Source organism: Arthrobacter sp. AD-310 (genome assembly GCF_054656615.1).
The window spans coordinates 56,102-112,660 of record NZ_BAAHNO010000025.1 but is presented as its reverse complement, the minus strand read 5'-3'; the positions used below and the strand labels follow the sequence as shown (position 1 = coordinate 112,660).

The following is a 56,559-nucleotide window of genomic DNA, read 5'->3' as shown; positions in this document are numbered from 1 at the left end:
GCTCAATTCACGTAGCTTACAACGGCGCGGCATGCCTCGACCGGGACCAGTCCTGGGCCTAGTCATTGACTGGCCGAGGGCTGTAAGGATGGGCCTACTCCGCAGCGTCAAGAACACTGGCTTGGGTATCAGAGGGACTTGATAGGACGCGGGTCCGCAGGACAGTGGCCGGCACCCGTTGCCGGGTGCCGGCCGCGTCCGGAACGGATGGTGCACAACCGAAGATAGCCTCTGCAGGCAGTCAAACAGCCGCCCAGCGGCTGCGTCGGCTAAAGAAATCGGCCCATCAGAGTTCCGAGCTGACCAAAACCAGAAGCTACGGCACGAACCTGAAGCGCCGAGACACAGCATTCCTACAGAGCGAAGATGCTCCATCCGGCCTGGTGTTTGGCGCCGGGGGCCAGCCGGATGAGGTCCTGCCCGCTGTTGAATGCGTCAGGCGGGCAGGTCATCGGCTCCACCGCGAGGCCCAGCCGGTTGGGGTGAGGCGGCTGCTTGTCCGCGGTGTGGATCTGGAGCCAGGGGCAGGTCCGGTCCCAGGCCATGCCGACACCGGTTCCGCTTGGGTCCCCGAGCAGCACACGGGCCTGCCCTCCGTCGTCGAACGCCAGATCCGTGAAGGCGTGGTCAATTTCCGTGGCGCCGATGGGCCGTGCTGAGCGGAAATCAAACTCATGGCCCGCCACGGTGCGCGTTTCCTTCGGCAGCAGGCGGTCCGGGGTGACCTCCAGGAAGCTGCTCGCGGGAATTTGAAGGGTCCACTGATCCAGCGGTGACGGGCCCGCCACCAGGTACGGGTGGGGGCAGACGCCATAGGGCGCCGTGCTGCCGCCGAGGTTCTCAGCGGTCACGGTGCTGTACAGGCCGTCCTTCGCGAGGCGATACTCGACGGCGATACGCAGCGCGTGCGGGTATCCCGCCGTCGGCTTTGGAGAGCAGGAAAGCGTCACGGACGACTCGTCATGCGCCTCAAGCGACCACTCCAGCGGGAACACGAGTCCGTGGAGGGCGCAATGCCGGTCGGTTTCGTTGACCGTAACCTCGTACTCGGAGCCGTCGAAGGTGTACCGGCCGTCGGGGATGCGGTTGGGCCAGGGTGCCGCGACGATGCCCCGGTAGTCCGGGATCAGTCCGCCCTCCGGGAACGGGACGATCAGGTCCCGTTCCCGGAAGCGCAGCTCACGCAGGGCGCCAGCCAGCGCAGAGACGGTGGCGGTGTACTCCCCCGCCCGGATTCTGTACTCAGTTACAGTCCCATGCGCACTCACAGGCCGCCGGCCAGTTTGTAGTAGGCGGCGTTCCAGTTCAGGTCCTTCTTGAACTGGCGGATGGTGGTGCTTTCGTCGATGGTGAGCAGCTCGGTTTTGGCGATCTCGGCGAAGTCCTCGAACACGTCCATGCCCACCTGGGTGGACAGCACGGTGTGGTGTGCGGCGCCGGCGGTGAGCCAGGCGGCGGCGGACGTGGCGAAGTCCGGCTTGGGCTGCCACAGGGCGCGGGCGACGGGCAGGTTGGGCAGCGGCTGGTCCAGGGGGACGACGTCGACGGCGTTGGCCACGAGGCGGAAACGGTCCCGCATGTCCGACAGGGCGACGACGACACCCGGGGAGGCATCGGCGTCGAACACCAGGCGTACGGGGTCTTCCTTGCCGCCGATGCCGAGCGGGTGGATTTCCAGCCGCGGCTTGGTCGCCGTGAGGGAGGGGCAGACCTCGAGCATGTGGGCGCCGAGGATCTTCTCGGACCCGGGTTCCAGGTGGTAGGTGTAGTCCTCCATCAGGGAGGCGCCGCCGGGAAGTCCGGCGCCCATGACTTTGGCGGCACGGACCAGGATGGCGGTCTTCCAGTCGCCCTCCGCGCCGAAGCCGTAGCCGGCGGCCATCAGCCGCTGGACGGCCAGGCCCGGGAGCTGGCGGAGCGCGCCCAGGTCCTCGAACGAGGTGGTGAACGCGGCCGAGCCGTTGGCTTCAAGGAAGCTGCGCAGGCCGAGTTCGATCCGGGCGCTGTACCGCAGCGAATCATGCCGGGCCGCGCCTGCGCGGAGCTCCGGCACCACGTCGTAAAGGTCCTCATACTCGGCAACCAGGGCGTCGACGTCGGACTCTGCAGCGCCGTGGACGGCGTCGGCGAGTTCGTTGACGGACCAGGTGTTAACTGCGACGCCGAAGCGCAGCTCGGCCTCGGTCTTGTCGCCTTCGGTGACGGCGACGTTGCGCATGTTGTCGCCGAAGCGGGTCAGCTTCAGGGTTCGGACGGCCGCCCAGCCGGCGGCCGCGCGCTGCCAGGCGCCCACCTGCCGCGCCACGTCAGGGTTGGAGACGTGCCCGACGACGGTCTTCCGGGCGATACCCAGGCGGGACTGGATGTACCCGAACTCGCGGTCGCCGTGCGCGGCCTGGTTGAGGTTCATGAAGTCGAAGTCGATGTCCGCCCAGGGCAGGTCGCGGTTGGCCTGGGTGTGCAGGTGCAGCAGCGGTTTGCGGAGGAGATCCAGGCCGGAGATCCACATCTTGGCCGGGCTGAAGGTGTGCATCCAGGCAGTGACGCCGATGACCGAATCATTGGAGTTGGCCTCCAGCGCGGTCCGGCGGATGGCGTCGGAATCGGTCAGGACCGGCTTCCACACCAGCCGCACCGGAATGTCGCTCGAGGCGTTAAGCCGCTCGGCGATCTCCTGCGACTGCGCGGCGACCTGCTTGAGCACGTCCTCGCCGTACAGGTGCTGGCTGCCGGTGAGGAACCAGACCTCGTAGCCGTCGAGGGAAGTGGATGCAGTGGTACTCATGGGTTCTCCTGGGAAAGGGGTTGGGGATGCAGCCGCGGGTCGGACTACGGAAGTCCGGCGGCCGGCAGGAACAGATAGGTCGTATGCAGCGTGAACGCTAACAATTTGTCAGTTCAGGGCTCCCGCCGGATCTTGCCCGTAGACGTTCTGATAGCGGTCGAAAAGTGAATCGATTGCTTCCGGAGCAATGGGGTGGGGGTTTCCCAGTTGACGGGAGAACAGCACGGAGCGGGCGACGTCTTCGACCATCACTGCTGCTTTGACTGCGTCACGGGCGTCCTTGCCGATTGTGAACGGGCCATGGCTCTTCATCAGTACAGCGCGTGAGCGATGCCCGGCAAGGGTCTCCACGATGCCGCGTCCAATTGAATCATCACCGATGATGGCGAAGGGGCCTACTGGGATTTCACCGCCGAATTCGTCAGCCATGGCAGTGGTCACGCACGGTATGGGCTCGCCATGCGCAGCCCAGGCCACGGCGTAGGGCGAGTGGGTGTGGACCACTCCCCCGACTTCGGGCATGTGCCGGTAAACGTAGGCGTGGGCCGCGGTGTCACTTGAGGGTGCTCTTTCTGAACCCAAGGATCCCGGGACCACCTTGCCATCAAGGGTGCAGAGGATCATGTTCTCAGGCGCCAGGTCGTCGTACATCACCCCGCTGGGTTTGATCACGAAGTAGTTGGTGCCCGGCACGCGGCCCGAGACGTTGCCGCCGGTCCATACGACGAGGTTGTAACGGACAAGTTCCGCGTGCAGCGTGCAGACTTCCACGCGAACCCGGTCGATGGCTTCTGCGACGTTGGCTGGAATGGTCATGACGGGCAGGTTCTCTTTTGCAGTAGTCATCGGGGTGATCCTTTAAGGGTGAGGGTATCGACGGCGGCACGCTGGACGGCGATTGCGGCGCTGTAGCGGTCCAGGTACGTGGTGAAGCCGGCGACGTCGACCGGGTCCGGATTGGTGGTTTCAAATGCTGCCCCGCCGAAGACGGTGTTCCGAAGGTATTCATCGAGGTCGTCGGAGGAGTCCGTAACGAAGGCGGACAGTACGGCAATCCCCCACGCCCCACCCTCGGATGCGGACTCCGCCACCGAAACGGGAGCGGCCAGCGCACCGGCAAGGAATCGCTGGGCTATCCCGGCGGTGCGGAACACCCCGCCGTGGGCGAACATCCGGTCGATTGCCACATTTTCGGCACTGAGCACGCGCATGCCGAGAACCAGGGTGGCGAATACTCCATAGAGCTGGGCCCGCATGAAGTTGGCGAGAGTGAACGCGCTGTCCGGCGTACGGACAACAAGGGGGCGCCCCTCACTGAGGCCTGCAACGGGCTCGCCCGCAAGGTGGTTGTAAGCGAGCACGCCGCCAGCATCTGCTTCCCCCGCGAGAGCTTCATGCAGGAGCGCCGTAAACGCGGCATCCGAGTCGATGGAGACCCCTGCCGCCGCAGCAAAGCGGGTGAAGAGTTGGACCCACGCGGCAAGCTCGCTGGCGCCGTTGTTGCAGTGCACCATGGCTACGGGAGCGCCGGCAGGGGTAGTGACTATGTCGATTTCATGATGCAGCCCCGCGAGCGGACGCTCAAGCACGACCATCGCGAAAATACTGGTCCCGGCACTGACATTCCCTGTGCGTGGCGCTACGGAGCAGGTTGCAACCATGCCCGTTCCCGCATCGCCTTCCGGCGGACAGAAAACAGCTCCCGGCCGCAACGCCCCAGTCGGGTCGAGCAGTAAGGCGCCGGCTTCAGTCAACGATCCAGCCTTGTCACCCGCAACAAGGACTTCAGGTAGCAGTCCTCCAACTTCCAGTCCTGGAGCGGTCTCGGCAACGAGGGCGCCGTATCGCTTCAGCAACCCGGCATCGTAGGTGTGCGTTGAGGTGTCGATGGGAAACATGCCCGAGGCATCACCAACGCCGAGGACTTTCCGGCCGGTCAGCCGCCAGTGGACATAGCCCGCGAGCGTGGTCATGAAGTCGATCTCCGGTACGTGGGGTTCCTGGTCGAGGACAGCCTGATGGAGGTGCGCTACGGACCATCGCAGGGGAATGTTCATCCCGAAAAGCTCGGTGAGTTCATGGGCTGCCGCGCCCGTGGTTGTGTTCCGCCACGTCCGGAAGGGCACGAGCAATTCGCCATCGCTGTCGAAGGCAAGATAGCCATGCATCATCGCCGAGACACCGATTGAACGCAGAGCGGTGGGACGCACTCCATACCTGCGCTCCGCGTCGGCCAAAAGACCAGCGTAGGCGGCCTGAACCCCCGACCAGATGCTCTCCAGCGAGTACGTCCAGAAGCCATTGTCAAAGGCGTTCTCCCAGGTAAAACTCCCGAGCGCAAGCACGGTTCGGGGATCATCGCCGATGAGGCAGGCTTTGATGCGGGTGGAGCCGAGTTCAATTCCCAGGCGACCTCGTCCGGAAAGGATGGCTTCGGCCGCGCTGGCGGCGCCGGGAGCATTCACAAAAGACCCTTAGTGTTAGCGCTAACAAGATTTCGAATCCCAATGTACTGCACCTGAGCATGAACGTCCATAGGCTCTATCACTTCGAGCAACCGAACCCGGCCGGGAGAGCTGCCGTTGCGGGTTTCATTCCTCCAGCAACTTCAACACCATGAGATGGGACACTCAACATATCGTGTACGGCATGGACATCACCTTCATTGCTAACGACACTCGTGGCGGGGTCGAGCCCTATATCGCTCTCGCTCGCGAAGCAGCTTCGCGTGGGCACCGGGTGAACGCCGCCGCACCTGCGGATTACCAGGTCCAGTTCGTCGCGGCCGGTGTACGGTTCACACCCCTGCGGGGCGCCGATAGGGAGGCCATCACAGCAGTGGGCGGCCGGGTGTCCATACACGAAATGGGCCGGCTTGTGAGTGTGCTGGCGCAGGACTGGGCTCTTGACACCGCGGAGCTTGCCCGGGGGTCGCATGTGATCGTGTCCGGCATCGGCGGGATGGGTCTGGCTCGGCCCGTCGCGGCTGCTACCGGAGCCGCTGTGCTGCGCGCGCACCTGCAGCCACTGGAAGCACCCAGTACCGAGTATCCCGGTCCTCTCGCCCCGGGATTGGACCGCCGGGGTCCGATCGGCCGCCGAGTGTCGCACAGTATCACTGCCGCCGGGACGCGGCTGCTCCTTCGAACGCCGGAGCGCGTTGCCCGCACCGCTCTCGGCGTCAAGGGCTCGCCTGAGGTCGTCCTGCCGGAGATCCTGTACGGGTTCAGCAGTGCAGTGGTCCCCGTCCGGTCCGATGCACACACCCGCCGACTGGCGACGGGGTATTGGACCCTGAGCAGCAACGGCTCCGTGCCCGATCCGTTGCTGTCGGAGTTCCTCGACGCTCCGGGCCCGGTCGTGAGCATCGGATTCGGCAGTATGCAGACCGACGACGGACCAGCCTTGCGTCGAATCGTTGACGAGGCTGTCCGCCGCGTCGGGGTGCGAGCGGTGCTGCTTACGGGCTGGGGCGCTCTCGCGGGCGGCATTGACCAGGACGAGCGTGTGTTCTCAACACCATCTGTCCCTCATGACTGGCTATTCCCCCGGATGTCCGCGAACGTGCACCACGGCGGGGCCGGTACCACGGGCGCAGCGATCGGGGCTGGTGTCCCCACGGTGATCGTCCCGTTCGGCGCTGACCAGCCGTTCTGGGCGCAGCGGGCCCACCGGCTCGGCGTCGCGCCAAAACCCATCCCGCGGCGCAGGCTCACCGCAGCGAACCTGGCCGGCGCACTTGAACAGGCACTCAGCGACGCAGACATGATCACACGGGCACGGGAATTGGGAGCCCTGCTGGGCCAGGAAACCGGCGTAAGGACCGCCGTCGACGAGATCGAGTCCGCTGTGGAGCGGCGGCGGTGACACGACGCTTGGTTTTGACCACTGAAGTCTGAGACAAACGGCGGTTCGAAAACCTGGTGGTTGCTCACTCATCCTGGCGCCAGAACAAACCCTTCGGACCAGTCCGGCGACTCACTCCCGAAAACAACAACCCCGGTAGGCAGCGTCGGTGGCGTTGGAGATTGGTGGGTTAGGTCCGTGGGTGACGAATAATTCTTCGCTGTGTAGCTGCGGCGATGGCCGCGGTGCGGTTGTCCACGCCGAGCTTGCCGTAAATGTGCACCAGGTGGGTTTTCACGGTGGCTTCCGAAATGAAGACCTGCTTGGCGATGGCCCGGTTGGACAGGCCCGTGGCCAGCAATTCCAGCAGCTGCACCTCCCGCGGGGTCAGCGACGTGCCGGGGTTGCTGATCCGGTCCATCAGCAGCGCGGCCGCCCGCGGCGCCAGGGCAGTGCCGCCGGCTGCGGCCTGCAGGACGGCCTGCCGCAGCTGTTCCGGCGGGGCATCCTTCAGCATGTAGCCGCTGGCCCCGGCCTCCACGGCCGCGAGGATGTCCGCATCCGTGTCATAGGTGGTGAGGATCAGCACCGGCGGCGGCGCGGGCAGTTTTCGAATCTCGGCGGTGGCGGCCACACCGTCCATCCCGCCGCCCATCTGCAGGTCCATCAGGACGACGGCGGGCGGTTCCCCCAGCGCCGTCAGCCGGGCCAGTTCGTGCAGCGCCGCCCTGCCGTCCGGGGCTTCCGCGGCGATGGAGATCCCGTCGAACCCGGCCAGCATGGCGCGCAGTCCCGCCCTGACCACCGGGTGGTCGTCCACCAGCAGGACACGGACCCCGGCGGCTGCCTCCCCGGCCGCTGCGTCGAAGTCCGCTGCTCCCCCGGTCACTGTCCCTCCACCGGCAGCCGGATGGCCACCACGGTGCCCTCGCCCGGCGCCGATTCCAGCTCGAGCTATCCGTTCAGCGCGGCCACGCGCTCCCGCAGCGAGCGCAGCCCGAAGCCGCTGCCGTCGTGCCGTGCGGCACCCGCCGCAGCTCCCGGAGCGAAGCCCGTGCCGTCGTCGTAAATGTCCATGGTCACCTCGCTGCCCAGGAACGCCAGGGTCACGACGGCGGTGCCGGCGTCCGCATGTTCCCGGACGTTGGCAAGGCTAGCCTGGGCCGCGCGCAGCAGGGTGACGCGGACCGGCTGGGGCAGGTCGGCGGGATCGCCGTCCACCTCCAGCCGGCAGCGCAGCGGCAGCCCGGCTGCCGCGGCCTGCGTCTCGGTGGCCGCGCAGAGCCGGTTCAGCGCATCCACCAGGGAGCGCCCCTCCAGCTGCGGGGAGGACAGGCCGCGGACAAAACTCCGGGCCTCCGCCAGGTTATCCGCCGCGGTCCGCTGCATGAGATCCAGCTGCGAGGCGGCCGCCGCTGCGTCGCCCCCGGACAGCGACTGTTCCGCAGCCCGGCCCAGCAGCACGATGCTGGACAGCCCCTGGGCCAGGGTGTCGTGGATTTCCCGGGCCAGCCGCTCCCGCTCGGCCAGCATCCCGGCCTGGTGCTGCGACCTGGCCAGTTCCTCGCGGGTGCGGCGCAGCTCATCGGCCGCGAGCCGCTGGTTCCGTGCCTCGCGGTAGAGGGCAGCGTAGGCCAGGCCGGTGATCACGGAGAACAGGGCCCCCAGCACCGGCCCCACCACGGCGGCCACGTGCGGCGCGGGCGTGCCGCCGGCCGCCCACTGCGAGAGGATCACCGCCGCGGTCATCAGCGCAATGGCACCCAGCGCGGCACGGCGCGGGAGCAGGTGCAGGTGCAGGAAGAACAGGGGGAAGGCCAGCCAGGCGAAATCGGCGCTTCCCGCCAGCAGGACTGCCCAGAGCGCGGTCACCAGTCCCAGCCACAGGAGGGCGTAGCGGCGGGGGTCCGCGCCGGTCCGGCCCTCCGCATGCCGCTTCTCCAGGACGGTTCCGGCCAGGTAGACGACGGCAAGGACGACGGCGGCGCAGGCCCACACCCAGCGCAGCGCACCGCCGGCCATCAGCATCCGTGCCAGCGCCACGCCCAGCAGGACGGCGAAGCCGGTATGCAGGGTGACCCGCAGGACGCGGAGGATGGCCGCTGACGACGCATTTTCCAGGGCGTCCAGGGGTCCCCGCCCGGGTACGCCGCCGGCCTGATCCAGTGCAGGGGGCAGTGGCGTGGCAGGCATTTCCCCAGCTTATGCCGGGACGGCGGGCAGGCCATCAACCGAATGGTTGACTCCGGGATCAACCCCCTGTCCCCGGCAGATCAACCATCCCCGCGATGCCCGCGCGGGACGCCGCCGGAAGAGTGGAAGGACAAGAAAACCACCACTGCTGAGAGAAGAAGAAACGTGTTCCTGGCACTCCGCGATATCCGCTTTGCCAAAGGCCGGTTCGCCATGATGGGCGGCGTCGTAGCCCTGATCACCCTGCTGCTGGTCATGTTGACAGGCCTCACGGCGGGACTGGCCGAGCAGTCCACCTCCGCGATCGGACAGCTGGGGGCGGCAGCGGCAAGGCCCGTGGACCTGGTGGCGTTCGGTGCTCCCGGTTCCGGCACCCCCAAGGCCTCCTACACCGAGAGTTCGGTCACCGCCGCGCAGGTGGACAGCTGGCGGAACCGGCCGGGCGTCCGCTCGGCCGAGCCGCTGGGCATCACCCAGACCCAGCTGCAGACAGGCGATGGCAGCGGCACCGCCAACGTGGCCGTGTTCGGCGTCCCCGCCGGCAGCCCACTGGCCCCGGTGGACGTGGCTGCCGGTACCGCGGTGCTGGGCTCGTCGGTGGCCGAATCCCTTGCCGTAAGCCAAGGCAGCACCGTCAGCGTGGGCGGAGTGGACCTCTCCGTCGCTGCCGTGGTGCCGGACCAGTGGTACTCACACACCAGCGTGGTGTGGACGGCCCTGCCCGCGTGGTCACAGGTGGCGCACGTGTCCGACGCCGGCCAGCTGGCCACCGTCGTCGCAGTCACCTTCACGGACGGCGCTGACGGGAACGGGACTGGCGTGGACCAAGCTGCCGCCGACGCAGCAGCGCATACTGTCAGCGAATCCCGCACCGGATCCTTCCAGGCGCTCGGCTCCTTCAAGAGCGAGAACGGCTCCCTGACCCTCATGCAGGGCTTCCTCTACGGCATCGCCGCGCTGGTGATCGTCGCCTTCCTGACCGTGTGGACCATCCAGCGGACCCGCGACATCGCGGTCCTCAAAGCCCTGGGCGCACCCGGCTCCTATGTGCTCCGCGACGCCATCGCCCAGGCCGCGGTAGTGCTGGTGGCGGGTGCCGCTGCCGGCGGCATTGTGGGTGTGGCCGCGGGCGGGTTCGCCGCCCAGGCTGCCCCGTTCCAGCTGACCGTGGGCACCACGGTGCTTCCCGCCGTCGGGATCGTTGCCCTAGGCCTGGCCGGTGCCGCACTGGCTGTCCGCCGCGCCGCCAGGGTGGACCCGCTCCTGGCCCTCGGCGGCAACTGATACGTCTCCCAATCTTTGCAAGGAATCCTCCATGTCCTCCACCGCGCCCCTCAGCCTGGTCAATGTCACCCTCGACTACCCGGACGGCGGCGGCACCGCCACCGCCCTGGACCGGGTCAGCCTCACCGCCCACGCGGGCCAGATGATGTCCCTCGTGGGCCCGTCCGGCTCCGGGAAGTCCAGCCTCCTGGCTGTTGCCGCCACCCTGGTCCGCCCCACCGGCGGGCAGGTCCTGATCGACGGCACGGACACCAAGGACCTGAAGGACAAGGACCTTGCCGCGCTGCGCCGCAGCAAGGTGGGCATCATCTTCCAGCAGCCCAACCTGCTCCCGTCCCTGGCCGCGGCCGAGCAGCTCATCATCAGCGACCACCTGCGCGGGAAGCCGGCCAGGGCGGCCCGGGAACGTGCCGCCGGACTGCTCGACGTCGTCGGGCTGTCCACCGCAGCCGGCAAGCTGCCGCACCAGCTCTCCGGCGGGCAGCGGCAGCGCGTCAACATCGCCCGCGCCCTCATGGGCAGCCCAAAGGTGCTGCTGGTGGATGAGCCGACGGCGGCGCTGGACCACGAGCGCAGCGAAAAGATCGTCCGGCTGCTCCGGCAGGTGACCACGGAGTTTGCCGTCGCCACGGTGATGGTCACGCACGACACCGAATTCCTGCCGCTGACGGACGTGGTGGCCACCATGCGGGACGGCAGGCTCACGGCACCGGTGCCGGCGGGAGCCTGACCGCCGACGGCACGGCAAACGGCCCCGACGGGTTCATCCGACGGGGCCGTTTGCCTCAGTTCTGCACTTAGGGCTGCTGGCTAACCCTTCGGGGTCACCTGGAGCCGGTGGAAGGAGACCTGCTTGCCGTCCTTGTCCAGGACCACCACGTCGTCGCGGCCGTTCTGGACGTCGGCGGGCAGGATGAACTACACGGTGTTGTCGGTGGTGGGGAAGATCCAGCCGAGCCGGTAGCTGTTCTTGTTGAGGTAGACGTAGTACCACTGCCCGTAGTCGAGAGATCAGCGGGCTCAGGAGCAGGGACACCGCCCCCGTTACGGCAGGAGAGCTTCCGCTCCCCCTATGTCGGCAAGTACATCAAGGACCTCTCGTTCGACCGGGTCCGCAGCCTGGACTGCGGCTCCCAGACCTTGGCCAACTACCCCGGTCAGCAGGCATCCCTGGTGCCAAGATGCCTGGAGCACCGTGTCTCCATCCAGAGTTTTGACCGGGGCGCCCTCCGCCTCGTGGAGGAACGCGGGCTCTGCCTCACTTTTGGTTGGCGGAGCGGGCTTAGGGGTTCTAATTGATTGCTTCTGATCTGGCCGGCGATTGTTTCTCTGACGCTGCCAAGAGTCGCCCGACTTGCAAGACTGCCGCGCGAATTTTTGTGGCATCTCCCAACGTAAGGTACTGAAGCATGAGCCCGTCCAACGCGGCGAAAACAGCAAGGGCCGCTTCACGTTCCAGGTGGTAGCCGCGTTGCCGGAGTGCAGTTTCGACCGTCTGAACGTAGCTGTTGTAGAGGCCTTGGACGATGGAGTGGATCTCGGGTTTCCTCCGCGCTTCGAGAAGCATCTCGAATTGGAACAGGAGCAGCGCCGGTTCTGACGTGTGGGTGGCCATGAGGGCATCCACGAAGTCTTGGTCAAAATCTGCAACGTGCTCCAGCCCAGTCTCGCTGATGGAGCGTTTGACCGACCACTCCATTGTTGCGACGAGTAACGCGTCGAGGGATCCGAAATGGTGATTAATCAGGGTGTGGTTCACTCCCGCCCGCGCCGCTACGGAACGGTACGTAACACCACGCAGGCCCTTTTCGGCGACCACGTCCACGACGGCAGCGTGGAGTGCGTCTCGCCCATCGCCATAAGGCAGTCGTCGTGCTTCGCCGGTCATACCACCGATTTTAGCGGCGCAAAGTTGCGGATGAATCACCCTTGACGCAGCAAACTAAACATCCGTATAGTTTTGTTTGTGGCAGGCATCACGCCTCCCCTAACGCTGACTCAACGGATCAACTCCCTCCCGGTACCGCGCATCGGCGCGCGGAAGCCTCTAAATACTTTCCATAACGGCCGCGGCCGTGCATTCTTCGAAAGAGCCATCCCATGAATCAAGAATCCGTCGAATCGTCGACGAACATTGGATTGGAAGAGCGCGGGGCTTCCGCGGCCCCGGTACGGCTGAGGGCAAACAAGCTCGGTGTCATTGCCATTGCCTTTTTTGCTATCGCCGCAGCTGCTCCGATGGCAGCAGTCGTGGGGGCCAGTCCGGTTCTCTTCTCGGCCAGCGGCCCTGGAACACCTGTCATATATGTGATTGCGGCGTTGCTGGTGGCTCTTTTTTCCGTGGGCTACCTGCGGATGAGCCAGCACATTACCAACGCCGGCGGCTTTGTGGCCTACATGGCCAAGGGTCTTGGAACCAAGTGGGCTACCGGCGGTGCAGGCATCGCCATCCTGACGTATCTGAGTCTCCAGATCGGGCTGTGGTCGCAGTTCGGTGTCTTCGCGCAGCTGCTGATTGAGACACTCAGCGGTATCAGCCTGCCCGTTTACTTCTGGATCGCAGCACTTCTCGCGGTGACCACGGGCCTCACCATGCGTGGCGTGGATGCCAGCCTGAAGGTCCTCGGGATTCTCATCCTCGGCGAAGCCTTTGCCGTAGCTGCCCTCGTGGTGTCCCTCATCGTCCAAAAGGGGTTCGGGATCTTCACCTTTGAAGGCTTCACCGGATCCAACATCTTCGGCCCGGGCCTGGGCATCTCCCTGCTGTTCGCCTTTGCATGCTTTACCAGCTTCGAGGCAACCGTCGTCTTCGCTGAAGAAGCAAAAAACCCCCGACGCACCATCCCGCGTGCCGCCTACTTCGTTATCGCATTCATCGGCATCTTCTACACCCTCTCTACATGGGCAATCAGTGGCGCTATTGGCATTGACAACATTCAGACTGTCGCCACGGAAAATCCCGCCGGCATGATCTTCGAGCTCGCCGATGCCAGCGCAGGCTACTGGCTGAACATGACCATGCAGATTCTGGTCGTCACCAGCTTCCTGGCCATGCTCCTGGGCCTGTCCAACATGTTCTCCCGCTACCTGTTCTCACTCGGCCGGGCCGGAGCCCTGCCGGCGAAACTTTCTTCTGTGTCAAAGACCGGCGCCCCGCACGTGGCCGGCCTCATCAACGGGCTAGTTGTTTTGGCAATCATCAGCATCTTCCTCCTCGCAGGAGCCGACCCCATCACGACGGTATTTGCCTGGTTCGTGGCCCTGGGAACGGCAGGCTTCATCACCATCCTGCTGGTCACCTCCGCGGCGATCGTCGTCTTCTTCGCCCGGAACGGTATGCGCGACAACCTGTGGGTCACCGTCATCGCGCCGTCCCTGTCGTTCCTGGCCTTCATCGTCATCGGATACCTCACTCTGGACAATTACGACGCACTCCTCGGCGGTGCAGGCGGAATCGCGCGCTGGCTCCTGCTCGGCATACCCCTGTTCTTCATCGCAGGAATCGCACGCGGCGCCCAAAAACCCTCGATCAACTTCGCCGCCGTCATCGGCTAAGCCACAGACCAACTACCCCACCAGTCCAAACCAATGGAAAACAATAAGGAACAAACCATGACCTCAGCTGACATTCAGGACTACATCCCCGAAGATCAGTGGCCTCCTGTGTCCGCCATGCTGGAAGGCTTCGGCGATCAGACCCTGCCGGCCTCCCCTGCCCTCGCAGGCAATGTGCTAAGCATCCCGGCCGAAGACGGCGTCCGCGAGGAGTACACCTTCGACACCGACTCCTCGGTCACCTGGACTTCAGAAATCAACCAGGACAAATCCAGCGGAGCAGCCAACTACAAGGCCATCGAAGCCCGCCCGGGCATCTTCATCATCGACTTCGTCCGCGGCGAAGGGCTCGAGGCCGAGAACGTCACCATCATCTGGGACCGCAACACCGGTGCTGCCACTTCCGGCGTGTCACGTTTCGTCCTCGTAGACGGCAAGACGCGCAGCACGACCGACTTCAGCCAGGTAAACACCGAGGGCGCGGCAGTCCTGCACGAGCGCTCATCCGGCCTCGTCGGCAAACGGATCTTCTACCGCTACAGCGACGTCGAAACCTACGAACACATCTACCTCAACCCCGGCACCTTCACCTGGAACTGCATCCGCGGCGGCGAGGCAGGACTTGCAGACACCGACCGCTGCATGACCTGGGAAGTAGCAGAAGACCTCTTTATCTTCTTCTGGACCGAAAAAGTCATGTGCGTCGAAGCGGTCCTGCTGGTCGATCTTCGCGAACAGCGCTCCATTGGACGCATGTTCGGCTGGGACGACCCCGCCAACGAACCCGTCATCCTGCCCTTCAACTCCCGGCTCAGCGTTCTGAACACCACTGACTACCCGCAGGACTTCCACAAGCACTAGCCCAGTTGCGGGGATGTCCGGGAACACCTCGGGCATCCCCCAACGGTTCATGAAGCAATCGACCGATTCGGGCGCCTCGTTCTCTTTCTTGTCTGTTACTGACTTGACCAAGAGTAGTCATGGATATGCGTTTACGTGACCGCGTCGTTCTTGTCAGCGGCGGGCAGCTGATCGCAGATGACTTCCGGGCGAAAGACCATGCCGTCGATTTCGTCCAAGCGGATGTTACGGATGAAGTGGATGTCCGCAGGTGCATCCAGCAGGCACAGGACAGCTTCGGCGGCACTCGAATTCCGCTGACGGTTTTCCATCGTGCCAGCCCAAGCAGTTCAAACCCACCTCACAACGCTCGAAGAGGAGAAGCGAAATTGAAGACCAACGAATCACTGCTTGACCAGATCACCCGGTACTCCGGCCAGACCAGGACAATGCTGGACCCCGCCACGGGCGAACCCGTCGGTGAGGCGCCGGTCCATGACCTCGAATTTCTCGAGCGGACAGTCGCGGCAGCCCAGGCAGCTCAGCCGGCGTGGGCGGCGCTGGGGCACGAGGGACGTTCGGAGGCTCTCCTCAAGGCCGCAGACGCCATTGAACGCTCCGCAGAGGAACTCGCCCACCTCCTCTCCCGCGAGCAGGGAAAGCCGCTCAACGGGCCCAACGCCCGGTTCGAAGTCGGCGCCTGCGCCGCCTGGCTCCGCGCCGCTGCAACCATCCCACTCAAGCCTGAGACCGTGGTGGACGACGGTGAGACCCGCGCTGAACTGCACTACAAGCCCATCGGGGTCGTTGCAGCGATCGGTCCATGGAACTGGCCAATGATGATCGCGGTGTGGCAGTTCGCGCCGGCCTTGCGGATGGGCAACGCTGCCGTGGTCAAGCCTTCGGGCAACACTCCCCTGTCTGTCCTTGCCCTGGTAAAAGTCATCAACGAAGCGCTGCCCGAGGGCATCCTCTCCGTGGTATCTTGCGGCCGTGAAGTTGGCGCCCGCCTGACGGAGCATCCCGCTATCGGGAAGATCATGTTCACCGGTTCCACCGCGGCCGGCCGTGCCATCATCAAATCCTCGGCAGACACCGTCAAGCGCCTCACCCTGGAACTGGGCGGCAACGACGCCGGCATCGTCCTGCCCGACGCCTACCCGAAGGCCATCGCTGAAGGCATTTTCTGGGGCGCCTTCATCAACACCGGCCAGACCTGCGCCGCGCTCAAGCGGCTCTATGTCCACGAAGACATCTACGACGCCGTGTGCGAAGAGCTCACCAAGGTCGCAGCCGCCATGCCGATGGGCAACGGCCTGGATGAGAGCAACGTCCTGGGCCCGCTGCAGAACAAGTCCCAGTACGACATCGTGACGGACCTGGTGAACTCTGCCAAGGCGTCAGGCGCCCGGGTGCTGCTCGGCGGAAATCCGGACACCAACCAGCCCGGCTACTTCTACCCCACCACCTTGGTCGCCGACATCGACAACGACAACCCGCTCGTGGCAGAAGAACAGTTCGGCCCCGCCCTGCCGATCATCAAGTACAGCACCGTCGATGAAGCAATCGAAAAAGCCAACGGACTTGATGTAGGGCTTGGCGCGTCCGTCTGGTCCAGCGACCTCGAAGCCGCCCGCAAGGTAGCCAGCAGGATCGAAGCGGGCACGGTATGGATCAACAAGCATGGCACCGTAGACCCCCGTATCCCCTTTGGTGGCGCCAAGCAGTCCGGCTACGGCCTCGAATTTGGTGTTGAAGGCCTCAAGGCCCTCGGCATACCCCAGGTCATCAACGGCTAACGCAATCACCACAACTTGGGGATGCGTAGGGCGTACGATCACGCCCTACGCATCCCCAACCACGCCCCTTCATGCTGCGTGCGTATCCATGTGTAAACGGGAAACTGTCCGGATCACGCAGGCTGACACGCGCTTCCCTCGCGGCAAGTGACCAGCCCTCCGATCCGGCAGACAGAAAGAATGGGACGACATGAGTGATAACCCGGTAGCGATCGTGACAGGCCGGTTTCCTCGCCGGCCTTCGCCCCGGCCATGCCAATGACGGCGGCGGGCGTATGCGATACCAGCAACCCGCACGGCTGCAATAAACACGTCCTATCACCGAAGGGGTAAAGACCGCCCGCTTAACTGCAGTCAGTCGAGCAGCGCTACGCCGAACTCAGCGACGACGGCCCGCAATTCCCTGAGGTAGCGCTGCGCCTGGTCGGTAAGCGGAATCGCGGCGTGGCCGATCCAGCCGATCTCGATGCTTTCGTCAACGTCGAGCGGGATGGCGACGATCTCCGGGTCGAGCTGCCCGCTGATGATGCCCGTCGAGATCGTGTAGCCCTGGAGCCCGATCATGAGATTGAAGATCGTCGCACGGTCTGAGACCCGGATCTCCTGCTTACTGGACAACGTGGAGAGAATCTCCTCGGCGAAGTAGAAAGAGTTGTTCGCACCTTGATCGAAGGTTAGCCGCGGCAAGCCGGCAAGATCGGCGAGAGTCGCACGCTCTTTTGAGGCGAGCGGGTTGTTCCGTGCAATAAAAATGTGCGGTTCGGCGAGGAAAAGCGGAGTGAACGCGAGCCCGGAGTCCCGGAGCAGCTTGTCAATGACCTTCCGGTTGAAATCGTTCCGGTAGAGGATGCCTATCTCGCTCCGGAGCGTCCGGACATCCTCGATGATGTCCCAGGTGCGGGACTCACGCAGCGAGAACTCGTATTCGGCCACCTCACTCGCCTTGACCATCCGGACGAAGGCGTCCACCGCGAAAGAGTAGTGCTGCGTTGACACCCCGAGCAGACGTCGGGTCGGTGGCCTACCAAGGTAGCGCTGCTCGAGGAGAGCGAACTGCTCGACGACCTGCCTCGCATAGCCGAGGAACTCTACCCCGTCGGCGGTGAGGGTGACGCCGCGGGCGGAGCGAACCAGGAGCGCACGGCCCACCCGGGCCTCAAGGTCCTTCATCGCCGCGGACATTGTCGGCTGCGCTACGTAAAGAAGATCGGCAGCCGCGGAGATTGACCCCTCAGCTGCAACTTCTATGAAGTAGCGGAGCTGCTGCAGGGTCAGTCCGCTCGAAAGCTGTGCCATAGGAAAAGTCTATATCAATACATAGTAGCGCCTAGTTACCCGATACCCTCCGGAACGTTGCACCATGGACACATCCCCTTCTGAAAGGCCGTCTCCGGCCCATCATCAACGGATTGGCAGCGCATGGCAGACGACTTCACCTTCAGCATCACCACGACCCGCTTCGACGAGGACTACTTCCCGTCGGAAGGCTCCCGGATCACGACGAATTTCGCCAACCTGGCTCGGGGGGAGCACCGCCAGGAGAACCTCCGCAACGCGTTGACCATGATGCGGCGTCGCTTCAACGATCTCGCTGGCTGGGACAACCCGGACCGGGACCGTTACACGCTCGAGCTTGAGATCGTGTCCGTGCAGATACAGTTCACGGCGGAAGGCACGGATCAGCAGTTCCCGCTGTTCGAGGTTCTCGACATCCAGATCGTCGACCTGCTGAACGGGGTCCGCCACCAGGGGATCGTCGGGAACAACTTCTCCTCCTACGTCCGTGACTTCGACTTCAGCGTCGTACTGCCAGCGGCAGCAGGGGACGCAGGCAAGCCCACCGTTCCCGAGGACTTCGGCGATCTTCACGGCAAACTGTTCCAGCACTTCCTCGATTCCCCGGTATGCCAGGAACGCTTCCCGCAGCCGCCAGTGGTGTGCATCAGCGTCTCCACGAGCAAGACGTACCGGCGAACCGGAAACCAACACCCGGTCCTGGGCGTCGAGTACCAGCAGGACGAGTTCTCGCTGACGGATGCGTACTTCGCAAAAATGGGGCTGCGGGTCCGTTACTTCATGCCACGCGGCAGCGTTGCACCGCTCGCCTTCTACTTCCGCGGAGACCTGCTCAACGACTACTCCAACCTGCAGCTCATCGGCACGATCAGCACCATGGAGACGTTCCAGAAGATCTACCGCCCGGAGATCTACAACGCAAACTCCGCCGCCGGCCCCGTCTACCAGCCGAGCCTGGGCGAGCAGGATTACTCGCGGACCCAGATCGCTTACGACCGCGTGGAGCGCGCTCAGCTCGCGGTCACGCAGGCGAAGTACACGGAGGAGCACTTCATCACGCCCCACAAGGATCTGTTGGACCAGTGGACCGCCAACTACCCCGCTCTCGTCAACTGACCCACGGAGAATCGCCAATCATGAACACACTCTTGCCCACCACCGTTGTCGGAAGCCTGCCGAAACCATCGTGGCTCGCACAGCCGGAGACTCTTTGGTCCCCGTGGAAGCTGGAGGGAGATACGCTGCTCGAGGGCAAGCAGGACGCGCTGCGCATCGCCATCCACGAGCAGAGCCGACGCGGCATCGACATCGTCAGCGACGGCGAGCAAACCCGCCAGCACTTCGTCACGACATTCATCGAGCATCTCAGCGGCGTCGACTTTGAACAGCGCAAGACCGTGCGCATCCGCGACCGCTACGACGCGAGCGTACCGACCGTCGTCGGACCGGTGCGCCGCGAGCGGCCAGTATTCGTCGAAGACGCAAAGTTCCTCCGCGCAACCACCGACAAGCCGATCAAATGGACTCTTCCCGGTCCAATGACGATGGTGGACACGCTTTACGATGACCACTACAAGAGCCGCGAGAAGCTGGCCTGGGAGTTCGCCACGATCCTCAACCAGGAGGCAAAAGAACTCGAGGCGGCCGGCGTGGACATCATCCAGTTCGACGAGCCCGCGTTCAATGTCTTCCTCGATGAAGTCAAGGACTGGGGCGTGGCCGCGCTCGAGAGAGCGGCAGAAGGACTGCGTGTGGAGACCGCCGTGCATATCTGCTACGGCTACGGGATCAAGGCGAATACTGACTGGAAGGCGACGCTCGGCTCACAGTGGCGGCAGTACGAGGAATCGTTCCCGCTCCTGCAGAGCTCCAGCATCGACATCATCTCGCTGGAATGCCAGAACTCCCACGTGCCCATGGACCTCATTGAGCTCCTGCGCGGCAAGAAAGTCATGCTCGGGGCAATCGACGTCGCCAGCGAGACCATCGAGACGCCGGAGGAGGTCGCCGACACCCTCCGCAAGGCCCTGCAGTTCGTCGATGCGGACAAGCTCATGCCCAGCTCCAACTGCGGCATGGCACCGTTCCCGCGGGAGGTCGCACTGGCCAAGCTGAGTGCTCTGAGCGCAGGGACAGCCATCGTTCGCGAGGAACTCGCCGGCTCCGCACCCGTGGCATCATAACGATGTTTCACGCCTACCCCGCAGACATTTGGCTCGAGGCTCCAAAGCAAAGCTTCCCATCCTCCCTCCCGGCCGACGAATTCAAAGCACTGTTCCGTGGCCATCCGGGAGGTGTCGCCGTCATCACGGCGGATGCCGGAGAAGGACCGGTGGCACTGACGGTATCGTCGGTCGTGTCTGTGAGTGCGGAACCTCCAATGCTGATTTTCTCGGTCTCGGCATTGTCTTCTGCGTCCGAGGTGCTTACGCGGGCCGAAACCGTCGTCGTGCACCTGCTGGACGCGCACGACGTCGACTTGGCTAAGTTCGGAGCGACCCCAGGCGCCGACCGCTTTGACCAGACGCACCGCTGGTCGCAACTCGAAACCGGCGAAGCAGTGTATGACGATGTCCGCGCCTGGATGCGCTGCGCCGTCATCGATCGCATGGAGGTGGGGACCTCCACAATCATCGCCGCTCACGCCCTGGAGTCCCGCGTGATGCGAAACGTCCAAGCGGGCGAACCCGGCGACGCTCTGGTCTACCACAACCGTTCATGGCACCGTCTGGGCGAAGATTCCAAGCTTGAAGGCTGAGCGCCGCGCCAAAAATGCCAGGCAGCAAGCCGAACGGCGCACGACGGCGGGACACAACTCCCGCCGTCGTCCTCGTCGATATCGGAGCGTCCATCGACTTCCTTGGTCGGCTCGGATCCAACCATGTTCTGCACCCATGCGACGCTTCGGTTCGCCCTCGAGAATCCTTCAGGAGATTCAAAAATGACCACAACCCCACATACCCCATCTGCCGCACCCAGTGCCGGACTTGGTAATCAAGCAGTCGAAGCGCAGGTCCTGGCCGGGAAGCGCTGGAATGTGCAGTTGCTTGGGCTCCTGATGGTCCTGACTTTTGGTACTGGGATCGTCGATGCAGTCGGTTATCTCGCCCTTGACCACGTCTTCATCGGAAACATGACGGGGAACGTGGTGATACTGGGCATGGCCATGGCGGGAGCAGATGGCCTTCCAGTGCTAGGTCCTCTGACAGCGATGGTGTGTTTCTCAATCGGCGCCGCGGTGACCGGGCTGGTACTGAGAAAAGGATCTGCGGAATGGCGCCTGCCAATCACGGTGCTGCTGCTTGTCGCAGGGCTCCTTCTTTGCTCCCTCGGGGCCCTGGCCTCCCTGGTCGATAACAACCTCACCACCGACGTCCGAGTGATCATCTCTTCATTGGCGGCAGCTGCCATGGGAATTCAGGCATGTGTAGCCCGAAAGCTCGCGGTCCGGGAAATGACAACCGTGGTCGTCACCTCCACCCTGACCGCGTTGTCGGGTGAGCTTTTCCTCGTAACGGGGCACAAGGGATTGCTGAACAGGAGAAGTGCCGCGATTGTTGTGCTAGTTCTTGGGGCGGCTCTTGGCGCGCTGCTTGCCCGCGCCGGAGCCGGCCCTGCCTTGATCGTTTCCGGAGCCCTGATAGTTGTTGTGGCATTGCTGGGGCAATGGGGAGCCCGGATTCATCGTTCCCATCTGTCTACCTGAGCGGAAGCGCCGGAACATCATCCCAGCTCAGCAGGCGGAGCGCCCACCAACCAGGACACTGACCCCGCCACCCCACACCTGAATAGGCTCCGCGGCAGCCAGGCTACAGCCCGCACCCTTCGCGTCAGAGGCGTCCAGCGCAAGCTTTGTCAATATGTCAAAGCAAAAACTTCTCTGTCGAGTGGAAACGCTGTGCCCGAGGTGTTCCACCAGAGATGCTGAAGCTGACGGCGAGCTTAAGTCGAACAGCTGTTGGGCGTGCTACTCCACCGGCCGCGACAGGTTCCGGGCGGTTCATGACTTCAGCCTAAACGACCAAAACAAGCACTGCGTCGCGCGGAGCAGTGTGCTCCTAACTGCCAGGCTTTGTCGTCCTCTTTGAGTATGAGCCAAGGGCCATTGCGTGCGCGCGAACCAATTCATCTGGTTGCAATACCCAGAGAACAGCTACGTCCCGCATGGACCAGTGGCACTGCAGGACGTCCCCGGTTGGGTGCCGGGCCCAGCTCCTGCAGTGCCCTGTTGGACCGTCTTTGGTCATCTGTTGCTGGTGCGTCGTTATCGCGCAGCGGTCGCCGGCTGCTCCTGGAAGGCCGGGACGACATGCTTGATGAAGAGTTCGAGGGAGCGCTTCTTTTCCTCGTGGGTGAGGCTGTTGTCGGACCAAACGCTGAACTCGGTAACGCCCAATTCTTCGTACTTACGGAGCCGTTCGATCACTTCCTCCGGAGTGCCGATCATGGCCGTCTTGTGCAGAGACTCCGGGGTGAACTCCGGGCGCTCGGCGAACTTTTCTTCGGGGCTGGGCTCGAGGAAGCCGTTCTTGGGCGCGGTCTTGTTACCGAACCAGGCATCAAACGTCCGGTAGAACTTGTTGATGCCCTCGGCCGGGCGGCGCCATCCCTCGGGTTCGTCTGCGGAATGGACGTGGGTGTGGCGCAGGACCATGAGGTCCGGGCGGGGCACGCCAGGGTTTTTCTCGACAGCTGACTCGAACTTGTTGACGAGGTCTTCGACCTCCTCATCGCCCTTCATCAGCGGGGTTACCATGACGTTGCAGCCGTTTTCGACCGCGAACTCGTGGGAGGAGATGTCCCGGGCGGCGATCCACATCGGCGGGGTGGGCTGCTGGACAGGCTTGGGAACGCTTGTGGAGGTGGGGAACTGCCAGACTTCGCCGTCGTGGGCGTAATCGCCTTCCCACAGCTTGCGAACGGCGGGGACGAGCTCGCGGAGGTGCTTGCCGCCCTCAACCGCTGACATGCCGCCCATCAGGCGGTCGAATTCAAACTGGTAGGCGCCGCGGGCCAGGCCCACTTCCATCCGTCCGTTGCTGATGACGTCCAAGAGGGCGCATTCGCCGGCGACCCGGATTGGGTTCCAGAACGGGGCAATGATGGTTCCGGCGCCAAGACGGATCTTCGAGGTCCGCGCTGCCAGGTAGGCGAGCTGGGGCATGGGGCTGGGCGAGATGGTGTACTCCATCGAGTGGTGCTCGCCGATCCAGACGGTGCTGAACCCGCCGGCCTCGGCCATGAGGGTGAGCTCGGTCAGGTTCTCGAAGCTTTCCTGGTACGAGACGGACTCGTCCCAGCGCTCCATGTGGACGAAGAGGGAAAAGCGCATGAGTAAACTCCTTCGTTTCGGCGGCGGTGTCGCAGCCGGGTGACTAGTGGGCGCAGCTACTTGGCCGCGGCGTTGCGTTCGGCGATGGTCTGGTTGCCGCGGGACCAGTGTTCGTGCTCGACCTCGCGGATGATGACTGTGGTGTTTTCCGGCACGGCGCCGACAGCCTTTTCCGCGGCCAGATGAAGCTCATTGATAAGTGAGCGGAGCTGTTCCGGGCTCCGGCCCCGTGCGATGGATACGTCGATGAGAGGCATTCTCGGTTTCCTTTAGCTGCGCAGGACGAAGGGATCGGAGACGGGGCCCTCGTCGGTGTTGATCCAGACGCTCTTGAGCCGGGTGTATTCGTGCATGGACTCCAGTCCGTGCTCGATGCCCACGCCCGAGTTTTTGAACCCCTGGCGCGGTGACATCGGGGACATCGCCCGGTAGGTGTTGACCCACACCGTGCCCGCTTCAAGCCGGCGGGCCATACGGTGGGCGCGCGCGAGGTTCTGGGTCCAGACGCCGGCGGCGAGGCCGTATTCGGTGTCGTTAGCCAAGCCCACCACTTCGTCTTCGGAGTCGAAGGGCATGATCGCGGCCACCGGCCCGAAGATCTCTTCGCGCACCACCCGCATGGTGTTATCGACGCCGGTCAGGACGGTGGGGGCGAAGAAGTAGCCGGGGAGTTCGATGTCCGGGCGCTTGCCGCCGGTCCGCACCGTTGCGCCCTCACTGACGCCGATGTCGACGTAGGAGCTCACCTTGTCCAGCTGCGCGCCGAAGGCGAGCGGGCCGAGTTCGGTGGTGGCCAGGCGCGGGTCGCCGATGATGATCGAAGCCGCGCGCTCGGCGACCCGTTCAACAAGTTCGTCGTAGACGCTGCGGTGCGCGAACACCCGGCTGCCCGCGATGCAGGTCTGGCCGGCTGCGGCGAAGATTCCGGCGATGACACCCATTGCGGCATTGGAGACGTCCGCGTCCTCGAACACGATGTTGGGGCTCTTGCCGCCGAGTTCAAGGGTTGAGCCGATAAAGCGCGACGCCGTCTCCGCGGCAATGCGGGCACCGGTCTGGGTGGATCCGGTGAAGGAGATCTTCGCGAGGTCGCGGTGGCTCACCAGCGCGGCGCCCGCTTCCTGGCCGAAGCCGGTGACAACATTCACCACACCGTCCGGGAACCCTGCCCGCGATGCCAGTTCAGCAACGCGGAGGATGGTCCGGGAGGTGTACTCGCTGGGCTTGATGACCACGGTATTGCCGGCGGCCAGTGCCGGGGCCAGCTTTGACGTGGTCAGCGTCAGGGGCGAGTTCCACGGCGTGATGGCCCCGACGACGCCCAGGGGTTCACGCTGGGTGTAGTTCAGCATGGTGATCGAGTTGGTGGGGATCTGGCTTCCCTGGACCTTGTCCGCGAGCCCGGCGTAGTAGTACAGGTACTCGGGCAGGTTGGCGAGCTGCCCGCGCATCTCACGCAGCAGCTTGCCGTTGTCCAGTGTTTCCAGCTCGGCGAGTTCGTCTGCGTGCTCGCCGATCAGGTCTCCGAGGCGGCGCAGGAGGTGGCCGCGCTTGGTGGCGGTGAGGTCGCGCCACAGGGGCGACTCGAAGGCTTCCTTTGCTGCTGCCACGGCACGGCGGACATCCTCTTCGGTGCCGCGGGCGGCTTCGTAGAGCAGTTCCAGGGTTGCCGGGTTGGTGCTGGGGAAGTATTCCCCGCCGGCGGGGGCAGACCAGGTACCGCCGATGAAGTGGTCGAGTCGGAGCGTCATGCCCGTTCTCCTTCGGATTCTTGGATGAAGTCGTTGATTGCCCCGGCCAGGACGTCGGCGTTCTGGACCGGCAGCATATGCCGTGCACCGGGAACCACCAGGCTCTTGGCCCCGGGGATCGCGGCTGCCAGCCGGCGGGTCATGTCCGGTGTTGATCCCGGATCCAGCTCGCCGGTGACAGCGAGGGTAGGCACGGTGATGTTGCCAAGCTCGGGTCCGATGACCGCATCCCCGGTCGCGAAGACGCGGTAGGCGTGCACAAAGGATGCGACGTTGTTCGCTTCCAGGGTGCGGCGGGTCGCTTCCACAACATCAGCTGGAACGGATGTGCCGGTGTACCAGCGGTCGATGGATGCCTGCACGGTCGCCGCGAAGTTGTGCTCCGCGGAGGCCAGTCGTGCCATCACCGCCTGTGCTTCAGCCTCCGTGCGCTGGCATACCGAGTTCACACAGGTCAGGGTCGCCACTCGCTCGGGGTGGAACCTTGCTATGTATTGCGCAATGAGTGCCCCGAGTGAGAACCCCACGAGGTGGCTTCGCCCGGGGAGACGGTCCAGCACGTCCGCTGCGAGATCCGCGAGCGACACCGGCAGTGTCAGCGCCGCCTGCCGTCCGTGGCCTGGCAGGTCGAGGGCGACCGAGTCCCGCTTGAGGGCATCCCTGACTGGCGCCCACATGCCCGCGTCCAGGCCGACGCCATGCAGCAGCGCTACGGGGGTTTCAGGCACTTGGGTCACTGCTCCGTGGACAGGGGCGCCAGGCGCTCCTGCGGCCGGCCCTGGGCGGAGGCGGCCAAGGCAATGAGGATTTCACCGGGGTGGGGGGCGTCGGCTATGCGGACTTCCACGCTCTGGTGGTGCGAGCGGATGGTGGCGTCGGTGATGTGCTTCATCGGAATGTCGAAGACGGTGCCGGCCGGTGCGCGCTTTTCGACGGCGGGCAGCAGCGTGGTGGCGGACGTGGCCTTGCGGTAGTGATCGCCGAACTTCAGCGTGTGGATCAACGCCGAGCCGTGCTCGATCTCGCCTTCGATCCCGACGATGGCCGCTTTGCCGTAGGCCTCGACGGGTGCGCCGAGCGCTTCAATCACCTTGGGCGTCAGGAGTTTGCCGAGGTCGGAGGCGGTGGCGTCGATGCCGGCACTGAGATCCTCGACGAAACCTTGGCCGGCCCACGGATTTTCAACGACGGCTACGGCGATCGCAACGCGTGCGCCCGGGCTCACGGGACGGCCGCCTTCGGTCAGGATTTCTTCGGACAGAGTAACGATTTTGCGGATATTCACGGCAGGATTCCCTCCAGGATTTGGGCGGTTACGGGGCGGTCGGTGGTGCGGTCACCGATGCGTGGATGCGGGCGCGAACCGGTTGAGGCGGCCGCGACCACGACAATTTCATCGGGGTGTGGCGCATCGCTCAGGTTCAACGTCAAGGTCTGGTAGTGGCTTCGCGTGGATGCGGCTTCCTTGTGCCACATCGGGACGGCGATAGTGGATCCGGGTTCTGCCCGGTCATCCGAGAAGGACAGGATCGAGGTGCCTTCGAGGAACTCGCGGACCAGGTTTCCGAAGAACGGCGTGTGGATCAGTGCTGCGGCGTGCTCAACCTCGCCCTTAAGGCCGACGACGGCGGACTTGCCGAAGGCCTCGATCTCGCCGGCTCCTCCGAGGGCGGCTGTGAGGCGGTCGGTGAGGATTTTCGCGAGGACGGGAGCGATGCGTTCGGTTTCAGGCGCAAGGTCAGTCGCAACGCTCGAACCGCTCCAGGGGTTGCGGATGACGGCGGCAGCGGCAGCCCGGGTCACGCTGGTTGGCAGGGCTCCTGCGCCGTCACGAAGGGTTTCTTCCGTCAACACGGTGACCTTGCGGACCCCGAGTTCCCGGGCGAGGTCTTCGATCGCGGAGGCCGGGTTGGTTCCCTCAGCGATGGGGGTGATGGTCTCGGACACGGTTCAACCCTTCTTTGGGTAGTTGGTGGAAGTCATGGGATTCCTTTCGGCGGCTAAGCGTCTTTTTCGGCGCCGACGGCAGTACCGGCGTCTGCGCCGCGCGACGCCGCGAGGCTGGAGGCATTCACGTGGCCGCGCATGGCAAGTTCGGCGCCAACCGGGTCCTTTTCAAGGAGGGCGTCCACGACGGACTGGTGTTCGCGGATTGAGGCGCGCATGCGGGCGGGCCGTTCAACGGTTTCAAGCACAATCCGGTGGTAGGCGAGCTGGTTCATGAGGCGCCCGTAGTGCTCCACCAGCTTCGAGTTGTCCGAACCTTCGACGATTGTCCAGTGGAACTCGTGGACGAGTTCGGCATATTTAGCGGTGTCCGCGCGGCGTTCGGCACGTTCGGACTCTTCGATGTTGCGCTTGAGGGTTTCCAGTTCCGGAACCGGACCGCGTCGGGCAAGGAGGCTTGCGGCCAGGCCTTCCAGGCTTTCCTTCAGCTGGAAAAGTTCGACGATCTCGCGGCGCGTCGGGATGCGGACGAAGGTTCCCACCTTGGGCCGGATCTCCACAAGGCCCTCGTTTTCCAGCTGCTTGAGCGCCTCGCGTACCGGCGTCCGGCTCACCTCGAACTCTTCAGCCAGGAACAACTCCGGCAGAGGTGCGCCCGGAGGGTACTCACCGCTGAGGACCAGCTTACGCAGCTTGTCCAACAGGCTGGCTTGGGTGGCGGACGCCTGGGCGCCTTTTCGCAACTGAATGACTTCTTGCATGCATCAAAAGTACGTTGCATACAACAAAGACGTCAAGGACCTCCCGCAATTTCGCTAGTTCTTCGGAGTCTTCCCGCCCCTATTGACGTGGATCACACTCTGGTTCTACCTTTGTGGCATGCAAGAAACACTCAATGACGCCGTGACCGCCGCCTGGACCGCAGCTTGGGACGAGGGTGATGTCACCGCATTCGACGCGATCGTCACCACCGACTACCAGCGCGAGAGCACCGGCACGAAAAAGGTGTCGGGACTGAAGGAGCTGCAGCAGGAGATCCTTGATGTGCGGGCCGCTTTCCCGGATCTGACCACCCGCATCGAGAAGGTCATCGCCAACGGTGACGAGATGGCCATCTTCTGGAAGTCCACCGGAACCTTCACCCACCCGCTGCGGGGTGTCCCGCCCACAGGCCGTGTCGTGGAAACCCGAGGCTCCAACGCCCTGACCCTCCGCCACGGACGGATCGCCCACGAACAGGTGACCTGGGACGCCGTCGAACTCCTCGCCCACGTCGGCATCCCCTCCCTCGGTTCCGCCTTCGAGGACGAAACCCCGGAAGTCGTCGTCGACAATCTTTCCGGCAACCTCCCGCTGGACATCATGAAGGGATTCAACCGGCAGTTCATCACCGGCGTCACCGTCGTCACCACCGTTGATGAAGACGGCACCCCCAAGGGCCTGGCCGCCAACTCCTACGCCTCGATCTCCCTGGACCCCCCGCTCGTTCTCGTCTGCGTCCAAAAGACGTCGTCGACCTACCCCGCCCTGTTCCAGTCATCCCACTTCGGGATCAACATCCTCAGCAACAACCAGCTCGGCACGGTGAAGACGTTCGCCTCGAAGAACCCTGACAAGTTCGCTGACCTGGAATGGCACGCCGGCCCCAACGGCGTCCCGCTCATCGACGGGTCAGCGGCTTCCCTCGAGGCCGAGATCAAGGAACGCTTCCAGGCCAAGACCCACACCATCTTCGTCGGCCGGGTCCGGCACGCCGAGGTCGCCCAAACAGCTCCAATGATTTACAAAGCAGGCCACTTCTTCGACGGTGCGCAGCTCGAGGAACTCTGACCGCCACGTGCATCAGCGCCCACGGCACCGCCACCCCGGCCGGGCCAGGGCACACCACCATCCCCCCAAGGGCACCATCAACTTCCAACCCATGCAGCGTTGCATCTGGAGAACCCCATGACCCACACACAAAATGCCGAGGACCTGATGGAAACGAAAAGCTCCGGCACGGGCGGAAGCCCAATCATCATCAACTCCCCCAACGGAAACGGACCGGTCGTCGAGACACCCCTCGCGAAAGCGGACCGCCTCCGGGGCAAACCCGGCGCCGTCTTTTGGACATCCGTCGGACTCATCGGTGCCTTCACCGCATGGGCTTCCCTCTCCCCTGACAGCCTCAGCGCCGTGATGACCACCGCCATGGACTGGGTGGCCCAAAGCGTTGGCTGGAGCTACCTTGTGGTGACCCTCGGCTGCATCGGGCTCCTGGTGTACATCGCCATCAGCCGGTTTGGCCGGATCCGGCTTGGGGCGGACGATGCCCGCCCTGACTTCAGCACCTGGTCCTGGCTGGCCATGATCCTCTCAGCCGTCATGGGCATCGGCCTGATCAGCTACGGCGTCGCCGAACCCATTTCGCACTTCGCTTCCCCGCCGCACGGCCTTGCCGAGGCCGGCACCATGGAAGCCGCGGTCCGCGCCATGCAGTTCTCCTACTTCGACTGGGGCCCCCATGCCTGGGCAGTGTTCGGGGTCTTCGGCCTCGCAATCGCCTACTCCACCCACCGCCGCGGCAACGCCGGCCTGGTCTCCCCCATGCTCCGCCCCGTCTTCGGCAAGCTCGTGGACGGCTGGTTCGGCAAGATGATCGACGTCTTCGCCATCATCGCCACCCTTTTCGGCACCACCACCTCGCTCGGCCTGGGTGCCTCCCAGATCGGCGAAGGGGTCAGCAGGGTCTTCGGAATTCCGTCCAGCCTCTTGGGCCAGATCATCATCATCGCCGTCATCACCGTGATCTTCACCCTCTCCGCGCTCTCCGGAGTCCATAAGGGCATCAAGTACCTCAGCCAGACCACCATGGTCCTCTCGGCCGGCCTGGGTCTCTACGTCCTGTTCACCGGCCCCACCAACTTCATCTCCAACCTCTTTTTCCGTTCCCTGGGACAGTACGCCAGCGAGTTCTTCGCCGTCAGCCTGCTCACCCCGAGCACCCCGGAAGACGTCCAGTGGATGCAGTGGTGGACCTACTTCATGATGGCCTGGTGGCTCAGCTGGGGTGCCTTCGTCGGCGTGTTCCTGGCCAAGATCTCCAGGGGACGCACCGTCCGCGAATTCGTCGCCGGCGTCATGATCGTTCCCAGCGTCGTGTTCTTCGCCTGGTTCACCATCTTCGGCGGCTCCGCCATCAAGTTCGACATGGAAAACGGCGGCCAGATCGGCGCCGCCGCCCTCGAGGACGTCAACTCCGCGTTCTTCGCCACCCTGGCCGAACTGCCGCTCTCCGGGCTGACGTCCATCGTGGCCATCTTCCTCGTGGTGATGTACTTCGTCTCCGGCGCCGACGCGAACACCTTTGTCCTCAGCATGATGTCCTCCCGCGGAACGCTCAACCCCACCAAGCCCGTCCTGACCACTTGGGGACTGCTGACCGGCCTCTGCGCAGTGGTACTCCTCATTGTTGGCGGCCTTAGCGCCCTCCAGCAGGCAGCCATGCTCTCAGCTCTGCCGTTCACCGTCATCGTCGCCCTCCTCGGCGTGGGACTGGTCAAGGAACTCCGGAACGACCCCCAGTTCGACCAAACCCGGCGGGTCACCCGCGGCGACCTCAACCGCTACCTCCCGCCCCAGGCATAGCGCTGAAAACCCCCGTGGTTGAGCTCGTCGAAACCTCATACGACGAGCTCAACCACCTCTCCATGACCTCTTCTTCCCGAAGGAGCACCCGTGACCATTGCCCCTCCCCTCACCCCTGCCGTCTCGCCCGAGCTTGAGGCGTCCTTGCTCGCCTCCGTCCCGACCGGTCTGCTGATCAACGGTGAGTGGGTGGGCGCGTCCGACGGCGGCACGTTCGATGTGCACGACCCTGCCACCGGGAAGGTCCTCGCCACCCTCGCCTCGGCCACGAGCGAGGACGCGCTCGCCGCGCTGGATGCGGCTGATGCGGCGCAGGCGTCCTGGGCACGGACTGCACCGCGGGTGCGGGCGGAGATCCTTCGCCGGGCTTTTGACCTCGTGACGGAGCGGGGAGAGGACTTCGCGCTGCTGATGACCCTGGAGATGGGCAAACCCCTGGCCGAGGCGCGGGGCGAGGTGACGTATGGGGCGGAGTTCCTGCGCTGGTTCTCCGAGGAGACCGTCCGCGACTACGGCCGCTACCTCACCACGCCTGAGGGCAAGAACAAGATCCTGGTCCAGCACAAACCCGTCGGACCCTGCCTGCTGATCACCCCCTGGAACTTCCCCCTCGCGATGGCCACCCGCAAAGTCGCCCCCGCCGTCGCGGCCGGCTGCACCATGGTGCTGAAGCCCGCGAAGCTGACCCCGCTTACGGCACAGTACTTTGCGCAGACCATGATGGATGCGGGCCTGCCCGCCGGGGTTTTGAACGTTGTCTCCTCCGCTTCGGCGTCGGGTGTGTCCGGGCCGTTGCTGAAGGACTCCCGGCTGCGGAAGGTCTCCTTCACCGGATCCACCCCGGTGGGGAAACGCCTGATGGCGGACGCGGCGCAGAACGTGCTGCGCACCTCGATGGAGCTGGGCGGGAACGCGCCGTTCATTGTGTTCGAGGACGCAGACCTCGACGCTGCTGTTGAAGGTGCGATGGCGGCGAAGATGCGGAACATGGGCGAAGCCTGCACTGCCGCCAACCGGTTCCTTGTCCACGAGTCCGTCGCGCAGGAGTTCACCCGGAAGTTCGCTGCCGCGATGGGTGCCCTGACCACCGGCCGCGGCACCGACCCTGGGACCAAGGTCGGACCCCTCATTGACGGCGGTGCCCGGGACGATGTGCACGCTTTGGTGAGTGCCGCCGTCGAGGCCGGGGCGGTGGCCGTCACCGGCGGTGCGCCGGTGGACGGGCCGGGGTACTTCTACCAGCCCACCGTCCTCGCCGACGTCCCCAATGACGCGGCGATCCTGGGACAGGAAATCTTCGGACCCGTCGCCCCCGTCACCACCTTCAGCACCGAAGACGAGGCCATCAAACTGGCCAACGTTTCGGAGTACGGGCTCGCGTCCTACCTCTACAGCAAGGATTTCAACCGGCTCCTGCGGGTGGCCGAGCAGATCGAGTTCGGCATGGTCGGCTTCAACGCCGGCGTCATCTCCAACGCCGCAGCACCCTTCGGCGGCGTAAAACAATCCGGCCTCGGACGCGAAGGCGGCAGTGAAGGCATCGCCGAATACACCACCACCCAATACATCGGCATCGCCGACCCCTACGCCGGCTAGCACCGCACTTTCACGGGCAGGAACCCCGGTTTCCCGGGGTTCCTGCCGCGACGTGCATCTGAAGGGTACAAGTGAGGTTTATAGCCCGAACTGCCCAAGTGGGCCCTGCAGCGGGTCGCCACCTTCCTCGACGACCAAGATAGCTCCGGGACCAGTCGGACTGACCTCCTACAGTTCGCAAAGCGAACTGGGCTGAGCAAGAGCCTGGCCCGCCGCTGCCTGCGTGAAAGGCAGCAACAAGTAGCGCGTTCGTAGATCGTTCGGCTTCAATCCTGCGAGTTCGTGGCAGGCGTCGCGCAAGTGAATGCTGGAAATGCGGTGCCAGATCCTCTGCCTATGCTCGAGGCGGTTGACTGGCTGCCGCGGAGCTTATGCAGGTGTGTGGGGTGGCAGGTCGAGGTCCCTGGCTGATCGAGACTTCCGTGTGCTGAGCTGGAGGTTTTGCGGCCCTCATTCCGGTGGTGACGGCTGGGCCCGGGGAGGCCTACACCTATTCATGCGCCGGGGAACGGGAACAACATGACTGCGGCATAAGTGCCACGGGGCGTTCATTGCCGTGGGTAGGCGCACCGGCGAGAGCGGCCCGCGTTTGTCCTGCCAAAAAGTGGCCCCTGCTGGGTGGTGCCGTATGTCAGTTTGGGCTGGATGGGGTGCGTCTTGAGTGACGTGCTGATGCATTCTGTGCCGGTGAACCAAGAGAGCAACTGGTGGTCGATGGCGCCGAAGGCGTCAGGCCAAAACCCGCACTTCCAGCACCAGAGGCGCCCCGGATCAAGCTTTGTACACACGTCAAAGCAAGAAAGCCCTCTGACGAGGGAATCCACTGTGCCCGAGGTGGGACTCGAACTACATTCCACCCCCTGCAAACGCTGGGAAGCCGCGAATACATGGGACTCCAAGCCAGTCCGAAGGCTGTTTGGCCCAGCACGAGACGAAAAGTGTGGACCACACCCCCTTTCGGGGCGGCTGGAGGATTACCGGGGCAGCAGATGCCAGGAAATCTGGGCGGCAGCGTTCGGGCCAACTCGGCCGGCACATCCCGCCAAGCGATCCCGCAGCGGTATCGGTATACAAGGCCAAAGACCACCCACCAGTCGTCCCCGACTGGGCGACCCCGGCGACCAATAGAAGACGGCAGCAACGGCTAATTAAGGCTCTACTGCCCATCAGTCAAAACATAGAATCACGAGACACCCTCACGCATTCCGGGCAACCGCCTCAGGGCTTAGGAGACATGCCCTAGCGGCGTTCGAAGGTCCCCGTCAGCCTCGCCCGGCCCAAGGTGTGGGTGGACAGCGCGGATTGCAGGGCGGCCGGGGTGTCATCAATGCGAAGGTCCAGCCGCTCAACATCCACGGCATGAACCACCACCAAATACCGGTGCTGACCGTGCCCGGGAGGAGGGGCAGCTCCCACGAAACCGGCAAATCCGGCATCGTTCTTCAATTGCACTGCACCAGAGGGTAACCGGGAGTTGTCCCGGGAACCTGCACCGGCCTGGAGGGACGTGATGTCTGCCGGGATGTTCACCACAGCCCAATGCCAGTAGCCCCCGTCTGGGGCATCGGGGTCGAAGACGGTGACTGCGTAACTCCTGGTTCCCTCGGGCGCGCCCGACCAAGTGAGCTGGGGCGATTCGTCCCGGCCGCCAGCTCCCAGAACGGCGCTGCGTTGGGCTTCCGGAAGAACCTGGCCATCCTCGAAGGATTCGCTGATGACTTCGAAGGACTCGATCCCGGATGTTGGTGCAAATGGATCACGCGTTTTCATGGCTGCCTTTCAGTTGCTTTCAAGCTCCGCACCAGTCAGTTCAATCGAAACGAGGCCACTGACGGCTTTCATACCGGCGCTGGCCCAATCCTGAATCTGAGTTTGGTGCTAACACGATACGGGTAAACAATGCACCGCGGGACTAAACATCTGCCCGTACTCCCCCATGCCGTCAGAGCCACTGCAGAAAACGGAAACGGTGCTCCCGTCCGGGAAAGCCGGACAGGTCGGATGATGACCTGCTGTGAAACACGCTTGGCGACGGGATCGGGGTCCTTGAAGTGTGGCGGGAGTGCCACCCACAATGCAGACAAGTCCGCACCGTATTGCACGCTGCCTGTGGGGATGCATCCGTTCAAGATCCTTTGCGTCCCATTCAAATCCGTCTACTACACAGAACGCGACTCTCATGAGATAACGCGGTGGGATAGTTGGGGCCACGAAAAAGAGGGCCCTTTTGCAACTGTTGACGGAATAGAGTCGCCACCGCCAGCTTGTCCGAGCCTGATCAGGTTGACGGAATCACCATTATCGGCGTTCAAGTAACAGGAGTAGAAGTAGCTGCGAAACTCCGACTGAGACATGAGCAGCAGCAACTGTAGGAAGTTCCGGCGCTGACCGGGTCGACCGTTTGCTGTGATCAACGACGTTTCCTCGGGGAGCCGCGCATGGGTCATCAGCCGGCTGGAGGACCGAACATCGCCGGTCATGGACCTGGGCTATGTCCGCTCGCCTTCCCGACCATCATTCTTGACAGCGCGACGCTGAAATGGGCGAACGCGGCGTCGCCTCGGAACGGAGAGCCGTTCCGAGGCTCTGCGTGGGCCCGTGGTTAAGTGCTGGTTGACATCCTGTGATGCTCAATCAGCGACCGGTAGCGACCCTCTTGGATCGGTTGTCCGCAGGCACACGGGATCCACCCGGAATACGCGGAGCTGCAGTGCCAGGGTTGAGTAGTAACCCACCAAAGTCACCACTTCGAAGACCGTGCGCTGGCCGAGTACATCCTGCGCCTCGCTCCAAGCGCAATCACCGAGGTCTCCGTCGAGCAGCGCCAGGACCGTACGGCCAACCAGGGACTCAACGCCCTCGAAAGAGGTCACATCTTCCCGTCGGATGGCTTCCAACTCATCCCGGGTAAACCCGAGGGCCCGCGCTATGGCCTCATGCGACTCCCGCTCGAAGGTTGAGTGATGGCGGGCCGCGACGAGGAGAATGGCGAGTTCACGCGCCCGGCCGGTCAATTTGGTTTCGTAACGCAGCGCGGCACCAACCCCTTGGAGCGCCATCCCGACCGACGGCGACAACAGGAAATCGCCGAACGGTCCGTTGAGACGACCTTGCTCATCCGTCAGGGCAAAGTGCTGCGGGCCTTGGGCCCGGGCGCCCTGTGTGATGGCTTCATACAGCTTCTTCTGGTCCGGCTCCATCTGATCCGGCCGTGGGCTGTCCGTGCGCCGCAGCATCTTAAGCGTTGACTCCGTGGATGGGGCTTTCAACCCGTTCCTCCGCTTCTGCGCCCAGCGGTACCCCCGTGCGGTCGCGGACCAGGAGGGTGGCGACGATGGACACCACCACCATCACTTCCAGGTAGACAGTCACGGCGCCGGTGGACCCAGTGGCTTGCACCAAGGCCTGTGCGATGGTGGGAGCGAAAGCACCGCCAACGATGGCGCCCAGCGCGTAGGCGATGGAAACCCCGGAGAAGCGAACTGTCGCGGGGAAGATCTCTGTGTAGTGCGCCGACAAGGGGCCGATGACCAGTCCCAGGCCAACGGTTAGCATGGTCAGTCCGGCGAAGAGCCCTACCGTCGAGGCGGTGTTTACCAGCGGGAAGAGGACGAGCAGCGCCGCGGCGAGCAGGAGCCACCCGAGGAGCATCGTCTTTTGACGCCCGATCTTGTCCGAAAGCACTCCGCCAACAAGGGTGAAAATCAGCCAGGAAATGGCCGAGGCAGTGACCACCCAGAGGACTTCCCCGGCGTTCAAACCAACGGGGCCCGCGGGGTCGGTGGCGTAGCGCTGGATGTAGCCGCCTGTAGTCATGTAGCCGGAAGCCTGGCTTGCGGCAGGAATCAAAGCCGCCAACAGGACCAAACGCCAGTGATTCTTGAAGAGTTCGACGATCGGCGCGCGGGATTCCTTCTTACGTTCGGCCAGTTCGCTGAACACCGGGCTCTCATCCACCTTGCGCCGGATGTAGTAGCCAATGACGATCAGTGCCACGGAAAGGATGAACGGAACGCGCCATCCCCACTCAAGGAAAGCGTCACCGGGAGCGATCAGTGTCATTGTGGCCAACATGCCCGATGCCAGCAGCAGTCCCAGGGGAGTGCCGATCTGCGGTGAGGCTCCGAAGATGCCACGCCTGTGCGTCGGAGCGTGCTCGACGGCCAGAAGTGCGGCGCCTCCCCACTCGCCGCCTGCCGAGATGCCCTGCAGGATCCTCAAGAGAACCAGCAGGATCGGAGCCACCAGTCCGATGGAGTCATAGGTCGGCAACAAACCGATCAGCGCGGTCGAAGCACCCATCAATACCAGGGTGGCCATCAGAACAACGCGGCGGCCGTAGCGGTCACCGAAGTGCCCGGCGAGGAAAGCACCGAGCGGTCGGAACAAGAAGCTGATGCCGACTGTCAGGAACGCCAGAAGCGGCGCCGCGGCTTCTCCGGCGGGTTCGAAGTAGATCTTGGTGAAGATCAGGCCCGCGGCGGTGGCGTAAAGGAAGAAGTCGTACCACTCGATGGTGGTGCCGGCAACAGTCGCGAAGACCACGCGTCGGCGATCTCTGGAGCTGCTGGGCAGCTCCGAGCTGAGCATAGACGTGCGTTCTGTCATGTCATGTCCTTTCCCAAGTCACATCTTTGTAGAGGGGAAATCAATAAAGTTTTGCAGAGCAGAACAAGTTCTGCTTGAAGGAATGACCACACGCTACTGGAAGTGTGAGTTGCCGCACAAGCCCCGAATTTCGCACCGCAGAAAAGGCTTGCAACTCCAGAGCCAAAGCTGCTAGCGTCCTCGTAACATCCGCAGAACAGATCATGTTCTACCCAACGGAACAGGCAGAACCGACTCAGCCAGATGTGGAGAACCAAATGTCTTGGGGCGCAATTTCCGAAATGGGACCGGTATCAATCCGGACCTCCAACCTTGAACAGTCCGTCTTCGACGCAACACAGATCCTAGGTCTGCGCGAAACCAAGCGGAACGACGGCGTCTCCTACCTTGCCGCCGCAGACGTGCACCACGAACTGACGTACGTCGAGTCCGACGTCGATGGCTTGGAAGCCTTGGGACTAATCGCCGCGAACGGCGATGCGCTCAGGGATATACGACGGCGGGTGGAGGACGAAGGCTTCCTGGTCGTCTCCGAGAAGCCCACCGGAGAAGGCGTAGAGGACGGCTTCACGTTCATCGGCCCGGAGGGCTTCGCCTTCGAAATTTCCCTGGGCCTGCAGAAGGCCGGCATCGCCCCCAAGGGCTTCGGTCCGAACCGCTACGGCCACTTCAACTTCCATCCGCAGGACCACTACGGAATGGTGCAATTCCTGACCAAGGTCCTCGACTTCCGGATTTCCGACGTGATCGGCACCGGCGGTTCACGGGGCTACTTCCTGCGTTGCAACACCGAACACCACGGCATCGCCGTGCTGCAAGGTCGCGGCACATTCCACCACCACGCCTGGGAGGTCCAGGGCGTCAGCGACCTCACCAAAGCCGGAGACCGCCTCCACGCCTTGGGCCGTGAACTGCTGTGGGGTCCGGTCCGGCACGGTGCAGGCAACAACATTGCCTGCTACTACAAGGAGCATTCCGGAAACGTGGTAGAGCTCTACACGGACATCGAACAAATTTATGACGACAACCGCGAACCAGTCGTTTGGGAAGACGGCGAAGTGTGGTGGAACCAGTGGAACGACTACCTCCCCGAAGGCTTCCGCGCCTTGGGATTGGCCCCCACGCCGTCCAAGTACCGCCAGAACACCCTGCTGGTGCGAGGACGCTGACCATGAAGTTCGTTCGATTCACCAGCGAAGGCGAACTGCCTCGGGTCGGCGTCGTTGTTGACGACACGTACCGCGTCATCGAAGGCCACCATGACCTGCTCGACCTAATCCAGGAGGGCGAAGAAGCCCTGCGGAAGGCGGGCGAACGAGCAATCCAGGCCGGCGCCGTCGTCGATCCTTCAACGGTCCGCAACCTCTCCCCCATTGCCACGCCACCCACGTTCCGCGACTTCTATGCCTTCGAACAGCACGTCAAGGCCGGTCGGGAATCGCGGGGCCTGGAGATGAATCCGCTCTGGTACAAGATCCCGGTCTTCTACTTCTCCAACCCCTACAACTTCAAGGGTGAAGGCGAAATCCCCATGACTCCGGGATCTGAACGCTTCGATTACGAGCTCGAGGTTGCCGCTGTTATAGGCAAGGGCGGGCAGGACCTCACGGCTGAGGAAGGCGAAGACGCCATCATCGGCTACAGCATCCTTTGCGACTGGAGCGGCCGCGACCTCCAGCACGAGGAAATGCTCCTTTCGATGGGGCCCGTAAAAGGCAAAGACACAGCCACATCACTCGGCCCTTGGCTCGTCACCAAGGACGAGCTGGAGCCGTACCGGACGGATACGGGTTATGACCGGGCTATGTTCCTCAAGGTCAACGGCGTCGAATACTCCCGGGCCAACTGGGCTGAGGTCCACTACTCGTTCGGGGAGATGGTTTCCTACGCGAGCCGCGGCACCGAAGTCCGCCCGGGGGACGTCTTCGGCTCAGGCACCTGCGGCACGGGCTGCATCCTTGAACTGAGCCGCGCCCGCGGCGAGGGCGAGTTTCCGTGGCTACAGGCCGGCGACGAGGTGCTGATCGAAATCGAGGGCCTCGGGACCCAGCGCACCACCATGGCCAAGACCCCGCAGCCGGCGTCGTTCCGCCGCCCGGGGGTGGAGTAGGAAATGGACGCAGCCACGAACTATGACGTCGCGATCGTGGGCTATGGCCCGGTTGGCCAGACTTTGGCCACGCTGCTCGGACGTCAAGGATGGTCGGTACTGGTCCTGGACAAGCAAGCCGGCCTGTATCCCCTCCCCCGCGCTTGCCACCTGGACCATGAGGCGATGCGGATCCTGCAGGCGATGGCGATATCCAAGGAGATCAACGACGCAATTGTCCCTGCGCGCGAATACCTGTTGCTCCGCGCCGACCTTAGCGTCCTGTCCAACCTGCCACGTGGCTGGGAAACTCCAAGCGGCTGGGAATCTTCGTACCACTTCTACCAGCCGGACATCGAGGCCATCTTCGATGCGACGGCCAAGTCAACGCCAGGCGTGACCGTTCGCCAGGCCACTAACGTGCGGACTATTTCCGACCTCGGTGACCGGATTGAGTTAAAGGTCGACGGCGGGACCGAACCTATCCGTGCGCGTTTCGTTGTGGGGGCGGACGGTGCCAACAGCCTGGTCCGTGAGCAGGCGGGGATAGCGAGGGATGACCTCGGATTCGAGGCAACCTGGGTGGTTATCGACGTGGAAATGAAAGCGGGCGCCAAAGCCCCCAAGGTCCCGGACACCGGTCAGGTGCTTGATCCCGCGCAACCCTCGCACATGGCCTGGCTGGGTGGCGACCACTACCGCTGGGAGTTCATGATCGTCGATGGCGCCGATCCCGTGGAAGCAGCCAAGCCGGAGAACGTCTGGTCCAAGCTGCGTCGGTGGATCACGCCAGAGACAGCCACTCTCCTCCGGTCCACCACGTACACGTTCCAGTCCTTGGTGGCCTCGACCTTCAACCGGGGCCGCGTATTGCTGGCCGGCGACGCTGCGCACCTCATGCCGCCGTTCATGGGCCAAGGGATGATCAGCGGAATGCGCGATGCCATGACGCTGTCCTGGATGCTCAACAACGTGCTGAAAGGCACCGCTCCGATTGAATTCCTGGACGCCTACACCGACAGCCGACGACCCCACGTGACGGAGTACATCGCCGAATCTGTCCGCGTGGGCCAGATGGTCTGCGAGACGGATCCGGCCAAAGCGGCCGAACGCGACCGCAAACTGGAGGCCCAAACGGAGGCCAATCCGCCGTTCCAGCCCCAAATCGGAGCCGGTTTCGTGGACGGCCCCTTGGGCGGTCGACTGGCCGTCCAACCGCGCATTGCCGGTGACGCGGACGTCCTCTTGGACGATCTCCTCCCTTCCTCCCTCACGTTGCTGACGGTTCAGCCGGACGTGCTGGACGGTTTGTCTGCCACCGCAAAGAATCACTTGGAACTGCTGGACGTCTCCGTGGCCGCCATCTGTGCGGGGCCGGGTGACACCACCCCAGGAAGCTTTGTTGAGCAAGGAAGCCGCTTCGCGGATTGGTTGGGTGCCGCTGACGCCGACTGGGTGCTGGTCCGGCCGGACGCGTACGTGTTCGACGCCGGCAAGGGCGCGGGGGCTTTGGAGGACTCCATTGACAAGCTTCTCGCGTACATAACCCGGGAGGCGCGGATGCTGGCCACATATAAAGAGGCCGCCATGCTGGTGGGAAGTTCTGTCCATGCGTAGTGCCGGCGCGGTCCAAGGTCTGTCTATGCTGGCTACAGACCACCCGCATACGAAGAGGCTGAGCCCCATGAACGTCACCGTCCCCGAGGAGTCCTCGACGGATCCGGCCTACCGGTACCCCATCGAGTCGGTCGAGAATGCCGCCCGCACCCTCCTCATGCTGCGTTCAAGGTCCAGCATCCGCATCGTCGACGTTGCTGAGGAACTTGGCGCGGCACGATCAACGGCGCACCGAATGGTGTCCACCCTGGCCCAAGCCGGATTGCTGGAACGCCACCCGACCGACAAGTCGTTCGTTGCGGGTCCGGCGCTGATGCAACTGGCGCAGGCGCTGACGAACAAGGGCGACATCCGCACCGAAATCGAGCCAACCCTTGCCTGGCTGGCCCGGCAAACCGGGGAAACGGCCCACTATCTGGTGCTCAAGGAAGACCAGGCGTTGTTCCTTGCATGCGTGGAAAGCCCGCACATCATCCGGGCCGTCTCCCGGGTGGGACACCGCCTTCCGGCCCACATCACCTCGGCTGGAAAAAGCCTCTTGGCAGCCCTTCCCCCGGAGGAAGTGGATCGGATGTTCTCAGGGGATCGGAGCTGGACTACCGGCACCGAGCTGGCCATCCACGACCGCGACCACTTGCTTGCCGAACTCGCCCAAATCTCTAACCGCGGATGGGCCCTGAACAACGAGGAAAGCGAACCGGGCGTCATCGGCGTCAGTGCTGTTGTCCGTGACGGTCAAGGGGAAGTGCTGGGGGCAGTGACCGTCTCCGGGCCTGCAGAGCGCATGAGACCACGTATCACGGAAATCGTGGCAGCCGTACGCACCGCCACGGAAGATTTCCGCCTTCACAGGGGCTGACAGGCTCCCTTCAACTCGAGAGTAACCGCGCGGACAACCGCGCTATTTTCCTGACCAAGACAACGTCGTCAATAATCCGCGCCGTAAAGGCGCGTGCAGGAGGAAACTCATGAATGCCATGACCACACCGGCAGCCACCACCGAACGGACCTCGCCCATCCATTGCGGGGACCTTTACGGCAGAGACGAATACGCTCGGATTACGGAGACCGACCAGGAGCTGTGGGCCTTCGTTGAAGGTGCTGAACTACCTGTCCTCCTGGTCGCCCTGGCCGCGGCCCTGAAGGACATGTCGCTGCTGGAGCCGGATCTTTCCCCGCCGTTGCCGCCAATGGGGGCTACCACGCAACCCCACGGAGGCCTGAACGAGGACCAGATTGCCCGCGGACGGCAGATTGCCTTCGAAGGACTGCGACGCCTGCGCGATAAAGACATCCGGACCGTAGACGAACTGACCGCTGAGCAAGCGGACTACATCCTGGACTGGTTTACCGGAGGGCGCACCAGCACCGATCCGAGCTGGGCGGGAGAAATGCAGCATGAATTACTCATCAGCCCCAAGAGGAACGGTTCGGCCAACTGGTCTTTCGAAGAGCTTTCCCAAGGGCGGACCTTTGAGACGCTGATTGTGGGCGCCGGTGTTTCGGGCATCGCTGCGGCATACAGGCTGAAGGAAGCCGGCCTCCCCTACACCTGGATTGAATCCTCCCACCGCGTTGGTGGGACCTGGTGGAAGAACCACTACCCCGGCGTCCGGCTGGACACCCCGACCTACGGATACAGCTTCTCCTTCGCGCAGCGCGATGACTGGCCTCATCAGTTCGCGAAAGGCGAGGAAGTCCTCGACTACCTGGAAACAGTGGTGGCCCGCGCAAAGCTTGCGGACGAACTGGAACTCCACACGCGGCTGGAGAAGGCGGAATTCGACGAGGTGACCAGGACCTGGACAGCCACCACCTCATCCGCAGACGGGACCCGGCAGACCCGCCGCTTCAACGCCATCATCACCTGCGTAGGCCAGCTCGATCATCCCCACATTCCAACGTGGCCCGGGCAGGAGCACTTCACGGGAGCACAGATGCACTCCCAGGAGTGGGACCACTCCGTGGACCTGCGCGGCAAAAAGGTGTCCGTGATCGGTACCGGCGCCAGTGCTTACCAAATCATCCCGGCAATCGTCGACCAGGTGGAGCGCCTGCACGTCTTTCAACGCAGCGCGCCTTGGATGCTCCCCGCCGAGAGCTACCACGAACCGATGTCGGACACTGCCAATTGGCTGCATTCCAAGGTGCCCCATTACGGCAAATGGTTCCGCCTTTGGGTCACTGCCCTCGGCATCGAAGGCCGCATCAACATCGCCACGGCCGAGGAGGGATGGGACAAGGCCCCCCTGAGCGTCAGCCCCCGGAACGAGGCCTTCCGCCAGGAGGTCCTACGCCGCATGGAGCTCCAATACGAAGGCCGTCCGGACCTCCTAGAAAAAGCGATCCCCAACTACCCGCCGTCGGCCAAGCGCATGCTCCGCGACAACGGCGTCTGGGCCACCGCGCTCATGGCACCCGTCACCACAGTGGTGTCCGACGGCCTGGAGTCGTTCACCCCAACCGGACTGGTAACCGGTGCGGGAGAACACATCGATACAGACGTGGTGATTTACGCAACCGGGTTCCGGCCCTCCGATTACCTGGATCCCATTGAGATCGTTGGACGCGGCGGCCTGGAGATCCACGACTACTGGCAGGGAGACGCAAAGGGATTCGCCGGAATCACGGTGCCCAATTTCCCGAACCTGTTCATGATGCTCGGCCCGAACACCACCGGCGTGGCCGCGGGCGGCCTGCACATCATGATGGAACGCGCGGCCGAGTACGCGGTTGAAGCAATCCACCAGCTCCTCCTGCGGGACAAAGCCGCGCTTGACCTGAAACAGGAAGCACTCGACCGTCACATAGAGTGGGTGGACGCCGAGAACCGCCGCATGACGTGGGGCCAGCCCTATGTGACCAACTGGTACAAGAACCGTTTCAACAGGGTGTCACAAGTATGGCCTTTCAAGACCACTGAATATTGGCGCATCACTAAGAAAGTCGAGGCCGACGACTACCAGTTCCTGTCATGACCGAAGCGCGCAACCGCGGGCCAAGGAAACGCCCGCCGCACTTGATCCCCCGTCTCAATCCGTCCTTCAGCATCCGCCGTCCAGAAGCTGCACGGACGCGCAATCGTGAAAATGGATCATTCTCCGCTCGTTCAGCTCGGTCCTTATCCAAATGACGAGGCCATCCGGTGTACCTGTTTCCACAATGCCGATGAGCTTCTGTCCCTTACGCAATTGGAGAGCAACGCTCGCTCCTGGCCGAAGGTAGGTCCAAGCCACCAGCGGATGCCTGTCCCTGGCGCTGGAATAGATTCCCGTGCTATCGGGGCTGCTGTTCCTACAAGTAGGCATCAGCTTGTCCTCCCAGGATCCGCACCCATCGACCAACTGTGGTTCCACCTGCTGGTCGCGACGATGGGCGGAAGTCCCACCCTTACTGCGGCATTGAGCCGCTGATACAGCATTGCTCTTTCCTGAGCTTCAATGTCCGCAATGATATACATCGTTGTTATCTCCTATGGAGGTGGCGAAGCGGTTGTGCCTTCGAGGTGAGCAGCGAAGCGCACGATTTAGCTGTAAGTCTCACTTCGACGCAGCCCTCAGCCGCCAGTGCCAACTGCATTCGAGGGCTTTATCCCTCGCGCACCTTCAGCACGGCATCGTGTGCCTGCTCGTGATGGATACCGCGCGCGTCTACAGTCAGGGCGAGCGGGTTTTCCGCGTGGTAACGGTTACCGTCCGTGACGCCGGAGTGCACGAACTGGGAAATCATCGCCCGCGTCACTTCTGTCACGGCCGTGGTTTCTGATTCCGCGGCCTGGACCATCATGGGAGAATCCCGCCACCGGGCGGTCCCATCAAAGATGAAGGGCAGGGGGAAGCAATGCGCTGAATAGGCGCCGGCGAGCTTGCTGCGGTGATTGAACCGCAGAACTTGTGCTGGTACCGGCGAATGGGCGGCGATTTCCAAGGCGGGAATGCGGAACTGGGCAAGGGTCGCGGCCCGAACCATGCGCACATAAGCATCAGGCTTGTCACCGTCGGCCTCCAGCATTTCGGCTGCCTGGGCAGGGTCTGCGAAGGTGCGTTCCAGGTAATCCTTTAGGGCCGCGTCGGAGAAGTTGCCGGGTGGTTGGTTCCGGAGGAATGCGGCCGACTCTTCAGCGGTGGTGACTATGAGCAGCGCCTCGGTGTGGATCCGTTGCACTGAAACGGCGTACCGCACCAGGTCGGCCGGAGTTTGCTTCGATTCCGCGGGCATGTACGGGAACGGCGGAAGCCCTGTCCTCGCAGTCTCCTGAGCGTCGAGAATTGCGGGCACGGAGGCAGTCCGCAGATCCGTTCCAAGGGCCTCAAGGACGGCTGCGCGGTGGCTGAGCCACACCTCTACCGGCAGCGGCGCCAGGCGGGGCATGCTGATCAGCAGTGTTTGCGCCGCATACCCGCGGACAGTCGGATCCGTACTCAGCGCATACGCGTACCAGGCTCCAGCTGAATCCCCGGCCAAGGTAACCCTCGCAGGGTCTCCCCCAAAGGCGCTGATGTTTTCCCGGACCCAGCCAAGCGCGGCTTGAAGGTCCCGCACGGGTTTGGTGGATTCGGATGGGTTCCCAAGCGGACCAAAGTGCCCGGTTATCCCAAGCCGGTAGTTGACGGTGACCAGGACAAACCGCCCGTTCCCCACCAAATCGGCCGAGTTGTACCAGCGGCTCTCGCCGGAACCGGTGGTAAAACCACCTCCGGGGATGAAGAAAAGCACCGGCAATCCCTGGGCATCGGCCGGCGCCTGGACCCTCAAGGTGAAGGCGTCTTCATGCTGTTCAAGTTCGGTCAGCGCAGTTCCAAGCAGTCCGTCCAGCACGCCCGGCCTTTGTGGAAATGCCGCGGGGCTACTTTGTGGCACACCTGCAGAGTCCATCGCTACCTCACCGGTTCGGGGGTTCGAACCGGCCGTCCCGTAGCGGAGGCCGGGCGCGTCCACTACTCCTGCGCAGAGACTCGCCCGGACCTCCCCTGCGGGGGTGTCGATTACCAGAAGCGTCATGCAAGGAACTCGTGATCGTCCGCTTTGACCGTCTCTGTCGCTTCCCAGTACTCCACGTTGGTGTAGGGCCATACCTGCGAAACCCGGCCGTGCGCGTTTTGATACCAGCTGCGGACGTATGGCTGCCCCCAAGCCATTTGCCGGTTCCCGGCGTCGACCCATTCCACGAAGCGGTGAAGCGCCGCCGGTTTGACGTCGATGGCGGAGGCGCCACGCTGCAGGACCTCGTAGACGGCCTTGAGGGAGAACTCAACGGCCCGCTCGATCATGAAGTGCAGGCTTCCCGCGACCACACCACCAACGTTGGGGCCATAGATCAGGAAGAAGTTGGGGAAGCCGGGCACGGTGACCCCGTTGTAGGCTCGTGCATCACCCTTCCAAAAATCATGGATCTCCACCCCATCGCGGCCTATGACCTCTACCTCATCAAGGTAATCCGAGGGTTTGAACCCGGTGGCGAAGACAACGATGTCCACCTCGTGTTCAACCCCCTCCTTGTCGATGATCCCCTTTTCCGAGAACCGGTCGATCCCGGCAGTGACTACCGTGGTGCGCTCGGACTTCAGGGCTGCGGCCCACACTCCGTTGTCACGCAGCATCCTCTTGGCCCCCGGCGGATAGTTGGGGATGGCGTTCTCCAACTGTTCCGGGCGATCGACGAACTGCTCCTTCAATCGCTCGATCAGCACCTCCCGGACTTCCTGGTTCTTGGCTGAAACGCTCAACGGCGCACCCTGCCATCCGTCCTCGGCGGTCACGGTATGAATGCGGCCAGGGATCCCCTGAAGTGTCACCCAGAGGCGGTACCACTGTGCGTAGTGGGGAACCTTGCGCCGCAACCACGCAAAGGTGTCGCTGACGCCGTCGTGATAATTGGGAGCCGGCAGCATCCACGGCGCGCTGCGCTGGAAGAGCACCAGTCCGGCGACGTCGTCGGCCAGCGCCGGAACAATCTGGTAGGCGCTGGCTCCCGTGCCGATGACTGCCACCCGCTTGCCGCGGTAATCAACGTCATGCGACCACTCCTGCGAGTGCATGGTCACGCCCCGGTACAGCTCCGCGCCGGGGAAATCGGGGATGTTTGGCCGGTCGAGTTGACCAAGGGCGCTGACGACGGCGGCAAAGGTGCGGACTCGCTCCTGCCCGCCGCTATGACGCGTGGTCGCCTGCCAGGTGCGGGATTCCTCGTCCCACAACAAGCGGACAAGCCGGGTGGAGAACTCGATGGATTCCACCAGCCCTGCACGCTCAGCCACGTCCCGGACGTAGTCCAGAACGTCGCCACCTTCGGCGAACTGGTGTGGCCAGTCACCACGCTGCGCGAAGGAATACGAATATCCAAACGTGGGGGTATCGAGGCGGACACCGGGGTAAGTGTTCTTGGCCCAGGTCCCGCCCAGGGTGGGTGCATCCTCCACCACCGCGAAAGGCACACCCGCCTGCGAATAGCGGTAGGCGGCGGCAATCCCGGCGATTCCGGCACCGATGATCAGCACCGGGAAGTCACGTCCGTCAGCTACCTCGTCAAAATTCCACTGAGGAGCTCCGCCTTTGTCCTGGGCGAGGTCGAGTTCGTGCTTCAGTGACGCGTACCAGTGCTCTCGGCCACCTGTGAGGAACCGGAGAAGGTCCGTTACTGCGTTGTCTTCCAACAGGTCAACGCTGGTGATTTCCTTGTCCCTGAGCTGCCGTAGGCCCTCCACTGCAAGCGCCTTGGCGCGTTCCTGCTGCTCCGGTGACATGCCGCCGTGCGGATGGGGCTGGGTATCCCCCGGGGTTAAGGGTGGCTGCAGGTCGCTGCTGAGGAAAGAGGTATCACCGAGGGCGGCCGCGAGGGCAGCGAGCAGGACGGGAAGCTCCGCCTGGTTAACGATCTTTTCCAGTTCGACGTCGTCCTCGACGATCGGTTCTGAGTTGGCTTCCCAGTAGAGATCGTCAAACCGCATCACGTCGGACCTCGTTTCCTGCATGCTGGGCATTTTTCCTCCTTGGTTCGTCAGGACCGCGACAGCGGATCGACGTATGAACGCAGTTTGTGGATCACGGCCGTCTCACTTTGCTCAGTGAACACGGCAGCGACGTAACGGTCAGGGCGGACAACCACAGTGTGAGGTGCGGTCAACCGCGGTATGGCGAGAACCTCATCCGGGTCCGCCAGGAGGCGCTCACCACCAGTTCCGCCTGACGCGTGGGATCTGGCTGTGAGCCGGATTCGGCACACGCCCAGCAAGGTCCAGAACTGGTTGATCGGCGTCGCGCCGCTGCTGGCTGCTCCAATCGTGATGAGCGCCCAACCTCTGCCGAGGTGGGAGTCGAGCGGCGCCCTCAGCCCACCTTCGTCCAGTACTGAAGGCTGGCTGAGGGCAAGACCAACCCATGCCGCCGCACGACGATCAACGTCGCGGCCAGCCTTGATGGCCACACCGTTGCGGTAATCCGGCGGCGTGATAAAACGCATGGAGCCCAGGTACCGATGTACGGCAGGAATCAGGCTGACCATGCGGAAAGCAATATCCCGAACGTTTGTCCGGAACGAGCCTACGGCCATGACCACGGCACCCGTCCGGCGCGACACCTTGACCATCTTGGCTGCGTGGGTTCGCCGTTCCGACTCGTAGCTGGACAGCAGGCGGTCCGTGCCCACACCGCGGAGCACTTCCAGCAGCTTCCAGCTCAGGTTCAGCGCGTCCCGCAGGCCTGCGTTCAGTCCTTGTCCGGAGAAAGGAGGCATCAAGTGTGCCGCATCGCCGATCAGGAAGGCGCGGCCCGAACGGTAGGTGCGGGCAAGCCGCTGATGGGCTACATAGACCACGGCGCGCCGGACGTCTTCGGTGCGGAGCTCCGGATGGAAAGGCCTGGATAACTCCATGATTTTCTCCGGGGCCGTCATCTCGTCCGGATCTTCGTGATCGAAAAGCATGAACTCCAGGCGCAGGCGTCCCTTGATTCCCGGAACCAGGACATAGGGACGTGTCCCGTTGCCATGGAACTCGGCGAAGGGTTCGCGTGCTCCGGGGACGTTGAGAAGGTCCACCACAATCCATCGTTCCTGCTGGGTGGAACCCACCAGATCAATGCCCAGGTTCTCGCGGACAAAGCTGCGACCGCCGTCAGCCCCGACCAGCCATGAGGCTGCCACTGTGCCGGAACCGGCGTCGGAATCGAATCCGACTGTTACCCCGTCGGCTTCCTGGCTGATTGAAGTTACCTGGGCACCTGCGAGGAATTCGATCCCTTGGTGGTTGCGGGCCTTGTTCCACAGCAGTTCTTCCAGCACCGGCTGGTCGAACTGCGACTTCGCAGGATGCCCAATGCGCGAGGGAACAGGCGTGGACGACGCAAGCGGCCGGTCATTCAGTCCGAAGTAGCGGCTGCCGGTTCCGAGGAGCGATTCTGCTTTCAGCGCTTCCGCCAGGCCCAACCGGTCCATCGTCCGGAAGGTTTCGTCAGCGATGCTGATGGCCCGCGGCAGGTCCATCGGCGCCTTGGCCGTTTCGAGCAGCACAACGCGTGCACCGCCGTCGGCGAGCAACAGCGCCGCCGTCAGCCCTACCGGCCCGGCCCCCACAACCGCAACATCGAAGTCCTCCATGGTGTTACCTCCACGCATCCCTAGGCAACGAGGACGTTGCGAAGGGTGCCCAGTTTGCCGACCTCAACCTCGACGACGTCACCCGGGACCAGGAATGTAGGGGGCTCCATGAAGAGTCCCACACCGCCGGGGGTGCCGGTGACAATGACGTCGCCCGGAGCCAGCGGAGTGAACGCGGTCACGTACTCGATGATGGCGGGGATGTCGAAGATGAGGTCGGCGACGGCGGCACGCTGCCGGACTTCACCGTTGACCCGGGTTTCCACCACGAGTTCGGTCACGTCACCGACTTCCTCAGCGGACATGAAGTAGGGGCCAAAAGCGCCGCTGAGAGGGAAGTTCTTTCCCGGGGTCCACTGACCCGTGTGACGCTGCCAGTCGCGGGCGCTGAAGTCATTAAATGCGGCGTAGCCGGCAATGTAGTTCCAGGCGTCTTCCGGCTTTACGTGGTCCGCGTGAGCTCCGATCACAAGTGCGACTTCACCTTCATAGTCGTACATGGAGCTCTCTGCGGGAATCGGCAGGTCGGCGCCGTGGGCGGCCAGGGTGTCGGAGAACCGTGCGAAGACGGTGGGTTTCCCGACCTCTTCCCGTCCGGTTTCCTCGCGGTGGCTCCGGTAGTTGACTCCGATGCAGATTACCTTGCCAGGCGTGGACAGCAGAGGCAGGAACGTGGTCTCTTCAACCGGCTGGGACGGAACCTTGTCCAACTCCAAGGGAGCTGACAGCAGGCCTTCCTCTATGGCCGCCTGCAGGGAAGGGCTGAGGTTGGCGCCACTGGGACCAAGGTCCAGCAGCTCTCCGTTGGTTTCAAGACCCCACGTGGGCTTGCCTTCCGGGTTCAGGTAACTCGCGTAGCGCATATGAATCCTTTCTAGTGCCGGCATCATCGCCTCCCGGCACGCCGGTCTTTGAACTGTATCGAGAATGCATTATTAGGTCAATAATGTACTGCAACGCGCTTAGTGCGTACGTGTACTCTTGTGTCATGGCACGACAAGCAAACGCAGAAAGCATCAGCGAAGTTATCCGGGGGAAGCTCCGCGCCGATATCTTTGCTGGACAGTGGGCGCCTGGCACCAACCTCCAGGTCGGAGAACTAAGCAAGCGGTACGGCGCCAGTTCCACTGTGGTCCGGGAGGCATTGGTCCGACTGGGCGGCGAGAAGTTGCTGCAGTTCCGTCCCAACCGCGGCTTCTTCATCGCTGAGTACACGTTGGAAGAACTCCGCGGGCTGGGCGAACTTCGCTGCCGCGTAGAGGAATACGGCCTCACTCTTGCCATTGAACAGGGCGATGTGGCCTGGGAGTCCGATCTCCTTGCCGTTCACCACCGCCTGGAGCGCACTCCGCGCCGGACCAGCGATGACCCGAACCACATCTCCGTGGAATGGTTCCTTGCCCACCAGGCTTTCCACGCAAAGCTGCTGGAGCCCTGCCCCGTCCCCTTGCTGCAGGACTTCGCAGCAACCCTGGGTGAGGCCACCGCCCTCTACCGCCTCTGGACGGCACCGGACCAACGGGCCCAGTCCCGGGACATCGAGGCCGAACACCGGGCAATCCTCGATGCAACCATCGCCCGTGACATCCCGACGGCCACCAGGCTTCTGCGTGAGCACTACATGCGCACGATCGATGTGATCGAAGAAGCCGAGTTCCATGCCGCCTCCGAAGCCGGGCTGCCCAAGGAGTAAGGGCAGCCCTGCCCGTTCCTACTCCACCGCGATCGGAAAGGCCCCGTGCAAACGGAAGTCCTCGCCGTTGTAGACACCCCATCTGTTGAACCACGTCCGGTCATCCTGGTCCCATTCAATGGGAGGACGGTCAACGTCGTGGATCTGCTCCAAATCGGTGTATAGCTCCACGACGGTACCGTTCGGCTCGACGTAGTAGGCCGCAATGTTATGACCCGCGCCGTGCCGTACCGGGCCCCAGATCAGCCGGCGGCCGCGGGCGAACAATCTGTCCCCCAGGCGGCCCAGGTCCGCGATTGATTGCGTCTGCCAGGCGTGGTGGTGCAGGGAGCCACGCCCCTTAATGAGGGCGATCCCATGATGATCGGGGTTGCACCGCAGGAAGTACGCGAAGTCCTCACCAATGACGTCAGAAACCTTGAAACCGAAGAACTCCACCAGGAAGTCCTTCATGGCGGTGGGGTGCTGGGGGTGGATATTGATGTGGCCGTAACGGTCCGGCCCAAAAGATGACGGACCGTGCCGGTGGTCCTTCATGCCGACGTAGACGTGGTAGACGTAGCCCTCCGGGCCGAGGACCGCGAAGCCCTCTCCGATTTCCCGCTCCAACGGACTGCGGGTGAGGATCCGGAAGCCGCCGGCTTCAAGCCGCTTACGGATAATCTCAAGCCCTTCCGGGCTGTCCGCAACGAGGCCGATGTGGTCGATTCCGTCTTCATCGCCTTTGACATAGACCATCTCGTGGTGGCGGTCCGCGGCGGACAAGTACGCCCGCTTGTCGTCGTTGAGTGTCATACGCAGGCCAAGGACCTCGGTAGCCAACTCAAGCGACTCGTCATAGTCGCGGGTCCGCATAGCGAGATAACCCATTTCGGTGATCACACCAAGTGACATAGCTAAAGCCTTTCGTTCAGGTGCCGGCTCCTAGACGGAGCGCGACGCGCCACCATCCACGCGGATGTTCTGGCCTGTGATGTAGCTGGATTGCCCGCTGGCGAGGAAGCGGATGACGCTGGCCACCTCTTCGGTGGCGGCAGCCCTGCGCAGTGGTATCCGGGTAGTCCATTCGGCCGGCACAGTGCCGGGGTCCTCCTTGGTAAAGCCAGGGAGGACGTTGTTCATCCGGATCCCCGACGGACCGTACTCGTCGGAATACAGCTTGGTAAAGGAACCCAGCGCGGCACGGAAAGTGCCCGAGACCGGGTAGTTTGGGTTGGGTTCGAAGGGTGAACTGGTGGAGACGTTGACGATCGATCCCCCGCCGGCAGCAAGCAAATGCGGGGTGACGAGTCGCGCCATACGAATGACGTTCAGAAGGTACAGCTCATAGCCTTCGGCCCATTCGTCGTCACTGATCTCCAGCACCGGCTTTCTGGTGGCATGGCCCGAGCTGTTAACGACGACGTCGATCCGCCCGAATGCCGACAGCGCCAGATCCGTGATCGCCTCAAGATCCGCAACGGCTCGGTTGGAACCTTCCAGCCCTACCCCGCCGAGGCTGCGGGCCAGTTCCATGGCACTTCCGGACGGGGACATGGCGGCGATCCTGAATCCATCGGCCGCCAGGGCCCGGACGGCTGCGCCCGCGATGCCGCGTCCGCCTCCCACAATCAGTGCGACGCGGACTTGGTCATTCATGTCCGCTCTGCCATGGCACCAAGCTCGGCGTAGTGCTGCACGAGTTTTTCCATGGCCAGGGCAGAGAGCTCTGCTGCCTCGGCGAAGTCAATCTGGTCGCCGGCCGACGCCGAGATGTAGAACCCGTCTGTCAACGCGCGGCCGAGCATGACCACCTTGCGTGCCAGATCCGGTTTGACGTCCAGTGCTTCCGGCGGGAGCCCGGGCGTCACTGCCTCGACCATGAGTTCGTACATCTCCTCACGGACTTCCAGGTACTTCTGGCGTGCCGCGTTGCCCGCCAGGCGCTTCTCCAACGCGAAGAGCAGACCGATGATCCAAAACGCTTCCTGCGCATTGGCCGGATCGGCGGAGTTCGCCGCGGAACCGGCGATACTCGTACGGAGGATGGCCCTGTTTTCCGGTCCGCGGTGGCGGGTCTTCCAGTGCTCGAAGCAGTAGTCGATCAGAGCGGCGAACAAGCCTTCCTTGTTCTCGAAATGCCAGTACACCGAGCCGATCGGCAGTCCGGCCACGCGGGCCACCTCTGCCATCGTCGTTCCCTCGTAGCCCACCTTCACTGCGAGTTGCAGCACAGCTTCCAGGATGGCGCGTTCGTTTTCCGGCGTTGACTGGTGGACCCGGCGGCGCTTGCCTGCCTCCGGCTTGCCGCCTCCGTTGTTCCTTGCGTCGGTGTCTGCCCGCGGGCTCATGCCTGCAACCCTTCGTGAGCGGACATACGTTCGCCGCCCGGGTTGGTCTTGGCGAACTGAACCTCCTCGTACACCTGGTGGCGGAGTTCGCCGAAGCGGTGAAGGGACCTTGTGTCAGCCTGGCTGCGGACATCGGGAAGGTCAATATGGATGTCCGCCTGGACTATAGTGGGCGAGCTCGACAGCACCAGGACGCGTTCGGCCAGATATACGGACTCGTCAATGTCGTGGGTCACGAAGAGGATCGTCATGTCCAAGCGCTTCCAGACTTCCCGTACCAGGTCCTCGAGTTCTCCCCGGGTTTGCGCGTCGACTGCAGCGAACGGCTCATCCATGAGCAGGACGCTGGGGTTGGAAGCCACAGCACGGGCGATGGCCACCCGCTGCTGCATACCGCCGGAGAGCTGCCACGGGTAGCTCTTGGCAGCATGGGACAGGGTGACTGCCTCAAGGGCTTCCTTGACCCGTGCCTTACGCTCGGCCCTCTGCACGCCGGAGGTCTTAAGCGGCAGCTCGACGTTGTCCTCGACGCTCAACCATGGGAAGAGGCTGCGGCTGTATTCCTGGAAGACCACGGCCATGCCCTCTGCAGGCCCGGAGACACGCCTGCCGTCCAGTACCACTTCACCGGATGTTGGATCCAGGAGCCCGGCAATACATTTGAGCAGCGTGGTCTTTCCGGAACCGGAGGGTCCTACCAGGCAGGCGAACTCGCCTGCGTGGAGATCGAAGGTCAGGGACCGGACGGCCTCCACCTCGTTCCGCATGCCTGCACCGTAGACTTTGCGCACCTGCTGGACACTGAGCCGGATATCAGACTTGCTAGCCGTCATTGGAGGCCTCCTTCAGACCGTAGTACCATCCCAGAACCCGCTTCTGGATTGCCTGGAATACCACCGAAAGCAGCACTCCTATGATCCCCAGGAGAAATATTCCGCTCCACATTTCGGGGATCGCGATGCGGTTCTGGAAGTTAATAATGGAGTAGCCGATGCCGTCGGTCGAAGCGAACATCTCCGAGACGACCAGGAGGATAAGCCCCACTGCAAGGCTATGCCGGATGCCGGCCATGATGAGCGGCGAAGCGCCGGGGAGCACCAGATAGCGCATGCGGTCGAAACCGCGCAGCCGGTAGACGAGCGCCGTGTTCTTCAGCACTTCGTCGAGGGACCGTACGCCTTCGATCGTATTGAGCAGGATAGGCCAGAGGCAGCCCAGGACGATGACCGTGATCTTCATCGTGTCATTGATGCCAACGAGCAGGAGCAACACGGGGATGAGGATCGTTGATGGCACTGCCCGGATGAATTCCAGCAGGGGTTCCAGGAACCAGCGCAAGGTGCGCGAGAGGCCGATGGCGATCCCCAAGACCACCCCGAGTACCAGGGAGATGGCAAGGCTGATGAGCAGTCGGCCCATGCTGGGTACGACGTCGGTGTAGAACTTCTCGCTGAACCAGACGTTGATGAACGTGTTGGCCAGCTTGTCCGGTTTGGGAACGAAGAAGTTGGTTCCCTGGGCTGTGGAGGCCCACCAGATGGCAATGAGGATTGCCGGCAGGCCGAACCACATGCCCAGGCGTTTGAGGACGATCATGCCGCCACCTCCGAACGGACCGAGCTGTGCCAGAACAGCACCCTGCGCTCGATAAAGCGGAAAATAAGGTTCACCAGGATGCCCAGGAGACCGGATGTCAGGATCAGTGCGATCATCGCCGCCGGGTTGTCGTTCAGCTGGGCCTGCGCCACCGCCCGTCCTATTCCGGGAGTGCCGACGATGAGCTCGGAACTGATCGCCAGGATGAGGGCGACCGTGGCGGCGAGGCGAATACCGGTCATCAGGTACGGCAGGAGCGTAGGCAGCACCAGGTGCCGGACCCGCTGCACCCACGTCATGCGCAGGGTGCGGACGGTGTCATTGGCCACCTTATCAATGTCGGTGATGCCGTACATCGTCTGGATCATGACAATCCAGAAGCAGCCGTAAACAACAATCAGCAGTTCGGCGCCGATGCGGGGTCCAAATAACAGCGCGGCCAGGGGAATCAGGCCTACAGCTGGAATGGGACGCAGGAACTCCACGGTGGTGTGTGTCGCAGCGCGCAGGAACCTGCTCGAGCCAACGAGCAGGCCAACCCCGAGACCGCCCAGGGTGGCGATGGTCAACCCAAGGAACCAGGCCCACATCGTCTGACCTACGGTGATCCAGAACTGGGTGAAGGTGAAGTTGGTAAGGAATGTAGGGATGACCACCGATGGTGGTGGCAGGTGGTGCTGGTCGACTGGGCCAAAGGCTGAGAAGAGTTCCCAGGCGATGAGTGCCGCCAGGATGCCGGCGATGCCCAGGATATAGGGTCCCACTGCAGTCCACTGGGCAGCACGGCGCACTCGGTGTTCCCGCGTGGGCAGCTTATTCACTGCCACTCTGCTCAGGGTTGGAGTTTGCGTTTCCACGTCTTGTTCTGCTCTCGTTTGTGTGGTCAATGGGCTGTCGGGACCGCAGGGGGGAGCGGCCCCGACAGCGGCTTTATGGCTTCCAGATCACCTTGGCGACATCGGGCTTAGTGTTCACGATGCCGTACTTCACCAGCAGATCCGCGAACAACTGGATGGTGTCCTGGGAGACGTCCGGGCTGTAGAGCGAGAGCTGGGCCTTTTTAGCAGCGGCGGGATCGGTGCCGAGGGCTGCCGGCATCGCGTCACGGATTAGATCATTGTTCTCGGTCAGGAAAGGCAGAGCCTCCTTCATGGCTTCAGTGAACCGCTTGACCTTGTCCGGATCGTTTTCGACCAGTTTGCCGCTGGAGATGGAGACCAGTTCGTTGGCGCCAAGGCCGGTGTCGTGGATGAAGTCACTGACCACCCGGCCGCCCTTGGACACTACCTGCTGGATGAAGGGAGAGCCTGCCATGCCGGCGTCGATCTGACCCGCCTCGATCTGGGCCGCAACTTCCGGGAAGGACAACTGGACGAACGTGACCTTCTTCGGGTCACCACCGTCCTTGGCTACTGCTTCGCGGATGCCGATCTCGCCGATACCGCCCAACGCGTTGACCGAAACCTTTTTTCCTTCAAGGTCCCGGGCGGTCTTGATGGTGGACGTGGCGCCCACTACTACGGCGGTGGAGTCTTCGACGATCTTGGGATCGTTCTGGGTGACACCCTCGACGATTCGGACATCAAGTCCCTGGGTGGTGGCCGTCAACGCCGTCACCGGACTCGCCAGCATGAAATCCAGGTCACCGGTCGCCAGCGCCGGCAGCTGCGCCGCACTGCTGCCTGCGCCCACCACCAGCTGCAGGTCGATGCCATGCTTTTCGAAGAAGCCTTTGTCCTTGGCAACCTGGAAGGCTGCCACGGTGTTGGACGGGAAGATCCCGTAGCTGACCTTGGTGAGTTCCCCGGAGTTGCTGCCTGCAGCAGCGGGGGCGCTGCCGTCCACCGATCCGGATGCGCAGCCACTCAGCGCCAGGGCCAGGGCTGCAGCGCCGATAAACGCTGCACGGGTTTTCTTGATGTTCATTGATTCGCTCTCCCTTGAGTGAATGCTGCGCGGGCCTTTGCCAGCCGTCGCAATCGACGAGTTGCAGCAACAATATTTACCGATAACGCCTTTGTCAATGGATTATGCATTCTTCAGCAATTTATGCGTTTTGCGTTTCAAAACTGACGGTGGCTGCCGCGAACACCTTCGTCAAAACGCCATTCAGTTCTTGGGCGACGCACTCTGCGGCCACCACGTGGTCCGGTCTCACGATGATTGCCGAGAATGGCCTCTC

50 protein-coding genes and 2 pseudogenes (2 of these 52 only partly in view) are annotated in these 56,559 nt (G+C 63.4%); 20 read left to right on the top strand and 32 right to left on the bottom strand.

Translation table 11 applies throughout. The annotated features are described in order from the left end of the window. Positions 1-62 carry the end of a peptidase inhibitor family I36 protein gene (locus ACYQ1Z_RS15435; RefSeq protein WP_459793425.1) on the top strand. It extends 259 nt beyond the left edge of the window, so the window shows 62 of its 321 coding nt (coding positions 260-321); the start codon falls outside the window, past its left edge; its stop codon occupies positions 60-62. A gap of 291 nt (positions 63-353) precedes the next feature. Here the strand turns inward: ACYQ1Z_RS15435 and ACYQ1Z_RS15430 are convergent, their stop codons facing one another. The 4 genes from ACYQ1Z_RS15430 to ACYQ1Z_RS15415 form a co-directional block, all read right to left on the bottom strand. Further along, a complete protein-coding gene (locus ACYQ1Z_RS15430) occupies positions 354-1,268 on the bottom strand; it encodes an aldose 1-epimerase family protein (RefSeq protein ID WP_459793424.1) in 915 nt (304 codons plus the stop codon). Further along, the gene (gene araA, locus ACYQ1Z_RS15425; protein ID WP_459793423.1) at positions 1,265-2,785 is read right to left on the bottom strand and encodes an L-arabinose isomerase; all 1,521 of its coding nucleotides are present in this window, start codon (positions 2,783-2,785) and stop codon (positions 1,265-1,267) included. The genes ACYQ1Z_RS15430 and araA overlap by 4 nt, the downstream gene beginning before the upstream one ends. Positions 2,786-2,893: 108 nt before the next feature. Next, complete coding sequence (locus tag ACYQ1Z_RS15420; protein WP_459793445.1) at positions 2,894-3,601, bottom strand: L-ribulose-5-phosphate 4-epimerase; 708 nt, start codon at positions 3,599-3,601, stop codon at positions 2,894-2,896. A 26-nt stretch (positions 3,602-3,627) separates the two neighbouring features. Continuing rightward, on the bottom strand, positions 3,628-5,250 hold the full coding sequence (locus ACYQ1Z_RS15415) for a xylulokinase (RefSeq protein WP_459793422.1): 1,623 nt from the start codon (positions 5,248-5,250) through the stop codon (positions 3,628-3,630). A 184-nt stretch (positions 5,251-5,434) separates the two neighbouring features. On the opposite strand from ACYQ1Z_RS15415, the gene ACYQ1Z_RS15410 reads away from it, so the two are divergent. Further along, a complete protein-coding gene (locus tag ACYQ1Z_RS15410) occupies positions 5,435-6,652 on the top strand; it encodes a glycosyltransferase (RefSeq protein WP_459793421.1) in 1,218 nt (405 codons plus the stop codon). 169 nt (positions 6,653-6,821) lie between these two features. On the opposite strand, the gene ACYQ1Z_RS15405 is transcribed toward ACYQ1Z_RS15410, so the two are convergent. Both ACYQ1Z_RS15405 and ACYQ1Z_RS15400 read right to left on the bottom strand, forming a co-directional pair. Further along, entirely contained in the window at positions 6,822-7,520 is a 699-nt protein-coding gene (locus ACYQ1Z_RS15405; protein WP_459793420.1) for a response regulator transcription factor, read from the bottom strand. A gap of 68 nt (positions 7,521-7,588) precedes the next feature. After that, a pseudogene (locus ACYQ1Z_RS15400) lies at positions 7,589-8,824 on the bottom strand (sensor histidine kinase); the annotation flags it as partial. Between the two features lie 165 nt (positions 8,825-8,989). Between ACYQ1Z_RS15400 and ACYQ1Z_RS15395 the strand changes: the two are divergent. After that, positions 8,990-10,108: an FtsX-like permease family protein gene (locus ACYQ1Z_RS15395; protein ID WP_459793419.1), complete on the top strand. Its 1,119-nt coding sequence runs from the start codon at positions 8,990-8,992 to the stop codon at positions 10,106-10,108. 31 nt (positions 10,109-10,139) lie between these two features. Beyond that, complete coding sequence (locus tag ACYQ1Z_RS15390) at positions 10,140-10,838, top strand: ABC transporter ATP-binding protein (RefSeq protein ID WP_459793418.1); 699 nt, start codon at positions 10,140-10,142, stop codon at positions 10,836-10,838. Positions 10,839-10,918: 80 nt separating this feature from the next. Here the strand turns inward: ACYQ1Z_RS15390 and ACYQ1Z_RS15385 are convergent. After that, positions 10,919-11,116 (bottom strand): annotated as a pseudogene (locus ACYQ1Z_RS15385) (hypothetical protein); the annotation flags it as partial. Between the two features lie 283 nt (positions 11,117-11,399). Continuing rightward, positions 11,400-11,996, bottom strand: coding sequence for a TetR/AcrR family transcriptional regulator (locus ACYQ1Z_RS15380; protein WP_459793417.1), 597 nt, complete (start codon positions 11,994-11,996; stop codon positions 11,400-11,402). A 212-nt stretch (positions 11,997-12,208) separates the two neighbouring features. Here ACYQ1Z_RS15380 and ACYQ1Z_RS15375 point away from each other — a divergent pair, with 212 nt between their 5' ends. Together ACYQ1Z_RS15375 and ACYQ1Z_RS15370 are read left to right on the top strand one after the other, a co-directional pair. Beyond that, positions 12,209-13,663, top strand: a complete 1,455-nt coding sequence (locus ACYQ1Z_RS15375) for an APC family permease (RefSeq protein WP_459793416.1) — start codon at positions 12,209-12,211, stop codon at positions 13,661-13,663. 57 nt (positions 13,664-13,720) lie between these two features. Then, complete coding sequence (locus ACYQ1Z_RS15370; protein ID WP_459793415.1) at positions 13,721-14,524, top strand: MoaF C-terminal domain-containing protein; 804 nt, start codon at positions 13,721-13,723, stop codon at positions 14,522-14,524. A 131-nt stretch (positions 14,525-14,655) separates the two neighbouring features. Here ACYQ1Z_RS15370 and ACYQ1Z_RS15365 read toward each other — a convergent pair whose 3' ends face one another. Beyond that, the gene (locus ACYQ1Z_RS15365) at positions 14,656-14,835 is read right to left on the bottom strand and encodes a hypothetical protein (protein ID WP_459793414.1); all 180 of its coding nucleotides are present in this window, start codon (positions 14,833-14,835) and stop codon (positions 14,656-14,658) included. A gap of 117 nt (positions 14,836-14,952) precedes the next feature. Between ACYQ1Z_RS15365 and ACYQ1Z_RS15360 the strand changes: the two genes are divergently transcribed. Then, positions 14,953-16,302, top strand: coding sequence for an aldehyde dehydrogenase family protein (locus ACYQ1Z_RS15360; protein ID WP_459793444.1), 1,350 nt, complete (start codon positions 14,953-14,955; stop codon positions 16,300-16,302). Positions 16,303-16,656: 354 nt separating this feature from the next. Here the strand turns inward: ACYQ1Z_RS15360 and ACYQ1Z_RS15355 are convergent, their stop codons facing one another. Then, on the bottom strand, positions 16,657-17,598 hold the full coding sequence (locus ACYQ1Z_RS15355) for a LysR family transcriptional regulator (RefSeq protein ID WP_459793413.1): 942 nt from the start codon (positions 17,596-17,598) through the stop codon (positions 16,657-16,659). A 123-nt stretch (positions 17,599-17,721) separates the two neighbouring features. On the opposite strand from ACYQ1Z_RS15355, the gene ACYQ1Z_RS15350 reads away from it, so the two are divergent. The 4 genes from ACYQ1Z_RS15350 (at position 17,722) to ACYQ1Z_RS15335 (ending at position 21,304) form a co-directional block, all read left to right on the top strand. Beyond that, a complete protein-coding gene (locus ACYQ1Z_RS15350; protein WP_459793412.1) occupies positions 17,722-18,714 on the top strand; it encodes a DUF1852 domain-containing protein in 993 nt (330 codons plus the stop codon). A 20-nt stretch (positions 18,715-18,734) separates the two neighbouring features. Further along, positions 18,735-19,781, top strand: coding sequence for a methionine synthase (locus tag ACYQ1Z_RS15345; RefSeq protein WP_459793411.1), 1,047 nt, complete (start codon positions 18,735-18,737; stop codon positions 19,779-19,781). A 2-nt stretch (positions 19,782-19,783) separates the two neighbouring features. Continuing rightward, positions 19,784-20,356: a flavin reductase family protein gene (locus ACYQ1Z_RS15340; RefSeq protein ID WP_459793410.1), complete on the top strand. Its 573-nt coding sequence runs from the start codon at positions 19,784-19,786 to the stop codon at positions 20,354-20,356. A gap of 183 nt (positions 20,357-20,539) precedes the next feature. After that, the gene (locus ACYQ1Z_RS15335; RefSeq protein ID WP_459793409.1) at positions 20,540-21,304 is read left to right on the top strand and encodes a YoaK family protein; all 765 of its coding nucleotides are present in this window, start codon (positions 20,540-20,542) and stop codon (positions 21,302-21,304) included. Positions 21,305-21,862: 558 nt separating this feature from the next. On the opposite strand, the gene ACYQ1Z_RS15330 is transcribed toward ACYQ1Z_RS15335, so the two are convergent. From ACYQ1Z_RS15330 to ACYQ1Z_RS15300, 7 genes are read right to left on the bottom strand one after another with little or no spacing between them, the layout of a single operon-like run. Beyond that, entirely contained in the window at positions 21,863-22,930 is a 1,068-nt protein-coding gene (locus ACYQ1Z_RS15330; RefSeq protein WP_459793408.1) for an LLM class flavin-dependent oxidoreductase, read from the bottom strand. A gap of 56 nt (positions 22,931-22,986) precedes the next feature. Next, on the bottom strand, positions 22,987-23,187 hold the full coding sequence (locus ACYQ1Z_RS15325) for a tautomerase family protein (RefSeq protein ID WP_459793407.1): 201 nt from the start codon (positions 23,185-23,187) through the stop codon (positions 22,987-22,989). A 12-nt stretch (positions 23,188-23,199) separates the two neighbouring features. Then, positions 23,200-24,681: an aldehyde dehydrogenase gene (locus ACYQ1Z_RS15320; protein WP_459793406.1), complete on the bottom strand. Its 1,482-nt coding sequence runs from the start codon at positions 24,679-24,681 to the stop codon at positions 23,200-23,202. Continuing rightward, positions 24,678-25,409, bottom strand: coding sequence for an alpha/beta fold hydrolase (locus ACYQ1Z_RS15315; protein WP_459793405.1), 732 nt, complete (start codon positions 25,407-25,409; stop codon positions 24,678-24,680). Before ACYQ1Z_RS15315 ends, ACYQ1Z_RS15320 begins: the two co-directional genes overlap by 4 nt. 5 nt (positions 25,410-25,414) lie before the next feature. Then, the gene (locus ACYQ1Z_RS15310; protein WP_459793404.1) at positions 25,415-25,966 is read right to left on the bottom strand and encodes an amino acid synthesis family protein; all 552 of its coding nucleotides are present in this window, start codon (positions 25,964-25,966) and stop codon (positions 25,415-25,417) included. After that, positions 25,963-26,628 (bottom strand): amino acid synthesis family protein, encoded by a 666-nt coding sequence (locus ACYQ1Z_RS15305; RefSeq protein WP_459793403.1) that lies wholly within the window; start codon positions 26,626-26,628, stop codon positions 25,963-25,965. Before ACYQ1Z_RS15305 ends, ACYQ1Z_RS15310 begins: the two co-directional genes overlap by 4 nt. Before the next feature lie 53 nt (positions 26,629-26,681). Beyond that, positions 26,682-27,389: a GntR family transcriptional regulator gene (locus tag ACYQ1Z_RS15300; protein ID WP_459793402.1), complete on the bottom strand. Its 708-nt coding sequence runs from the start codon at positions 27,387-27,389 to the stop codon at positions 26,682-26,684. Between the two features lie 118 nt (positions 27,390-27,507). Here ACYQ1Z_RS15300 and ACYQ1Z_RS15295 point away from each other — a divergent pair, with 118 nt between their 5' ends. The 3 genes from ACYQ1Z_RS15295 (at position 27,508) to ACYQ1Z_RS15285 (ending at position 31,851) form a co-directional block, all read left to right on the top strand. Beyond that, positions 27,508-28,458 carry a flavin reductase gene (locus tag ACYQ1Z_RS15295; RefSeq protein ID WP_459793401.1) on the top strand — a complete coding sequence of 317 codons (951 nt, stop codon included), beginning with the start codon at positions 27,508-27,510 and terminating at the stop codon, positions 28,456-28,458. A 117-nt stretch (positions 28,459-28,575) separates the two neighbouring features. Further along, a complete protein-coding gene (locus ACYQ1Z_RS15290) occupies positions 28,576-30,255 on the top strand; it encodes a BCCT family transporter (RefSeq protein ID WP_459793400.1) in 1,680 nt (559 codons plus the stop codon). Positions 30,256-30,345: 90 nt separating this feature from the next. Then, the gene (locus tag ACYQ1Z_RS15285) at positions 30,346-31,851 is read left to right on the top strand and encodes an NAD-dependent succinate-semialdehyde dehydrogenase (RefSeq protein WP_459793399.1); all 1,506 of its coding nucleotides are present in this window, start codon (positions 30,346-30,348) and stop codon (positions 31,849-31,851) included. Positions 31,852-33,090: 1,239 nt separating this feature from the next. Here ACYQ1Z_RS15285 and ACYQ1Z_RS15280 read toward each other — a convergent pair. The 3 genes from ACYQ1Z_RS15280 to ACYQ1Z_RS15270 all read right to left on the bottom strand — a co-directional run bounded on the left by ACYQ1Z_RS15280 (position 33,091) and on the right by ACYQ1Z_RS15270 (position 36,459). Continuing rightward, complete coding sequence (locus ACYQ1Z_RS15280; RefSeq protein ID WP_459793398.1) at positions 33,091-33,621, bottom strand: YbhB/YbcL family Raf kinase inhibitor-like protein; 531 nt, start codon at positions 33,619-33,621, stop codon at positions 33,091-33,093. An 860-nt stretch (positions 33,622-34,481) separates the two neighbouring features. After that, on the bottom strand, positions 34,482-35,051 hold the full coding sequence (locus ACYQ1Z_RS15275; RefSeq protein ID WP_459793397.1) for a carboxymuconolactone decarboxylase family protein: 570 nt from the start codon (positions 35,049-35,051) through the stop codon (positions 34,482-34,484). A gap of 37 nt (positions 35,052-35,088) precedes the next feature. Then, a complete protein-coding gene (locus tag ACYQ1Z_RS15270; RefSeq protein ID WP_459793396.1) occupies positions 35,089-36,459 on the bottom strand; it encodes an MFS transporter in 1,371 nt (456 codons plus the stop codon). Positions 36,460-36,740: 281 nt separating this feature from the next. Between ACYQ1Z_RS15270 and ACYQ1Z_RS15265 the strand changes: the two genes are divergently transcribed. From ACYQ1Z_RS15265 to ACYQ1Z_RS15245, 5 genes are all read left to right on the top strand, one after another. Next, positions 36,741-37,628, top strand: a complete 888-nt coding sequence (locus tag ACYQ1Z_RS15265) for a VOC family protein (protein ID WP_459793395.1) — start codon at positions 36,741-36,743, stop codon at positions 37,626-37,628. A gap of 2 nt (positions 37,629-37,630) precedes the next feature. After that, positions 37,631-38,569: a fumarylacetoacetate hydrolase family protein gene (locus tag ACYQ1Z_RS15260; protein WP_459793394.1), complete on the top strand. Its 939-nt coding sequence runs from the start codon at positions 37,631-37,633 to the stop codon at positions 38,567-38,569. A 3-nt stretch (positions 38,570-38,572) separates the two neighbouring features. Then, positions 38,573-40,165 carry a bifunctional 3-(3-hydroxy-phenyl)propionate/3-hydroxycinnamic acid hydroxylase gene (locus ACYQ1Z_RS15255; RefSeq protein ID WP_459793393.1) on the top strand — a complete coding sequence of 531 codons (1,593 nt, stop codon included), beginning with the start codon at positions 38,573-38,575 and terminating at the stop codon, positions 40,163-40,165. 67 nt (positions 40,166-40,232) lie between these two features. Further along, entirely contained in the window at positions 40,233-41,024 is a 792-nt protein-coding gene (locus ACYQ1Z_RS15250; RefSeq protein ID WP_459793392.1) for an IclR family transcriptional regulator, read from the top strand. A gap of 109 nt (positions 41,025-41,133) precedes the next feature. Next, positions 41,134-43,143 (top strand): flavin-containing monooxygenase, encoded by a 2,010-nt coding sequence (locus tag ACYQ1Z_RS15245; protein WP_459793391.1) that lies wholly within the window; start codon positions 41,134-41,136, stop codon positions 43,141-43,143. Positions 43,144-43,753: 610 nt separating this feature from the next. Here ACYQ1Z_RS15245 and ACYQ1Z_RS15240 read toward each other — a convergent pair. Genes ACYQ1Z_RS15240 through ACYQ1Z_RS15225 form a run of 4 tightly spaced genes read right to left on the bottom strand, consistent with a single transcriptional unit; the run spans position 43,754 to position 49,621 of the window. Next, a complete protein-coding gene (locus tag ACYQ1Z_RS15240; RefSeq protein ID WP_459793390.1) occupies positions 43,754-45,166 on the bottom strand; it encodes a carboxylesterase family protein in 1,413 nt (470 codons plus the stop codon). Continuing rightward, positions 45,163-47,145: a flavin-containing monooxygenase gene (locus ACYQ1Z_RS15235; protein WP_459793389.1), complete on the bottom strand. Its 1,983-nt coding sequence runs from the start codon at positions 47,143-47,145 to the stop codon at positions 45,163-45,165. The genes ACYQ1Z_RS15240 and ACYQ1Z_RS15235 overlap by 4 nt, the downstream gene beginning before the upstream one ends. Before the next feature lie 17 nt (positions 47,146-47,162). Beyond that, on the bottom strand, positions 47,163-48,758 hold the full coding sequence (locus ACYQ1Z_RS15230) for an FAD-dependent monooxygenase (RefSeq protein ID WP_459793388.1): 1,596 nt from the start codon (positions 48,756-48,758) through the stop codon (positions 47,163-47,165). Positions 48,759-48,778: 20 nt separating this feature from the next. Further along, entirely contained in the window at positions 48,779-49,621 is an 843-nt protein-coding gene (locus ACYQ1Z_RS15225; RefSeq protein ID WP_459793387.1) for a fumarylacetoacetate hydrolase family protein, read from the bottom strand. 125 nt (positions 49,622-49,746) lie between these two features. On the opposite strand from ACYQ1Z_RS15225, the gene ACYQ1Z_RS15220 reads away from it, so the two are divergent. Beyond that, positions 49,747-50,451: a GntR family transcriptional regulator gene (locus ACYQ1Z_RS15220; protein ID WP_459793386.1), complete on the top strand. Its 705-nt coding sequence runs from the start codon at positions 49,747-49,749 to the stop codon at positions 50,449-50,451. Positions 50,452-50,469: 18 nt separating this feature from the next. On the opposite strand, the gene ACYQ1Z_RS15215 is transcribed toward ACYQ1Z_RS15220, so the two are convergent. The 8 genes from ACYQ1Z_RS15215 to ACYQ1Z_RS15180 form a co-directional block, all read right to left on the bottom strand. Continuing rightward, positions 50,470-51,345 carry a VOC family protein gene (locus ACYQ1Z_RS15215; protein WP_459793385.1) on the bottom strand — a complete coding sequence of 292 codons (876 nt, stop codon included), beginning with the start codon at positions 51,343-51,345 and terminating at the stop codon, positions 50,470-50,472. Positions 51,346-51,375: 30 nt separating this feature from the next. Then, complete coding sequence (locus ACYQ1Z_RS15210; RefSeq protein WP_459793384.1) at positions 51,376-52,089, bottom strand: SDR family oxidoreductase; 714 nt, start codon at positions 52,087-52,089, stop codon at positions 51,376-51,378. Further along, positions 52,086-52,781: a TetR/AcrR family transcriptional regulator gene (locus ACYQ1Z_RS15205; protein WP_459793383.1), complete on the bottom strand. Its 696-nt coding sequence runs from the start codon at positions 52,779-52,781 to the stop codon at positions 52,086-52,088. Before ACYQ1Z_RS15205 ends, ACYQ1Z_RS15210 begins: the two co-directional genes overlap by 4 nt. Further along, positions 52,778-53,614 (bottom strand): ABC transporter ATP-binding protein, encoded by an 837-nt coding sequence (locus ACYQ1Z_RS15200; protein ID WP_459793382.1) that lies wholly within the window; start codon positions 53,612-53,614, stop codon positions 52,778-52,780. The genes ACYQ1Z_RS15205 and ACYQ1Z_RS15200 overlap by 4 nt, the downstream gene beginning before the upstream one ends. Next, a complete protein-coding gene (locus tag ACYQ1Z_RS15195) occupies positions 53,604-54,377 on the bottom strand; it encodes an ABC transporter permease (RefSeq protein WP_459793381.1) in 774 nt (257 codons plus the stop codon). Before ACYQ1Z_RS15195 ends, ACYQ1Z_RS15200 begins: the two co-directional genes overlap by 11 nt. Next, positions 54,374-55,204 carry an ABC transporter permease gene (locus ACYQ1Z_RS15190; RefSeq protein ID WP_459793380.1) on the bottom strand — a complete coding sequence of 277 codons (831 nt, stop codon included), beginning with the start codon at positions 55,202-55,204 and terminating at the stop codon, positions 54,374-54,376. The genes ACYQ1Z_RS15195 and ACYQ1Z_RS15190 overlap by 4 nt, the downstream gene beginning before the upstream one ends. 103 nt (positions 55,205-55,307) lie before the next feature. Further along, entirely contained in the window at positions 55,308-56,303 is a 996-nt protein-coding gene (locus tag ACYQ1Z_RS15185) for an ABC transporter substrate-binding protein (RefSeq protein ID WP_459793379.1), read from the bottom strand. A gap of 121 nt (positions 56,304-56,424) precedes the next feature. Continuing rightward, a protein-coding gene (locus ACYQ1Z_RS15180) for a bifunctional 3-(3-hydroxy-phenyl)propionate/3-hydroxycinnamic acid hydroxylase (protein ID WP_459793378.1) crosses the window boundary here: on the bottom strand, positions 56,425-56,559 show its 3' portion. The gene runs 1,509 nt beyond the window's last position; only the last 135 of its 1,644 coding nucleotides appear in the window; its start codon lies off the right edge, out of view — the gene reads right to left on this strand; it ends in the stop codon at positions 56,425-56,427.

Excerpts from the sequence above, each read along its gene's own strand:
- araA (WP_459793423.1), bottom strand. The coding sequence starts at position 2,785 with ATGAGTACCACTGCATCCACTTCCCTCGACGGCTACGAGGTCTGGTTC.
- ACYQ1Z_RS15420 (WP_459793445.1), bottom strand. The coding sequence starts at position 3,601 with ATGACCATTCCAGCCAACGTCGCAGAAGCCATCGACCGGGTTCGCGTG.
- ACYQ1Z_RS15410 (WP_459793421.1), top strand. The coding sequence starts at position 5,435 with ATGGACATCACCTTCATTGCTAACGACACTCGTGGCGGGGTCGAGCCC.
- ACYQ1Z_RS15390 (WP_459793418.1), top strand. The coding sequence starts at position 10,140 with ATGTCCTCCACCGCGCCCCTCAGCCTGGTCAATGTCACCCTCGACTAC.
- ACYQ1Z_RS15380 (WP_459793417.1), bottom strand. The coding sequence starts at position 11,996 with ATGACCGGCGAAGCACGACGACTGCCTTATGGCGATGGGCGAGACGCA.
- ACYQ1Z_RS15375 (WP_459793416.1), top strand. The coding sequence starts at position 12,209 with ATGAATCAAGAATCCGTCGAATCGTCGACGAACATTGGATTGGAAGAG.
- ACYQ1Z_RS15370 (WP_459793415.1), top strand. The coding sequence starts at position 13,721 with ATGACCTCAGCTGACATTCAGGACTACATCCCCGAAGATCAGTGGCCT.
- ACYQ1Z_RS15365 (WP_459793414.1), bottom strand. The coding sequence starts at position 14,835 with ATGGAAAACCGTCAGCGGAATTCGAGTGCCGCCGAAGCTGTCCTGTGC.
- ACYQ1Z_RS15360 (WP_459793444.1), top strand. The coding sequence starts at position 14,953 with ATGCTGGACCCCGCCACGGGCGAACCCGTCGGTGAGGCGCCGGTCCAT.
- ACYQ1Z_RS15355 (WP_459793413.1), bottom strand. The coding sequence starts at position 17,598 with ATGGCACAGCTTTCGAGCGGACTGACCCTGCAGCAGCTCCGCTACTTC.
- ACYQ1Z_RS15350 (WP_459793412.1), top strand. The coding sequence starts at position 17,722 with ATGGCAGACGACTTCACCTTCAGCATCACCACGACCCGCTTCGACGAG.
- ACYQ1Z_RS15345 (WP_459793411.1), top strand. The coding sequence starts at position 18,735 with ATGAACACACTCTTGCCCACCACCGTTGTCGGAAGCCTGCCGAAACCA.
- ACYQ1Z_RS15340 (WP_459793410.1), top strand. The coding sequence starts at position 19,784 with ATGTTTCACGCCTACCCCGCAGACATTTGGCTCGAGGCTCCAAAGCAA.
- ACYQ1Z_RS15335 (WP_459793409.1), top strand. The coding sequence starts at position 20,540 with ATGACCACAACCCCACATACCCCATCTGCCGCACCCAGTGCCGGACTT.
- ACYQ1Z_RS15330 (WP_459793408.1), bottom strand. The coding sequence starts at position 22,930 with ATGCGCTTTTCCCTCTTCGTCCACATGGAGCGCTGGGACGAGTCCGTC.
- ACYQ1Z_RS15325 (WP_459793407.1), bottom strand. The coding sequence starts at position 23,187 with ATGCCTCTCATCGACGTATCCATCGCACGGGGCCGGAGCCCGGAACAG.
- ACYQ1Z_RS15320 (WP_459793406.1), bottom strand. The coding sequence starts at position 24,681 with ATGACGCTCCGACTCGACCACTTCATCGGCGGTACCTGGTCTGCCCCC.
- ACYQ1Z_RS15300 (WP_459793402.1), bottom strand. The coding sequence starts at position 27,389 with ATGCAAGAAGTCATTCAGTTGCGAAAAGGCGCCCAGGCGTCCGCCACC.
- ACYQ1Z_RS15295 (WP_459793401.1), top strand. The coding sequence starts at position 27,508 with ATGCAAGAAACACTCAATGACGCCGTGACCGCCGCCTGGACCGCAGCT.
- ACYQ1Z_RS15290 (WP_459793400.1), top strand. The coding sequence starts at position 28,576 with ATGACCCACACACAAAATGCCGAGGACCTGATGGAAACGAAAAGCTCC.
- ACYQ1Z_RS15280 (WP_459793398.1), bottom strand. The coding sequence starts at position 33,621 with ATGAAAACGCGTGATCCATTTGCACCAACATCCGGGATCGAGTCCTTC.
- ACYQ1Z_RS15275 (WP_459793397.1), bottom strand. The coding sequence starts at position 35,051 with ATGGAGCCGGACCAGAAGAAGCTGTATGAAGCCATCACACAGGGCGCC.
- ACYQ1Z_RS15270 (WP_459793396.1), bottom strand. The coding sequence starts at position 36,459 with ATGACAGAACGCACGTCTATGCTCAGCTCGGAGCTGCCCAGCAGCTCC.
- ACYQ1Z_RS15265 (WP_459793395.1), top strand. The coding sequence starts at position 36,741 with ATGGGACCGGTATCAATCCGGACCTCCAACCTTGAACAGTCCGTCTTC.
- ACYQ1Z_RS15260 (WP_459793394.1), top strand. The coding sequence starts at position 37,631 with ATGAAGTTCGTTCGATTCACCAGCGAAGGCGAACTGCCTCGGGTCGGC.
- ACYQ1Z_RS15255 (WP_459793393.1), top strand. The coding sequence starts at position 38,573 with ATGGACGCAGCCACGAACTATGACGTCGCGATCGTGGGCTATGGCCCG.
- ACYQ1Z_RS15250 (WP_459793392.1), top strand. The coding sequence starts at position 40,233 with ATGAACGTCACCGTCCCCGAGGAGTCCTCGACGGATCCGGCCTACCGG.
- ACYQ1Z_RS15245 (WP_459793391.1), top strand. The coding sequence starts at position 41,134 with ATGAATGCCATGACCACACCGGCAGCCACCACCGAACGGACCTCGCCC.
- ACYQ1Z_RS15240 (WP_459793390.1), bottom strand. The coding sequence starts at position 45,166 with ATGACGCTTCTGGTAATCGACACCCCCGCAGGGGAGGTCCGGGCGAGT.
- ACYQ1Z_RS15235 (WP_459793389.1), bottom strand. The coding sequence starts at position 47,145 with ATGCCCAGCATGCAGGAAACGAGGTCCGACGTGATGCGGTTTGACGAT.
- ACYQ1Z_RS15230 (WP_459793388.1), bottom strand. The coding sequence starts at position 48,758 with ATGGAGGACTTCGATGTTGCGGTTGTGGGGGCCGGGCCGGTAGGGCTG.
- ACYQ1Z_RS15225 (WP_459793387.1), bottom strand. The coding sequence starts at position 49,621 with ATGCGCTACGCGAGTTACCTGAACCCGGAAGGCAAGCCCACGTGGGGT.
- ACYQ1Z_RS15220 (WP_459793386.1), top strand. The coding sequence starts at position 49,747 with ATGGCACGACAAGCAAACGCAGAAAGCATCAGCGAAGTTATCCGGGGG.
- ACYQ1Z_RS15215 (WP_459793385.1), bottom strand. The coding sequence starts at position 51,345 with ATGTCACTTGGTGTGATCACCGAAATGGGTTATCTCGCTATGCGGACC.
- ACYQ1Z_RS15210 (WP_459793384.1), bottom strand. The coding sequence starts at position 52,089 with ATGAATGACCAAGTCCGCGTCGCACTGATTGTGGGAGGCGGACGCGGC.
- ACYQ1Z_RS15205 (WP_459793383.1), bottom strand. The coding sequence starts at position 52,781 with ATGAGCCCGCGGGCAGACACCGACGCAAGGAACAACGGAGGCGGCAAG.
- ACYQ1Z_RS15200 (WP_459793382.1), bottom strand. The coding sequence starts at position 53,614 with ATGACGGCTAGCAAGTCTGATATCCGGCTCAGTGTCCAGCAGGTGCGC.
- ACYQ1Z_RS15195 (WP_459793381.1), bottom strand. The coding sequence starts at position 54,377 with ATGATCGTCCTCAAACGCCTGGGCATGTGGTTCGGCCTGCCGGCAATC.
- ACYQ1Z_RS15185 (WP_459793379.1), bottom strand. The coding sequence starts at position 56,303 with ATGAACATCAAGAAAACCCGTGCAGCGTTTATCGGCGCTGCAGCCCTG.